The following is a 57,671-nucleotide window of genomic DNA, read 5'->3' on the forward strand; positions in this document are numbered from 1 at the left end:
GAAACTTCAAAAACTTTAAAACTAAAATTCTTATCGCTTTGAACATGCAAAGAGAGAGAACCAATCTGATTCTCTCTCGTGCTTAGTTATAAGTCACCCACTACAGTTGACAAAGAGCCTTTTTATTATTTCTTTTCTTGTTTGTAGAATTCTTTTAAGGCATCTTGCCAAGTTGGAATGACAAAACCAGTGGCCTTAGCCTTATCTAAATTCATCGTTGAATTCAGCGGGCGCTTAGCTTTGGCTGGAAAGGCAGATGAATCAACCGGCAGTACCTCAACAGAGGTATCTTTAAGAATTTCAACAGCGAAATCATACCAAGTTGTATCTTCTGCGGCATCATTTGATAGATGATAGTAGCCAAAATCTTTTTGATTTTCAGCCAAATAAGTCATAAATTCAGCCAAAGTACGTGTCCAGGTTGGACGTCCATGCTGGTCGTTAACAACAGTCAATTTGTCATGTGTTTTAGCCAAATTTTGCATGGTAAAGACAAAGTTCTTTCCATAATTGCCAAAGACCCAGGCAGTACGAATAATATAAAATTTATCCGCATATTTTTCAACATTTTCTTCACCCAAACGTTTTGTACGGCCATATTCAGTTTGCGGATCTGGCTTATCTGTTTCCAGCCACTCTTCTCCCACTGGCTTTTTACCATCAAAAACATAGTCTGTTGAAATATAGACAAGGGTAGCATCATACTTAGCAGCAGCTTTGGCTACATTTTCAGTTCCCGTTACATTGATGGCATAATCCAATTCCTTGCCCTCATCCTCTGCTGCATCTACTGCTGTATAGGCCGCACAATGGTAAACCAAACTTGGCTGTACCTGTGAAAAGACTTGTTCCACTTGCTCAGCTTTGGTAATATCCATTTCAGCAACATCTACTGCTACATATTCTTCATTGCGTTCGTCAAGTAAATAGCGGAGCTCTGTTCCGAGCTGACCATTAGCACCTGTGATAAGAATCATTGTCTTTACTCCTTCTGGGCAGTGCCCAATATAATAACTATTGCCTTTTTATTTTAACAAAAAAAGGGTAAACTTTCATCCCTTTTCTTTAATAATATAAACTGGACGTTTTTTGGTTTCCAGAAAAATTTTAGCAATATAGTTACCAATAATGCCCAGCGCCAGCAATTGCAAGCCACCAATAAACAAAATAATAGAGATTGTGGAGGCCCAGCCTGCAACAGGATCCCCATGAATAAGATAACGAATAATGATAAAGATAATGCTACAGAGTGAGATAACAAAAGAGCCTGCACCAGCCCATGTAGCCAGCTTAAGCGGTACCTCGGAAAAATTGATGAAACCATCAATCGAATAGCGCAAAAGGCTCCAGAACGACCAAGAAGTCTCACCAGCTACCCGTTCACGATTTTCATACGAAACGTAAGCTACATCAAAACCAACCCATGAAAACAACCCTTTTGAAAAACGATTGACCTCTTCAAGCTGCAAGATGGCATCAACGACCTGACGAGTCATCAAACGAAAATCACGAGCTCCGTCAACCATTTCAGTATCTGAAACCTTATTGATAATCCAGTAAAAACTCTTGGCAAAGAAAGAACGGATAATCGGCTCTCCCTTACGATCTGCACGGCGGGTGCCTACCACATCATGACCTTCTTGAATTTTGGCATACATTTCAATCAGAAGTTCAGGGGGATCCTGCAAATCGGCATCCATAACAGTTACCAAGTCTCCGTCTGCTGCCTCAAGTCCCGCTAAGAGCCCTGCTTCTTTTCCAAAATTACGTGAAAACGACAGGTAGTGAACATTATCAAATTCACGTGCAAGCTGACGCAAAATAAGTAAAGTCTTATCTTTGGAACCATCATTGATAAAATAATAGTTAAAGATTAGCTCATCGGCTAACTGCTGCTCAACCTTCTGACAGGCGTCTAAAAACGGGTGAAGTGTTTCTTCCTCGTTATAACAAGGAACGACAATACTAAGTGTTTTCATATTTCTAACCTAAAAGGCCTTGATAGTCAAAGCCTTCCTTTATCGAATTCCAAGTGCAATACGAGCATAGCGGCTCATTTTCTCAATAGACCAAGCCGGTGTCCAAACCAATTTTACTTCAGTTTTGGTCACTTCTGGAACATCTCTCATGACATCATGAATTTGATCTGTAAGCAGATCTGCCAGAGGACAGCCCATAGTCGTCAAGGTCATGTCAATCTCAGTATAACCATCTTGTTCAAAACGAATTTCATAAATCAAGCCTAAATTGACAATATCGATACCGAGTTCAGGGTCAATAACCATTTCCAAAGCTTCCAGAATACGATCTTTGATTTTGGCTACCTCTTCTTCTGTGTAACGTACTTCTGACATTAAATTCCTCCTCTTTCAAGCACCCGAAGCTGATTTATCTTAGTAAACAACCTTTTATTTTTCAACTTAGCAAACGCTGTTAACAGCTATATTTCTACATCAATCAGGTATTTAAAAACCATCTGTGTTTAAGATTTCCTTTTACAAGGACAGTTACATTGGGAACTAATCTAACATTCACTTCTTTACGCTTTAAAATGTTTTCCCAAACTTTCTGCAATTCAAAATAGCGTGCTGTCTAGCTAAGCTGATGGTAAGCGTGCTTATCAATCTTCAATAAAGTCTTTGAGTTGCTTACTTCGGCTTGGGTGGCGAAGTTTACGAAGAGCCTTAGCTTCAATCTGACGAATGCGTTCACGTGTAACATTGAAGACTTTTCCAACATCTTCAAGCGTACGCATTTTCCCATCATCAAGACCAAAGCGCAAGCGAAGAACATTTTCCTCACGGTCTGTCAAGGTATCAAGTACTTCATCCAATTGCTCACGCAGAACAACACGTGTTGTGTAATCCACCGGATTTTCAATGACTTCATCCTCAATGAAATCTCCAAGATGGCTATCATCTTCTTCACCGATTGGTGTCTCAAGAGAAACCGGCTCTTGAGCAATTTTCAAGATCTCACGTACCTTATCCGGTGTCATATCCATACGCTCTGCAATTTGTTCAGGCGTTGGATCCTGCCCCAATTCTTGCAGAAGATTGCGCTGCTCACGTACCAATTTATTAATCGTTTCAACCATGTGAACAGGGATACGAATAGTACGTGCTTGATCTGCAATAGCACGTGTAATGGCCTGACGAATCCACCAAGTAGCATAAGTTGAAAACTTGAATCCTTTAGAATAGTCGAATTTATCAACAGCCTTCATAAGACCCATATTCCCCTCTTGAATGAGGTCAAGAAACTGCATGCCGCGTCCAACATAGCGCTTAGCAATAGAAACAACCAAACGCAAATTAGCTTCTGCCAAACGCTGTTTAGCTTCAAGGTCACCATTTTCCACAGCAATAGCCAGTTCTTTTTCTTCTTCATTTGTCAAAAGCGGTACAACCCCAATTTCTTTGAGGTACATACGGACAGGATCGTTCACCTTAGCTGAATTAGAGCCCAGCAATTCTTCATCAGTCAGCTCTTCTGGCTGCGGTGCTTCAACGACATATTTTGAAGACGGATTGCCTTCCTTATCCGTAATTGAAATACCGCCATCAGTTAAACGTTCCAAAAGATCATCAATACCTTCGGCATCAAGGGTGAAAGGAATGACCAATTTTTCAGTGACTTCGTCATCCACCGCAACCCCGTCTTTCTTATGGTTGCGAATAAAATCAGCGACTTGGACATTAAAAGCAGTGTTTTGTTTTTTGGTTGCCATAGTTACTCCATCTCTCGTTTTTGACTGATGAGAGCCTGCAGTGCTTCTACTGCGGCATCTACATCACCATGATTGCTTGAATCTTTAATCTGTTTACTTTGCTTGCGAAGATCCTGCTGTTTTAAATAGCGGAGCCTTCGCTGTTCAATATCTCGAACTTCTTCTAAAGAGGTCTCTTCTGGGAGATTTTCCTCAAGTACTTGATAATAAGCTGACTGAACAGCCTCATCTAAATTGGTCAAGTCTACCGTATTAATCTCACCAGTTGCTTTTAAAAGTTGGTAAAGGACTTGTAATTCTGCTGTCTCAAAGGCAAAATCATCTTTCAGCAAAAACTCATTAAGAACCATGGGGTGATTGAGCATGCGATGAAAGAGTTGATTTTCAGCCCGCCTTAAAGCAGACAAGTGACGGCTGACAGCTGTGCTAAGCTGGACTTGCTGGGGTTCTTGATAGGAAGTTTCATTAGCAGACGCATTAATTTGACGGCGCTGCTTAAGCCGCTCATTATTGACCGCCTGCTCAATCTGAAAATAATCAAAGTCTGGCAGAAGCTCTGCTACTTTTGAAATGTAGGAATTTTGAGCAGTAATGGACGGTGATTTAGCAATGATAGTTGCTATTTTTTCCACATAGGCAATTTCAGCCTGTAAATTGTCTACATTCAACGGCTGCAGCTGACCTATCCAAAACTCCACATCAGAAATACGTGATTCTTTTAAGAGTTTTCCCAGCTCTTCTTCCGAATTCTTTTGCAGGAATTCATCAGGATCCATGTTGTCAGGAATACGAACAATCTCAACCTGAAAATCTCCCAATAAATCCAATGACTTAGCAATGGCATTTTGTCCAGCCTTGTCCCCATCATAAGTTAAAACAATCTTTTTAGTCAGCTTTCGCAGGTGATTAACATGCTCAGGGGTCAGTGCCGTCCCCATAGAAGCAACAGCATTGGCATGCCCTGAACGATAAGCCGCGATAACATCCATGAACCCTTCCATAAGATAAACTTCATGCGTTTTTTGAATGACCGGCTTAGCCTTATCCAAGTGGTAAAATTCATAAGATTTGTTAAAAATTTGAGTTGCCCGAGTATTTTTATACTTAGCCTGCTGGCTCTCTAAATCTTTTTCTGTCCAAATACGGCCTGAAAAACCCACTGTCTGGCCGTACTCATTGGTCAGAGGAAATATAATTCGATTTTGAAAGGCATCAAATATCCGATTATTGCCGGATAGATTAAAAAGTCCTGAATTCAGCAGGGTCTCTTCGTCATATTTTTTTGAAACGGATTGGTAGAGATAGTCTGTCTCATTTGGTGACAGACCAATCTGGAATTCTTTTAGCAAATCATCATTAAGGCCGCGATTGTAGAGATAAGCACGTGCGGATTCACCAATCTTAGTCGTCATCAAAACAGCATGATAAAATTTAGCCGCATCCGCATTTATCTGATAGAGTTTCTGATAAGGACTGGCCGTTCGTTCTGATTGACGGGGGCTTTCCACCTGCACAGCTATTCCCGCACGCTCAGCTAAAATTTTGACACTCTCTTGAAAAGAAATATTCCGATATTCTTCCAAAAATTTGAAAACATCACCAGATTTTCCACAGCCAAAACAGTGGTAAAACTGACGATCCTCAATGACGTTAAAAGAAGGTGTCTTTTCCTTATGAAAAGGGCAGAGCCCCAAAAAATGACGGCCTGTTCGTGATAAGCTGACAACCTCACCAATGACATCTACGATGTTAACGCTGCGCTTAATCTCGTCAATGACAGCCTTATCAATCGCCATCTCATCACCCCCAAAACCTCACACAATTGCATTACTTTTCATTATAACACTCTGTAAAGATAATGTAAAACAAAAAGTAGGCTGTGAGTGTGTCTGTTTTTGGGAGAAAATGAAAAATCATTAAGAGAAACGTAAATAAGACCGAAGCCACAATATTTTTCTTGCTTCAGTCTTGATTATACTGTCTCTTAATGATACAATATTTTTAAGCTGATTAAGCAAGTGTGTTTTGTTTAATCGGTAAGGCGGAAGGTGTTCGCGCACCTTTCGTCTTTTCTTCGTGTTTTTAGTTAGCTTTATTATATCATAATGAGATTCTATTGCAAGCATTTGCTACAAAAAATTACAAGAAACCTTATAAAATCAAGGTTTTTTTGTTTTCACTCTAGCTCATCTACCAGACTCTCCCCGTATCTTGGTTTAACTATTGACCGTCTAAGATGGGGAAGTGTGTAGTCTGATTTTGGGGCTTGCAAAAACTGACCACTGAAATTGCCTTCCTGGTCTTTTATATTTTGATAGGTTTTTCGCCACTCTCCAAAAAAGAGATCTCTCAACTTTCCTTCATGGCTTAAAAGAATGGTTTGGCTCATATTATCTGCGCCTTTTTTACTCCAATACATGCCCCTATTTTTCATCCGATACGTGATTTTGCGATGCTGAGACTCCATGATGCCAATACCGCTTGACGAAAGACCAACCGATTCAGGGCTTTCTGTGTATTTAAAATTTTTTATCAGTTGCCGTTTGAAACGCTGAAAGGCTTCTAATTTCTCGTCTGTATCAATCAATGACTCAGCAGTGTCTAGCACTGTCTTCAGCTGTCCTCTATCCCGATTTTTGAGTGCCTGAAATGCCTGCTTAGTGAGTTCTGAAGGAAATGGTCTCAGCTGTGTCTTAATAGCTTGGTTCACGTGAAAAGCATCCCAAAAATGAAAATGCTCTTTTGGTCTAAAACCACTGACGAGCTCCCTGAAGAAATTAGGAGAATACCCCTTCCCACCGTCTGAGTTGGTTATAATGACTGTCTCAGGGGTTAGCTCAAAGCGTTCTGTAATTAAATCAAGGAGCTTGTCTTTGACCTGATGATAGTGTGTCGATACTACCTCAAATTTATCCATCAGGACATTTCTATTGCCTTTCTTGCTTCCTGTATGGACAACAAAATGACTGAGTTCTACGGACTTCCCCTTCTTGTCAGGTGTTGACTGTTTGACCCAAACGCCATCACCTTCAATATAAAGCTTTTTTGCCTTGATTTTAGTTGAGTGATCCGCTGATCTGTCTGCTGATAAGGAGTCATAATCTGCTTTATCCTCTAGGAGCTGACCTGCGACATTGAGGGCATGCTGAACGGTATTTTTGGTGATATAGATTTTCTTGAGCAGTTCCATGACCTCAACCACTTTCCGATAAGGCATATCGTTAGAAAGTCTTGTGATTTGGTACAAGAGTTCTTGTGAAAACCTGACACGAGGTTCTAGTCCAAGCTTTTCATCTACTGGGATTCTGACAGTGTCCCCCTTTTTCCATCTGCTTCTTGAAAAAGTCATCTCTCCAAAAGAGAAAATGACTGTCCGTTCCTTTTGATTGATTCTCTTGAATCCTTGTGCTCTCATACTTGGCGCAATAGATCGCTCATAGTCTTCAATCATCTTCAGGAATGATTTTTGATTATCTGTTCTCAAACGTTCTGAAAAAGTTAACTCATCAAGCATCATCTCTTCTCCCTTTTCTTACAATACGCCTATTATAGCGAAAATCAAAGCAAGAAAAAAAGACCTCTCCGTTTGGAAAGGTCAGTACAACAATATTTATATTTATCATGATTTTTATATTGGTTTTAATAGTTATTTATATAGCTATTAAAATCATGATGATTATTCTTGATACCGTTCAATCCAGTCATCAAGGAAAGTAGAAGCTCCGCTATATCCTGATGCCTCCGCTATTCTATCCAGCTTCTCTCGATTTTGTGGTTTCAGAGTGAACTGATAAGGAAATTTAGTCTTTCCTGAAGGGCGACCAGCTTTTCGACCTCGCTTCCTCTGGGGCTTAGGGTCTTTCAAGTTTTCCTGAAGGACTTTGCTGATTTTTTCTTTTTTGGATTCAAAAGCCATGGCATACCTCTTTTTAATAGTGATTTTTATAGATATAAAAATAGTGATATAAATAATGATTAAAATTAAGCCTTGTCTGTGAGTTCCTGAAGCTGAGTCAGTGTCTCAGTTAAGCCCGTGAAGAAAGCCTTATGTTCACTCTTCAAGGCTGAGTCAAACATCATATCAATAACCGTCTCATCTTTCGTTGCACGATTAAACAGTTCCTTTTGAGGAATTAAACCAACAACTGACTTATCATCTTTCAGAGCTTCTAACAGCTCTTTTGATTTTGCCGTATTGTGCTTAATCATATTGGGTAAGAAATAAAGTTGTGCTGTAATCAGTGATTCACGACTAGGACGGATAATCTCCGTTTTACGGTATTGTTCTAGGCGAACTTCTAAATTCTCCTTCGCTTCAAAAGCAAAATCACTAGGTATGATTGGGCTAAAAAGCGTGTGACTAACCGCAATCGCATTTCTTGTGGCAATCCCAAAATCAGGACGACAATCTAAAATAACATAATCGTACTGGTCAAGATTTTTTGACTCAAGATTATCCCCTAACCAGTCATACAGATACATATTTTGATTAGGGTCGGTTTCTAGCTTTCTTTCTGATTCATCCAATTTCATTGACCCAGCAATCAAGTCAATATTGGGAGCAACAGATAAGATAGCCACATCATCTGAACCAGCAAAAACATTAGCAACAGTTGACGTATCTTCATAGACATCATAGAAATGAGTTAAATTGCATTGGTGGTCTAGGTCAATAAATAAGACCCTGTAACCTTTACTAGCTAGATACTGGCCATTTAGAAGGGCTAGGGTGGTTTTCCCAACACCTCCTTTAATGGCTACAAAACTCATGAGTTTCATTTACCATCCCCCTTTAATTCGAACACAAAAACCGTCGTAATTTATCCAATAAATATTATTAATTGTGTCTAGTTGCGAATTAGGGAATTTCTCCTTAAAATCTCTAATTTGTTTATCAGATTGAGCAGTAAGTATAACAAATATGTCAGGATTTGAGATAGTTCTTGCAACTAGATCAACAAATGATTTATATTCAGGAGTGTCCTCAAAACGATAGTAACAAAACGGTATAAAAAATTCATCAATAACCACTAACTGTTGTGCTGATGCCTCATCATGTATGGCTGTGTTATTTATTTCTTTTAATTTTTGTACAAAACAGGATAGTAAATCAGAATCAATTGGTTTCCCATTTTTTTTTAATATATCAATATGAATTATGTGGTACTTGTCCCGAACAAGTTTATCATTCATAAGTTCTTTTAAAAAATAGGTTTTTCCACAACCCGCACGACCCATTAAAATAATATTCTTCAGAAAATATTTACTCTCATTAATCCATGATAGATAAAACTCATCATTTGTAGTAGTTTCAAAATCCATTTTAGTCTCCTTTTTTATTTTTATTATAATATAAATCACTATAAAAATCAATATTAAAATAGATATTTTTATCAATATTTTTATATTGATTTTAACCACTATCTTTTTATACGGTGCTTTTCACGATACCGTCTAAAAGTACGCTCGTTGATACCTGTTAGCTTTGCCACATCCTTTCCTTTAATAGCTACAAAACTAATAAATTTCATTTTCCGTTGTCCTCCATACTATTTAATCCTGAAAACTTAGCACATACAACAATAATATTGACCACAAAGAAAGGAACACCCCATAAATTTTCCAGAAGATAGAAACAGTTAAAATGGGCAATAACCTTTCTCCACCATCAATAATTTGTATTACAAAATCAGGAAAATTCCAAAAGAAAGCAAAAAGTAGTGTTATAACAAACGGTACAGTGAATGTTAAAACCACTATAAATATAGTTTGTTTAATTTTTTCTTCCATGAACTTTAATGATTTCTCCAATCTATTTCTATACTCTTATTATAATATAAATCACTATAAAAATCAATATTAAAATAGTTATTTTTATCAATATTTTAATATTGATTTTAATCACTATCTTTTTACACTGTATTTCTCACGATACCGTCTAAAGGTACGTTCATTGATACCTGTAAGTTTGGCCACATCCTTATCTGACATGCCTGAAAGGTAAAGATTAAAAGCATGTTTTAATCTGCTGTCATCAGCTGAAAAGAGTGCCTTCCGTCCCTGATATTTGCCTTGTGTTTTTGCAATAGCTATCCCTTGAGCTTGACGTTCCTTAATTTTTTGGCGTTCTGCTTCCGCCTGGTATTTCACTATTTCCAAGATCAGATTATTAAGCAACAGTCTAAGGTTGTCATCCTGAATCCCATTCAAGGTTGGAAGACCTAAAACTTCTAGCGTTGCTCCCTTAGATTGGATGGCATTCATGACTTGTGTTAATTCCTTGTTATTTCTTCCCAGACGATCTAATTCTGTCACAATGACTATATCTCCCTCTCGGAGATAAGACAACATTGCTGCTAACTGAGGGCGGTCTAGTGTTCTTCCTGATTCCTGATCAGAGAAGATCTTGTCAACGTGCTTCAGTTGCTCTAGTTGCCTGGCTAAATTTTGGTCAGTTGAACTAACCCTAGCATACCCGATTTTTGCCATTTTCCGCCTCCTATTTTGCCTAACCCTATTGTCCGTCTGTTTATCCCTTTAAAATCAAGAAAAAGGAAAGAGGCCAATAGGCTATACCACATTGTCCTCATCCCTGGTTAACGTTCTAACCCCTGCTCTTCTTCTCGCTGGCGCTCCTTGGCATTGTCTTTGACTTCTTCATAGGTTTCAAAGTTGGTCATGATTTCTTCATACCTCTCCCTGAGGCTGTCACGTTCGACTTGAATCTCAAGAACCTCTTTCTCCAATTCACTCAAGGTCATTTGTGGTGCCAGGCCATTCTCAAGCAATACCTGACGGGTCACGTCGGTGTGTTCGCTACCGTCTAATTCTGAGATGGAGGCCAAGACTCGGTTAAGGGTTGCTAGGCGCTGGTCCAATCGATCGAGACTGTCCTCGGTTTGGTCCAGCTGCTCATTGAAACGGTCGCTCAATTCTTCAAATTGGCTGCCATCGGTCACGTCATAGGCCACCAGGAACTCAAACTCTTTGATGAGATGGTCCAGGTCATTGAGATGGTGATGACGTCTGACGATATACTCTCCAGAGGCGTGAGCCAACTGCTTGACTAGGGTGTCCCCTCTCATAAAGCGATTATTTTCTGAGTGGTCAGGGTTGATGAAGTAGAAAAAGTCAGAGTGCTTGATAAAGACTTCAAAGTCTCCCTCCTCGGTCTTTTCGACTTGCCGATAGGGAATTTTTATCGTCCCCGTGTTACGCAAGCCATAGTCCACCTGCAGGTAAATCCCTGTTTGACTTTCTTCACTGACTTGGTCCTTTTTGACAAAGAGGCGCATTTCAAAATCATCCGCCTTATCCGCTTGTTCCTGATCATACGCTTGCTTGATGTCCTCCAGGGAATATGCGGCCTCATTCTTGGACAAACGCTCTGCAATAGCAGCCATAGAATACCGCCCACGTTTGGACAAGGTCGAGTCCCTGGTGTTACGTTGCTGGTCACGGTCCAGGAGCTTATACTTGGCATACTTACCCGAAAAATCCACCTGCAGGTTAAGCACTTTGGCCTTAGCTTTGAAATCTTCCAGGTTGAGGGATTGTTTGAGGAGAAACTCTAAACGGGATTTGATGTCTAGTTTATAGACGGATTTTTTCTGGTAAGCAGCGTAGGCCTTGTGGTCAAAGACAGCTGCTTTTGGTTCAATGATTTTGGCACCTGCTAGGTCTGCATGCTTGTCCGAAATTTTCTCCAGGCTCTTCTTGGTGCCTTTTTGCCAACGAAATTTTTTCAAGTCTACGTTACTGGTGGCATTGAAAATAATGTGGTTATGGATATGGTCCTGGTCCATGTGGGTGGCAATAACAAAGGAATGGTTACCACCTGTCAACTCCATAACCGTCTGCCGACCGATGGCGTGAATTTCCTCCGCTGATAGATTGTCTTCAGGCGAAAAAGACTGGATGATGTGGTGAGCTAAGACCCCTTTTCCTGTGACCAGGTCCGATTGTCTATCACGTCCCATCCGTCTATCAGCCAACTGTTTGGTCAAGGTAAATTCAACGTCTGCAGCTTTGAGATTGGTCACGTCGTGTCCTGAAATGAGTTGTTGCCCAACTTGACCATCACGAACGATGAGGGGAAAATCAAAGTCCCCAGTGACCTCTGGTGAGATGGTCTTGGCGTCGTTTAATATGTACTGGATGGAGCGTCCTAGTCCCGCAGAGGTTTTGATTTGATGGACTTTCGTTACAACCATGTCTCTTGCTCCCCTAAGGTTTTTTTGACTTCTTTCAGGGTCTCTGTCATCAGGCCTCTGATGTCTTCCAACTGGGTTAAGACGTCTACCAGCTGCTCAGGAGATATGCTGCCGTCTGTGTTGGCTACCCGTGCGATTTGGTTGACGTTGGTCCCGATACGGTTAATCTCTGTCTGCAGTTCCTGCAGCCCCTCGACGTTGACCACCTTGACCTCTCCTGTCAAGAGCATAGTCCTGGCAAAACGGGAAAAGCTGGTCAAGCCTGAGTCTGCCAAACGGGTCTTGATAGCTTCATTTTCTGCTTCATCGACAAAAAATCTCTTCAAAATAGGTCTGCTTCGTTTCGCTTCTTCATTGGTCATTAGATTGGTCCTTTCTAGTGCTGAGCTGCCCCAGGGTGGGAAAGGTTTCCCCTTCGGGCAAGCATAGCATTTGTGGCTACAAATGCGAAAATAGAAAAGATGAGCAGGTCTTTCAGCTGCCACCTGGGCACCTGAAAACCGACTCAACTTGTTCTAACTTTGGGGAAACCCCAAGCCCCTTTTGAGGTGTGCGCTGCACACCTATCTGGTCACTTCTCTGCGAGAACTGACCAAGGGACGTCCCCTAATCGGGGACTAATATTCACCTGAGAGGAGCTGGTGATGGAGCACTTGATACTCCACATCCGTGACTCGTTCCAGGTAGGCGATGGTCCGTAAGTAATCTTCTACCAGGTCATCATCTGCTCCCTGGAGGGTTGCCACATCCTGCTGGAGTTGGGCAATCATTTCTGTGCGGCTAGCATTTTCCAAGCTAGGATTAAGGGTGGTTGTTACCTCACCTCTTGTCATTTCTAGGTCGTATAAGGTACTTAAGAGCACGTTAGTGACGGTTGTCATCATGGTCATTTTTTCCTTCCTGTCGTTTGCGTAAGGAACGCTTCAGCAAGTCGCCAGGCGTCGTCATTTGTCGCTCTCCCTCTGGGAGGTCTCCGCCTTTGATTGGGGCGATGACGGCGTCTGACTTGATAACTTTTTTGACGCTGATTCCTCTTTGGTTTTCTCGGATAAGTTGCTAGCTTTATCGGTGCTAGCCTCTTTAAAGGAGTTTAACTTGTCCGTGAATTTGTCTTGAGTGACCTCTTGATTGAGGTGTTTTTCCAGCTGGGTGTCAATTCGTTCAATCAAGGAGCTGGCTTCTTTCTGAACGATTTTGAGTTGGTCTTCCAAGTCTTTTAGTCCCTGTTTGTCCTGAGACCAGCTGGCCAAATAACCAAAGGAATACTCACTCGTATCAAAGCCATAATGATTGGTGACGACGTAAGCGACGGACTCTGCTTGAAGTTCGGCAGTGCTGTAGCTGGTAATATTTTCAGCGACAACTTCAGGGTTATGGAGGTCAGAGTGAGCCATCTCGTGGAAGAGTGTCTTGAGGGTCTGTTGCTGGGACATGCCAGGCTTGAGGAAGATTTTATTTTCCTGCGGGAGATAAACCCCGTTAGCGTCCAAAGTCTTGTCAATACTAATTGGAACCCCGTTAGCCAGTGACACGTCACGGGCAGAACGGTAGAGGGCCGCATAGTTATCCATGGTTCCCTCAAGTTCGTTAATCATCTTGGGAAGATCCTTACCTTCGGTTTGAGACACGTCAAACACAGGGACCAAAATGAAACGGGTATAGGTTTCAGGTTTCCCATCTTTGTCCAAAATGGGGTCACCATTTTTATCTTTACGGGTCACTTTTGTGGGTGCCCAAATCCTAAGAGCCTTAGACCCTTTGATGACCGAACGGTCAAAATCAGACTTCCATTTTTTGAAGGAAGTTACCAAAGAAACGTCTTTATCCTGTGCCATAAGAAGCTGGACATTGTTGAAAGAGTATTTCGGAAACTTAGCCATTGTCTGCAAAAAGGTTTTGTATTGGTCTGATTGGAAGAAATCCCTGACCCCTTCTTTCATGTGTTTAGAGAGGGCTTGCGTGTCCTTGTTGGCAATCATTTCTGAGACGGTTTGCGCTGCAGCGTCATCTGTGAAGGATGACACTGGCTGACTTGGTCCCAGGTGGACCGTGTCAACTTGAGGCGCTGGAATGGTTTTCTCAAGGGTCTTTTCCAGGTCTTCCGTCACGGTAGCTGGTTGAGATGATTGAGCTTTTGGTGCGTCTTGTTGCGGACGTCTCAAAGCGCTCCTAAACTCTTGGAAACGGTCGGACAAGCTGCGACGTCGAGGAGCTGGTTCTTCCCTAGACTGGACAGGTTCCAGGTCTCCACGGGTCAGCACAGACAGCATTTCAGCCCCGTTATCTTTGACGTATTCGTCGTTGATAGAAAGCTGTTCTAGCTGTCCATCTTTTTCTCGGTAAATCCCCAAGATAGCTTTATGGTCCTTGGTTGCAATGTCTGTCTTCAGGCCTCCCTTGACCTTCTGGAGAGACACAGGGTAAGAATAATCTCCCTCTTGATTTTCTTCTGTCCGAAAGGCCAACAGCAAATCTTCATCATCAGATTGAATGGCTTTGGAAACGTCGATACGCTCAAAGCGCTGCAGATCCTGGAGCTGGTCAAAGTAGAAAGACTTGGCATTGACAATAGACTTGATGTTAGGCAAGACCCCCAATTTCTTAAAGGCATTGTTTTGATTAGCAATCAGGATATTGTCAAAATGCCCTTGACCGTCTGCCAGCTTATCTAAAACCTGGCTGGCCGTGAGGGACGTTTCCACAGGCTGGACGCCTGTCAGGTGAGCAAAGTGGTGCTTTTCAAAAGTCAGCTTGACCACTTCGGTGTCTTGGCCATCGATCACGAAATAGTGAACGTTGCTATCTGCCAGGGTTTCTCGATACCAGTGAGACACCTCCTGCAGCATACCAGCATAGTTGTTGAGCTTGGCCAATTCCTTCTCTGTAATCACATGATAGCCAGGACGTCCTTTTGACAAAGGTGTTTGGTCTGTGCTAAAATGTAAGTAAGGAAGGGACACCGTCGGGTGACTGGTAACAGTTTGCTCAAAGGTATCACGTGGTGATACGGGTGTGGGACTGCCTTCAGCTTCGGGCTGTAAAGACCCCTTACTTGCATCGGTCCCTTCAAGAGAAAGCTCCTGGTCTCCAGGGGCTTTTTCTATGTCCTTTGAGCTATCTAATGATGGGTGATTATCTGCCATGACTTGGTTTCCTTTCTGGTCTTTCAGGTAATCATTCCAGTCTGTTTTGGTCTGTCCTTCCGCCAAGGGAGGTAAGTCAGCCAGGACTGGGATAGTTTTCGCCTGCAGCCGTTCGACAAATTGACGCCCTGCAGCGTCATTGTCAACGGCCAGCGTGAGAAAGTCTGCTGGGACCTCCTCTGTTAGATAATTCGTCAAACGGGCCGTATTTTCCAAAGCATGCCAGGTGTTTTCGTTGACCTGGTAATTCTTACCCTCTTTCTCTGCAATCAATTCCATGGTATAGCGGCTAACGGTGCCCTCTTTGAGGCCATCCATAGCAACCAGTCGGACATCCTGCAGCAGGTCCTTATGTGTCTCATAGTAGGACATGAGGTCAATCGGTGCCTCCGCAAAGACAAGACGTTTGGGTTCCCCAATATCCACGTGCATGCCTCCAAGGCCATCAGAGGCTCTGAGAAGCCGTTTAAGCCGTCCACGTTCGTGAGACTCAGGATGAGACTCAATGCCCTGCAGAGAGGCCCCTGTGACCTCTCCGTCACGGTTTAAGGTCTTAAAGACGACAATAGGCTCCCTTAGGTCTCCCGTTTTAAATTGAGCTTCTGCCAGGACGCCTTGACGCCCAAAGAAATTGATGGTCTCATCAGACAAGCCTCTTTCTTGGGTCAAGTAAGCTCTAGCCCTGGTAAAGTCCGCATTTTCATAGGGCGTCAGGCGATACTCAAAGGGCTCACTCTTGACGGCTGCTGCTTCAAAAGTCTTAAACTCTCCTGTCTCCAGGTATTTCTTGGCAGCTCCAAAGGAAACCTTTTCGCCTGTCTGTTCCTCTCGGATAGTCTGTACCAGGTCAAAGACGTCGCCGTGTGTGCCCCTGGAGTACCAGGAAAAAGTGTTTTTATGGGTATCAATCTGGAAAGAGTCGTGTTCTTCCCATTGGTAATAACGGCTGCTTTCTTGCTTCAGGGTCATGCCCAAGCGTTCGGCCACGTCGATGATAGACAGTTGCTTGAGGTCTTCAATGCTGGCCATAAGTGTCTCCTTTCACGGTAAGAAAGGCGTCGATATGCTCCTGGAGTTGCTGATAGACCCGTTTAGACGGTTCAATCAGAGCCACTTCTGTGACCTCTTCGCCTTTAGGATAGACAAAGAGGTAGTCCGCTAAGACCAGGTAATCCTCATAGGAGACCTGCTTGAGGCTTTCTCGCACCAGAAGGGTACGGATGGTTTCATCCGTCGTTCCTGGAGTGATAGCGCCACTTAAGGCCATCTCTCGGATGACGTCGATGACAATAGGGGTGGGGAGGTGTTGCTCGATACCGTCCAGAAAGCCGATACCGTGTCCTTGTGTAGTCATAAATTGCTCCATTTCTAAGCGGTGAGTTCTGTCTGATTCCAAGGTAAATCCATATCAGTAACCGCTGCTCGGTCGATGATTTCCACGTCGGAAACAACAACATTTTGGTACCATTCTTCAATATCGGTCATGGTACGCTCATAGTGATACCACTTGCCATCACCTGGTCCTTCTGAAATCTCCGCATAGTGTGGGTGGTTTTCCAAAGGGTAACGACGGTCTTTATAGACATTCTGCTTGGAGACAAAGACCAGGGCTTCATCCCCACCAATACGGGCGATTTCATCTGGCGTCATCAAGTCACGACCGATAGAGGACGTGGTCACAGATGAGGAACCATTTTGAGCGTTGTAGGTTTGAGACGAATTGTCTTGATTGATGGTCTGTTTCCCTGCACGCATAGAGTAGTATTCCATGGTTTCCTTATCTTGGGTCCCCAAGTAGATGTGGGTCCCACTGTTATTAAAGAGGGTTCGCCACTGGTCTCCATAGAGGGCCTTCATTTGGCTGATAGCCTGGATAAAGATAGTCATGGACTGCTCACGGGAACGGATGGAAGATTGTGACTCGGTCACGTTCATGAGTTTCCCTAACTGGGCAAACTCATCCAGAAGATACCTGAAATGAATCAGGTTCTCTGCCTTGACCGTCGGATGGTTCCCTCTGAGGACCTTGTCCGCTTCAGCTGGCAAGACCCTGAAACAGGTGACAAAGAGGAGATTGGCGATAAAGTTATAGGCGCCATCAGCCTCTGGGATGGCCACAAAGACAGCTGTCTTTTCGGTCTGCCACTTCTCAATTTCCATGGTGTCGTGGGCAATGATTTGGCGGACAGCAGCATGGTCAAAGACGGAGAAACGACTGGCTGCAATGGCCAAGACAGACATAAGGGTATTGCCACCAAAGTTACTCATAAAGAGGTTGAATTGCTTGCAAGCATAATTACCTGGAAGGTCTTCCTCCAAGGCGGCAAACATGAGCTCTACAGGACTTTCAACGTCAGGATTTTCACGCTTCAGCAAACGCAACATATCTGTGACCTGGGCTAAATTTGGCTCATAATTACCCTTGACCTTGCCATCAAAGTAGAGATAGCCGATTAGAGCCCGAATCAGGAAGGCTTCTGCCTGCGCCCAGAAATCTTCGCCTTTGTTATCACTACGCTGAGTCGCCATGATGAGGGCTTCAGCCACTCGATCGATGTCATTCTCAGAGGTCATGTATTGAAAGATGTTAAAGGTGTCACTGTTCTCCAAAGAAATCAAGTCTAGAACCTTAACGGTGTAGCCTTGTTCCTCCAGGAGCTTTCCTGTCTCAAAGACAGTCAAGCCTTTAGGGTCAGTCATAGCAAATGAAGCGTTTAGTTGCATGATATTAGGTTTCCCAACAGAGCGGGTTTTCCCGTCCCCTGGAAGACCAATAACCATGACGTTTTTATTGACCTGGTAAAGATAAGGCAGACGTTTGTTGTAAAGGCCCATTTGAGCATGCTCAGAGAAAATCATGTTATGGGATGGGTCTTCATCCTCATAGCGTTTCATCTCTTCCGTCGTCGCAAAGCGTGCAGACCCGTGTTCTTCCTGGTGACGATAGACGCCCGTCTGACGACGTCGAAATGCCATGAGAAAGACAAGGAAAGCGACAGCTACCCCCAGACCAGCTGACCAAAGGTTAAACTGCAGGTCAATCCAAGCCTTCTCAGAGAAATGGCTCATCATCCAGCTAAAACGGCCAGTCCCCAAGGGGTCAGCCATCGAGGAGGTATCAGGTGCCGCTTGAAAGAGTTTCACCAGCCAATGAGTCAGGTAGAAGGCTACCAGAGCAAAGATGAGATAAGGGACTTTGGAACGTTGATAGGTAACTTCTTCTGTCATTTAGAGACGTCTCCTTTCGTTTTTTCTTTAGCAGCTGATTTGGTTTTGTTAGCTGCAGCCTGAGCGGCCAGTTCGTGCGATTGGTTTTGGAAACGGGCCAATTTGTCCTCTAAACTCATGTTCTGAGGACTCTTGGCCAAGCGTTGGGTCAATTTTTGGCCTTCTCCTGGTGTTGTGAGCTGGTCCACGGTCCGCTCAAAGGCTTTCTCCACCAGGGCTCGGTCTTTGGCCTTGAAGAGCATATCCACCTTACCATCAGGGCGTTTTTCAAAGGCTACTCCGATATGGAGCTCTTTCATATACTTTTTGAGTTGGTTCAGGTTCATCTCAGAGCTGAGAAAGGTTTTGATGTCATTTTGCCCTTTGGCAGCAGCCAGCTTGTTCCAGCTAGTTTCTCCTGCAAAACGTCGATTAGCGATAACGTCACGGGCAAAGTCTTTTCCTTCGTTAGCCACGTAAAGCATGGACTTGAGAAAGACTTCTCCAGTGAATTTGCCTAGGTCTAGCATACGACGGGCGATTTGTTCTTGGTCCATAAGGTCTCCTTTTTAGGCTATGCAAAAAGCAGCTCCTCTCTTTGAAGCTGCTTTTGAGTGTGATGAATTAAGCTTTTAAACGGTCCTTGAGGGCAACGGCAAGAGCACTCAGAAGACTGGTCAGGCCAAGACCTGTCAACCAAGGACTGGTCTCGCTACCTGTATTTGGCAGGGTTGCGGTCTCGCCTGTGCTGGTTTGACCAGAAACCGTGCCATCATCATTGACCGTCCAACCCACCGCTGCAGCGTCAACCGTCTGTGTGGTGCCAGTTGTGGTGTCTTCGACAATCACTTGACCGTTCGTGGTACCGACAATAGTCTGACCTGAAGCTGTTTGGACTGGTGTCATAGTTGCTGCTGCAGTGCTGCTTGACGTATCGCCTGTTCCTGCTCCAGAGGAAGCACCCTGACCTGTTGAGGGAGCAGGCGCTGCTTGTGTGCTGTCTGCAGTCGTCGTGCTGCTGCTTGTTGTGCTATCTGTACTGCCAGCGGTTGACGTGCCATCCCCTGCAGGTGTCGTGGTGCTGGTATCTGTACCAGAATCTGTTGAGCTGGTGTCTGTAGTTCCAGAAGCAGGGTCAGTTGGTGTGGTCGCCGTGCTGGAGTCTGTTCCTCCTGCGGTTGTGCTGCTGTCAAAAGTTCCTGTTCCTGTGTCTGTTCCCGTTGTTGGGGTTGTGGTACTGCCATCAGTAGCTGCTACTGCAGAATCAGACCCCGTCACCAGGGCTGCAGAACCTGTGTCCGTTGCTGGTGTGGTAGTGTCATCCGCAAAGCTTTTAGGGGCAAGCAGCAAAGCTGAGAAGGTGATGGCTGTGATAAGGGCTGCTTTTGTTGATTTATGTGCTGTCATGGTGTTTTCCTTTCTGGTGCTCTATCCTAAGAGCTCTTGTGTTGCTGTGGGTGTGCTAGTGTTAATCTAAATAATTCGCCATCTCAGGCTCATCTGTTACCAGGTAGCCATAGGTCGAGGATTCGTCTGCCGTGACCTCAAAGGTGATAAGTTGAGGTTCTGCAGAACCCTCATCCGTTCGGTAGGAGACGACATAAGATAACTCATAGGTGTCTTTGTTGGTGTGAGTGACTGCCTCCAAAATCACGGATTGGATGGTGCCTGAAGGCAAGTCCCAATCACGAGACTGACGAGGACTTTCGACAAACTCCGTCAGGTTGTCCGTGTCCCCTGAGAAATAGTTAGGGAGAAAGAACCGAGTGAAGACATCCAGCTGATGTGCTTCCTGGCTTTCTGTTTGGACGCTGGTCACACTTTCCTTAAGGGAAGATAGGGTGCGGCTTTGTTGCCAATTTTGAAGGCCTAGGAAGGCCGTTAGCCCTAGGGAAGCGACCAAACCAAAGGTCAAGAGGCTTAACCAAAGTGTTGGGGCCTTACCTGCAGGAGCTGCTCCTTGAGGTGGTGTTGGTTTTGAAGCTTCTGAAGCTGATACTTGTTCAATAGCTGCAGGCACTGGTTGAGGTGTTGGAGCCTCCGAAACGACTGGAGCTTGTGAGGTAATAACTGGAGCAACACTTTCTGAGCTAACCTGTGATGTAGGCGGTGCTGAGAGAGGCTCTGTGAGCTCATTTCGTTGAGATTCCTGGACAAGTGCCTTCCTATCGAGCTTAGGTTTCCTCTCCTTGCGCAAGCCAAAGCCTCGCTTTTTGGTTTCTTCTTGACCAAAGCCAAGCAAAAGCGCATCCGCACGTCGAGGGTCTGGTAAGGTAAGGTCTTTAGAAGCCAGGACACTGCCGTCCTCAGTGATTTGAGACACTACTAGACTGGCGGTGTCTTGCTCATGGCTGCAGCGAACATTTTCACTGTCTAGGTAATTTAACAATTCATCACGATCCTGGAAGACGACTTCTTGTCTGGTGACTTGGTTGGTCAATTGAAACATAAGCGGTCCTCCTTAGGAGTGATGAGGCGTCAAGATGAGCTGTTCAATTTCCTCCAGGGACTTGCCGCCTTCTTTTGCAAGAGCGGTCAAATAATCTGCCAAGAGATTTTGATTGAGGGTTTCTTGAGCGGTCATCTTAGCCTCAAGGTCTTGAGCTTGTTCCTGGAGTTTCTCCAGTTTCTTTAGCCCATCTTCGTAACGTTTTTTCTGGTCTTGCCAGGTGATTTTTTTAGCCATGTCTGGCTCCTTTCTTATTCTTCGTCGCTAGTCGTTAGGCTGCCATAGTCAGCGCTGCTGGTGGTGCCTTCCGTGTTTGAGGTCAAGATGATGGACTCCATCTTATTGACCAGGTAATCCCCGTCTTGCTCGACATAGGTCAAACGCAAGGTAGCTTCATTGACCACGTCAGTCTGTGCGTCGTCATAGTTGTCTTTTTCTGAAAGCAGGGTATTGGTGTATTTGACTTGAATCAAGACCACTAGGTTCTCTTCGTCAATGTAAATGGTGGCGTCTTGGTATTCAAAATCCACCACATAGCCTTTATAGGCTTGGTTCTGCGCTTCTTCCTCCAAGCTCACTTGCTGGTTGTAGAGCGAGTCCGTCATAAAGGGTTTGTATCTGGAGCGATTTTCTTCCAGGTCTTTCTTGGTGTAATAGGCCACCAAGAACTCCTCAATCGTCTCACGTGTCAAGGTCTTATCGCTGGTCTCCTCCGTTGTGCTAGCCTTGGTTTCAGTCTCACTCTGCTCTGATTGGCCAATCTGGCCAAGACCAAAGCCTAGAACAACTAAGAAAATGCCAGCAAGGACAAGACCAAGCTTCTTCAGGCGATTGAGTTTAGCGTAATCTAGCATGTTGTCTCCTTTCTTATGGTGCAATCGCAAAGGTATAGTAGTTTTGAACGGTCAAGACACGGTAATGAACCTTGTCTTGAACGCCATCATAGTTACACTCGGAAATCAGGAAGGTGCCATCGTCATTGACGGCCTCCACAAAAGCCACGTGGCCATAGCTGGAGTAAGTGCCATCAAAGCCACCGACAACGGACATGACCGCTCCTGCTTTCGGAACTGAACTATAGGTCCAGCCTTTGGCCACCAGGGAAGCAACCCAGTCGCCACCGTTACCATTGTTACTTGACAAGGCGTTTCCAACAAGACCTGTCTCAACTAAACGGTTAGCCACATACCAGGTACATTGACCGACTGGATAGCCATTACCTGCTTGAGTTGTCATGGAGGCTGTGCTTGGTTTGCCATAAACCAATTTATTCTCCCAACCGCTAGGAAAATCAAAGCTAGAGGCTTCCGTTCCTGTGGACCCTGTTGTTCCTGAGGATTTCTGGGTCAGGTAGGTCAGGATTTGATTGGCATTGTTTTGACGCTCTGCCAACTTATCCCCCTGGTTACCTTCCCAGTTATTGAGGAATTTCTTGGTCAAGGTCGCCACATCGTCTGAGCTGGTCAGGATTTCCTTAGCAATCTGAGTATAATAAGGACTATCTCCCTCCAGGATAAAGTCTATCTGCAGCTCCAGGTCATACCACTTCTTGCCCTGGGCAGCTGCGTACTGCAGGAGAAGGGTGTGCCGAGTAGAGCCATCAGCGGTATCGGTCCATTGACCAAGTCCCAGACCTCGATGGAGGATGTTGGCATAGGCGCCGTTATAGATTTCTGGCCCACTGATAGACAACCAGGTCTCATCGTCCCAGGAAGTGTCAGAGGCCCCCACAGGAGGGTCTAAATAGTCCCCTTCGGCCCGTTTCGCCGTGATGTTTGACTCTGTCGCAAAATTGCCCAACATGGCTGCTATCCCGTTGTCCGTCGCTTCAGGAACCTTTTGCTTGATATAGTCACTGACTGCCTTAGCCCGTGTCGCCAGGTCGCCTGAAATATCCAGGTCAGACATGACCGACGTGGTCTGGTTATAAGTAACTAATTGGAAATAAAAACCGACATTGACGTAAGTCCATTTGGCCTCCTTGTCCTTGGTGGCTTTTTCTTCCAATTTCTTGTAGTAGACTTCTTGACCAGAGGAGGATTTGACGGTCCCGATGACATCTCCTTCAGAGACCTTATCTCCCGTCTTATAACGGATACCCTCCACTTTCTTGTAAGTAAATTCAGCGTCTGAGGTTTTGATGATGACATCACTCCCATCGACGGTGATTTTCCCACTCATAACGGCTAAGAGTTCCTGGCCTGCAGAGGCCTTTAGGAGGGACCCATTATAGACGTCATCCTCTGAGGTATTACCAAAGCGTTTGAGAATGACCAGAGGGCTGTCATAGTTGTCCTGGTCCGTCGGTTGGTAAAAGGGATTACCAAGCTCCTGGAGATAGCCATAATAGCCCTCAATGGCTCCCTCTTCCATGATAGACTCGTATTCTGAGAGAGCGTCACCACTCAGGGTGAAAATAGAGCCTTCCGTCTTATAGACGTCTTGCATAGTTTTCAGGTCAGAGGTGTCCTGATTGAGGCTGTTCCAGACATCTCGCAGCAAGTCCTTATAGGTGGTGTCGTCTGACGTGTCGTTAGAGGACTGGCCGACGACATTGGTCCGGTCTTTCAGAGAGCTGCTGCTCTCTTTGTAAACATCATCGACCTTATAGTCACCGAATTGGTAATTCATGTAGGTCATGACCGAATCAATATCCGTCCAGTAGTCCACCTTGTCATTGGATTGGGTGCGGTCCATCTCGGTCATGTAGAGCCAGGCTTTGTTGAGTTCAAATTCATCTTGCTCCATGGTTGTGGTGGTCCCAGCAAACATGGACAGGACTAAGACAATCAAGCCTCCAATCACAACAGCCTTGGCCGATAGGGGATTTTTGAGGATGGTCAGGAAAGGTTTGCTGACGACTCGGCCAGTGGTGCTGACCACTTTGCCTGCCACCCGTGACGTGCGTCCCAGGTGCGTTCTGGCAATCCGACGTCTCATCCGTTTCAACTGGCTCGCCAGCTTAGTCTCCCACCGGTTAGCTTTGGCGGTACGAACAAAGCCCTTGCCACGGGCAAAGTTATAGGTTCGATTAGCCAGGCCGTATGTGTTCTTAACGACCCTTTTGGACCCTCTAGCTGCATACTTAGAGACCCGTTTGGCCTGGGCAGCGTTGGCATTAGCTTGACGGATTTTCTGACGGGCCTGAACCATATCCGCCAGCACGTCGTCGTTACTGGCTGCGGCTTCCGTGTAATTGCGAGCCTGGACATAGCCCTTCTTGGCCATCCGTTTCTTGAGGCTTCCGCCTTTGACGTTATTGACAGTCTGTGTCTTGGCCTTCTTAGTAGCCTTGTAATTGATTTTGTGGTCTTCCAGTTTCTGGAGGGCCGTGTGTTGGACATCCTCACTTTCGCCCTGCTTGCGGACGAAACGATACTCCTTCTTGGCTTGGGTACGGCTCAACTTAGCCGACCGAAGCTCTTGCTTAGCCGCCTTAATGATTTGACGTGGCGTGTTACTGGTCATTTCTGAGCGTTTGGTCTTAGCCAACTGTCTCACCTGGCGACGATTATCCACGGTCTTTTGGACCCAATTCTTATCATCAGCCATAAGCGCCTCCCTTAAGAGGTTTTGGTTTCGCCAGTGTAAGGGTCCGTAGAAACCATTTGATATAGTTTGGTATGACTTGGAATCTTGTTCTCAAAGGGAACGATGGTCTGACCAGCCACGATAAGTCCTGACCCCTTGCCTTTTGGCTTGGTAATGTACTTCTCTAGAGCTGGTGGCACATCGAGCACAAGTCTGAGCGACTCCATATCCTGAGGTTTGTGTTTTAAGAGGACCATAAACTCACTGTTAGACAGCATGTTTCGTCCCTCTTCCTTACTGGTCAAGGTACCAATGTTTTGGGTAATCCCTGTAGGGATGGCCCCATATTTCCGAATACGGGCCCACAGTTCCGCAAAGAAAACAGCGTCATTTTGGGTACGGAAAGACTGATGAATTTCATCCCAGAAAAGGCGGATGGTCAAGATACCCTGGTACTGAATAACCTGGTTCCAGATGTAGTCTTGCACCACCTTGAGGGCGAAAGGTTTGAGCTTATTAGATAGCCCCTTGAGGTTAAAGATAACCATGCGGTCTGACAAATCCACGTTGGTCTCGTGGGCAAAGATATTTAGACTCCCTGTGGTGTAGATTTCAGTACTCTTGGCCAAGTCCTGAGCTTCTTCTTCAGGCTGTTCCTTTAGAATAGCCTGCCATTCCTTCAGGGTTGGCTTATCATGACGCTCATAGACCAGACGAGTCACACGGTCGATGATACTGGTCTGGGCGTCTGTGACCTCCTGCAGAATGCTTTCCAGCAAACCAACCAAGAGGTTAGCCTTATCCGCAATCAAGTCAATGACGTTCCCGTGTTCATCGTAGAGGGTCTCATCTGTATCTGGCAAATCCAAGAGATTGAGGTGGGTGTTGGAGTTGGTCCCGATTTTGACCATCTCTGCCCCAAAATAGAGCCCAATATCACTGTACTCGTCTTCAGGGTCCACAATCATGATTTTGTCTTCCGTGTACTTCAGGTAAGTTGGGACAATCTCATTGGTCTTGACCGTGGTGGATTTCCCTGATCCAGATGACCCAATGACAAAGCCATTAGGAGCGTTTAAATCTCGTTGACGGTCAAGGGTAATCACATTGTTAGAGAGCTGATTTTGACCGTAATAGAGGGCACGTGGACTCTCTGACTGCAGGTCCACATTAGTGAACGGAACCTGTGTCGCTAGGTTTGCGGTTGTAAAGGGACGCATAAAGTCATCTTTGACATCCAGGAAAGGATAGCCGATAGGCAACATGGTATTGAGAGCGTCCTCCTGGTAGTAGAAACAATCCTCAAAGGTCACCCCCAGGCGACGGCCAGCCGTCTTGACCTTAGAGGCGTTCAGCTGCATTTCCTCATAATCGTCTCCTGTGACATAGACAGCAATGACCCCGTTAAAGATTTTCATGTCTTTATCGGTCATGGCTTCTTCCCACTCGCCAGCGGTATCACTAGAGGCTTGAGCAACACCAGAGACAGCTAGCTCAGGGTCAATCCCGTGCTTGGCTGCTTCACGTTGGTTCTTAATCATCTCCATCTTAGCGGTGGCTTGCTCATTCTTGAGTTGCTCAGTGATTTCTCCTGGCTCATAAGGTTCCGCATGAATGGTCAGAGCCAGCTCAATCCCCTCATCCATGATTTTCTTAATCAGTTTATCGGTCAAGAAACTTGGATAATTTCGGATAAACATGACTTTTCCAAAGCGGTTGTCAATCTTGAAATAGTCCTCCATGAAATGGAGACGGTTCGGAGCGACAAAATCTTTCGTCCTAAAATTGGAAAGCTTGACGTCCTCATAGTCATAAGGGATATACGGATTAAACCGCAACAATTCACTAAAAATCTCCATCCGTTCCAACCCTCGGAGCGGTGACAAGGTGACGTCCACTTCGCTCAATTCACTCTCCAGGGATTGACCGATTTCATAGAGTTGATTTTCAGCCACGCTGCGCTCTTGAGTGTCCGTTGTGATAGTCACGTATTTCTCAACCTTGAAATTCTTCTTGTCGATAGAGAAGCGGTCGCGAATCATATCGTTGTATTCCTTACGGATTTCATTATAGCCATCCTCTGCAGGTTGGTAGAGGATTTGGCCAAGCGTGTCCGTTTTGACACGACGATTGATGAGCAGCAGCTGGAAATAATTGCCTGCTTCAAAGGCGTTCAGCCCTTCCGCATAGCGGTCAATGATGTCCAGCTTGCCTTCATCTGGAGCTGACGTATAAGCCACGTCCCCCATCTTGTAGGTCTTGGACCAGAGGTCCTTGGCAATGTGCATGGTCCCATTTTCATAAAGACTGTTATATTTAAGTGAGTTTTGTGTTGAGGGTTTCACATTTCGCTTAATCCGTTTCAGCCGTTCTTTCTCAGCTGCCGTCAGCTTCTGTGTCCCCTTTTTTGGCCAAAAAATCATGTTTAGTAAATACCTCCTTCGTGTTGTGTTCCGTTTGATAGCTGCGTTCTTGAACCGTGTAGCGGAATTTCCAGCGCTCCAGGTAAACCTTTTCTCGACCAGATCCGTAGAGGAAGGTTGGAGGCAGAATCACCGCCATCAGTAAATAGGTCAGTATATTAGGTAACTTGAGATACCAAAAGAGGACGCAAATCCCAATCCCCAGGACCATACCGACCCGCATGACCAGCTGACGCTTGGTCAATCCAAAAAGAAAAGGAGGGTCAAAACCTCCGAATTTGCTCAAGAATACTGAGCCAATTTTATTCATAAGCCGTCCTTTCTAAAGCAAAAAGCACCTAACCCCTGTTAAGTGCTCATCGTGTTATCTTAATACTCATCTCTCATCATCCGTTGACGGTCTAAGGCTTCCTTGGTCATCGCTGTCGCTACAAAAATAATGAGCGCAAGAATAATCCAGATTTCCACCTTAGGGTACGGGAAAAACATCCAGCCACTCTCTGATGATTGATAGTGGAGATTAGTCACGTGAATGCTCCACCAATCCAGCCATTTTTCAGCGGTCTCAAAGGTGATGAGGTTTATTTGAGCCAATCCTCCAAAGAGAAGGAGAACAATAATGTGGAAGCAGGTTTTCCCAAAAATCCAAAAGATTAGCACGCCTAAGATAGACTTAAGAAAGTTCCAGCACCACAAAATAACAATCACAGGGGCTGTGATAAGTTTTATCAACAATTTGAAAAACCAGTTAATAGCAAGCCCCAATTTGCTGGGGCGTTTGTAATCTTCTTCCATGAGAAAACCTCCTAAATTCCGTTTCATCTTTCTCTTATTGTATCACAGTTCAGATAATTTTTACATCGCTCCAATCAGGGACCGTGCGAGTCGTTGACTGCCAAACAAGACAAAGATATAAACAAGCCCTTTTCCGACTGACGTGAAGGCAGCTGCCCAGGTCTCCCAGCTCCCACTTAGTTTAGCATCTAAAAGGTCGCTAGCCATGAGCACTGGGAAGATACGAAGAATAATCAAGATGACAACGCCCTGGAAGGCCACTGAGGCAAAGAACCGTAAAGCTGTATAAACGATTTGACGGGTCGCCTCAGACATATAGCAAGCCACCAGAATGGGGGCCGCTGCCTTAATAATATACATCTGCATGTAGCGCAGAAACATCAAGAGACGGGTTGAGACCTTCATAACAATCTCAATCCCAGCCCCAACAAAATTCAATACCGTTTTTGCAAAATAACCCTTGACCCCGTCAACACTGATAGCAGTGTCAACATCCTTAGCAGATACCGCTCCGTCAATGATACGCAGAGCAATGTTAAAGAGTTCAACCATACCGCCAACGATATGACTGGAATAACGGACCAACACAAGGGCGAGCAGGTATTTATAGCCTATCTCAAACCACTTCTCCTTGGTCAAGCCCCCTCCCTCACGGGCAAAGGCTCTATCCCAATTATCCATTTCAATCAAAAAGAAAAGCCCAACCATCACGTAGCCCATAGGGCGTAAGGCTGAGACAATGTCATTGACGGTCGCATTCACAGTTGGATTATACTGGTTCAGGGTTTTTGCGAGTTCTGAAACATCCAAACGCCATCACCACCTAAATACTAATTTGGTTAAGGGCGGTTACGATAGCTGCTGCGATGGCTGCAGAACCTCCTGCAATCATTCCCCCGTAAGTCATCCCTGAAATGCCCTGTTCTTGAAGCATTTTCTGGTCAATCTTTTTCCCTGTAGTGTAATCTTCCCAGCCGTTCCAGATACCAAAAAGGCCACGAACCACACCAACAGCTCCTAGAGCTGTGACAATCGTTGTCAATAATGTCATGAAGACACCTCCCAAATAAAATAATGTACGTTGAGATAGCCTGAGCCATCCTTGAATTACTAAGGCCTTTTGAGACGTACCTAGGTCTATCTACGGGGCTATGCTGCTCCTAGAAACTTACCTGATGACCAGATAGGCTTTTAGGAGCAGGATAGCCTGCCCTAGTTTTTAAAGCTTAGGTAGAGACCAACCACAACAGCAGCAAACCCTAACAAACCAACACCCCAAGTCATTCCTGTTTCCCCCGTAGATGGCAAAACAGCTTGCGCTTGGGTTGGTGTTTCAGCCGTAGGGGTATAAGTTGGGGTTGCTGGTTCCTCAGTGGTCGTCACCACTTGGTTGGACAAGACAATGACGTCATTGATAATCAGCAAGTAGTCATTGTAGGCCTCGCCAGCCGCAATCCGTTTGACCTGGATGTCAACATCCAAGTCAAAGAAATTGTTTTGGTCCAGCTGGGCAAAGAAATCACGGTTCAGCAATAGCGGTCTTCTTTTGAAATCCAAGGACTTTCATGATATAATATCTCCATATCTCATAAAACGAACCCTTTGGTCTTATCTGTTTCGTGTCAAAGGGTTCGGAGTGAAAAAGTTCATCTGCCAGGATGAGCTTTTTTTGTTGTCATAACGATAATTTCCTTCAGCGACTTTGGCGATGGTAACCCCTGCCCGTCAGTTGCAAGTAAGGCTCTCCCAAACACTTAATCCGTCTTGCAATCAAGACATGGTCTCGTTGAATGGTGCGGATATGGCGATAGACCTTATCGTAAGGCATCACCACTTCCAAGAGCTTGACTTTCCCTTCCAGGACACCTTTGCGCTGCACTGTGCCGTGCTTAGCTTTTAAATACAAGGTTTCGCCAGTGTCCAGGTGAGCGGTGGCGTTCCCTGTTCGCCCAAGTTGCTTCAAGTCTGAGATCGTTACCTCAGAGTGATTTTTCATTTCGTTCATCGTGTTCTCCTTCAAAACGAAAGGCTGGATTTACAGCCATGCTGGGAGGAAGACTTTCCTCCGCCGTGTTTGTGACGCTTGATTTATAGTCTAGGAACCAAAAACTCCTTCAGCCATATACTTCCCTTGAGGGAAATATGCTTTTACGTTAGTGCAACAGCGCTAGATATATTTTCTAGCTCGTTCACCGCCCCTATTTCTCTTTTATGCTTAGTTGCGCTAATCAGGACAGTGCTGGTATTCAGTTGTCAAAGAACCTTAAGTAGTTTTACGACTTGCTTAGGTCAAGGGATTAAAGAATTACCTTTATTTCAAAAGATGGTAAACCAAATGCTATTCCTAGAATATACGTTAGGAATAAGATAATTAGTAATGCGAGAATATATCTAGAAACTTCCTCAAGGTAGAGCTGTAAATCGATCCCTAAAGCGTTATATAACTGATATAGGAGAGCTGCTATCGTTATAAATATAAAAATATAAGCCAGTATTGCCATAATTTCACTCCTTTTTTCATAATTTGAAATCGTTGATAAACCTATTCCTGTCTCATCAGAGACTTCTCTCATTGTTTTCCTTCGAGATTGCTGATATTAAACTGGTCAAAGTAGAACCAAAACATAATACCAGGAATAATTTGCTAGAAATCAGTCCTGCTATAGCCAATAAGCTTATAACTAGATGGAATAATATCAACATATTTATCCTCCAAACTGTTGTTTTCTAATCGTCTGATTCCATTCAGCAACAATCCCGTTAAAAACATATTCAGCAATCTTTTCAGACGAGCTAGCAAACCTCATATTTTCTAAAGCGTACTTGTAACGTTTTTCAAAATGAATCATGGCATAGTCAGCTGCCGATTGTGTGAAATTTTCCTTGAGCAGTTGCTCATGAACCAAGTCCCAAATATAGTCTTTGTCATACTTGGTCACTTTATCAACTTTTCGTGATACTTGGCCTTGATTTTTTTCTTTAGAATTTTGAGCTGCTTTTTCCTCCTCGTCCTCAGAAAGATTACTATAAGTCTTATTACTATAAATCTTATTATTATAAGTCTTACTTGAGTTTGAATTTGAAACTTCTTGAAGTTTATTTTTGAAACTTCTGGAAGTTTGATTTTGGGAAGTCTGGAAGTTTGATTTTGAAACTTCCGCTGTTTCTGCGGGTTTTGGGCTGTTTTTTGTCTCTTCAAAGTCAGAGTTCAAAAGACTTTCCTTGGTTTCCACGTTTTGAAGATAGAGTAAATTAGGCTTATTCAAACCTTGACGAACTTCTTCAAGTAGACCATATTTGACCAGTTCCTTTTTTAATTTAATGACTTTATTTTTTCCGAAACCTAATATTTTACAAAGGGCTTCAACTGTATAAATCAAGTAAACACAGTTATTATCATCCACCCATCCATTTCTCACTGATAGTTGAAAACGATTATAAAGAATTCCATAAAGGTATTTACCTTCTGTACTGAATTTGCTGTAATATCTTGATTCAACAAAAGCCATAGGAATCTTAATAAATCGCTCTCCTGTTTGAATCTGTTCCAGTGTAATACGTCCCATAGTCTCACTCCTCAATCGCCTGAAGATAAAAATTCCCTTTTGCATCAAACTTGACTAACTTGAAATCTTCAAGCTCAGAAAGCAGGCTCTCAGCTTTCTTTTTTGATACATTCATACTTGACATGATTTCAGTTAAAATCATATTTCGTGATTGTTTCTCTTTAGTGGTCATTTCAATCCTCCTTAAGTGTTCAGGTCTATAGTAAACTTGCATAATTTTTGGCTTCCTTTCAAAAAATTAAAGTAACGAAAAAGAGAACGCTATTCACGTTCTCTCGATGTTATTTATTCAATTCTCCCAATTTAGGACACATACGTAGGCTGTATGACTTGTCAGACCGGACTTATTGCTATATAATAAATAAGTAAATTAAAGAAAGGATTTATTTACTAAAAATGATTAAAGAACTTAAAGATTTTTTGTTCAAAGGCAATGTTCTTGATCTTGCCGTAGCCGTTGTTATGGGGGCTGCGTTCAATGCCATTATCACATCATTGGTTAGCGATATCATCACACCAGTGATTTTAAACCCAGTTGTTAAAGCTGCTGGCGTTGAAAACCTCTCTAAACTAACTTGGAATGGGATTACTTATGGAAGCTTCTTGAGTGCTGTACTTAATTTCCTTATCGTCGGAACAACACTCTTCTTTGTTGTTAAAGCTGCTAATAGAGCAATTGCTCTTGGTAAGAAAGCTGACGAGGAAGCTGCAGAAGCTGCTGGACCTTCACAAGAAGAACTCCTTACTGAAATCCGCGACCTTCTTGCTAAGCAATAAGGTTTATCTAACCAAAATAGACTGGAGATGCCAGTCTATTTTTATTTTTTGTACGTGAAAAGAAGCTGAGTAATTCAGCTTCTTTTCTTGATTATTTAGAATTTTTTGCGCTTACGTGCAGCTTCTGATTTACGTTTACGTTTTACAGAAGGTTTTTCATAGTGTTCACGTTTACGAGCTTCTTGAAGAGTTCCCGCTTTCGTTACAGAACGTTTGAAACGACGAAGAGCGTCGTCAAGTGACTCATTTTTACGTACGACTGTTTTAGACATGGATTTCACCTCCTCAAGATAAAGTAACAAAAATATGTTCTGCTTTATTATAAATTAGTTAGACTATCTTGTCAAGCGAGAAATAATTAGAGAACTATTCCAATGATCAGAATGAGACTGTCTATCATTCTGCTAATCTTCTCTGATTGTATATCACTAACAGGAATGTCCTCCAATTAGCACAAGCAAAATAGACCATTCAAAACTGTGGACTTTAAGCTTAAAATGCAAATAAAAAGGGAGGGGGACAAAGAAAATATCCAGTGGATGTTTTCTTCATGAGCTTAAAAACAAAAAAGCGAATCGGGATTTCGTAGAAATCGATTTTGTAGTCCCACCCCCGCACAGTTGATTAGGAATTGACATGAACTAGCGTTCATAGAATTAGATAACCTCCAACAGTTCCCCAAACTGTTGGAGCTATCACTTGCGTAATTGAACACGAGCTGCGGATTGTGTCAAACTGTTACGGCTATTTATATGACAGTCCTAGAGACTTTGTCCCAGCCTTTTTATTCCTCAATAGCTGTGTATTGTGATGCTTGTTGAATGTATTTGTCGTAAGTGCCATTATCAACAAGTTCTTTGATGACCTGATTGATTTTTTCTTTAAGTTCATCATTTCCTTTTGGAAGAGCGACTGCTTTGGCATCTCCATCATCAACCTTCAAGGCAGCACTTGCAATAGTAATATCTGAGTTTTGTGCGACATAACCTTGAGCGATTGGCTTTTCGAGATCGACAGCATCAACTTGACCGGATTTTAATTCATTGATAGCTTCTCCCATAGTTGTCAATGACACGATAGAAGAGTCAGGTAACTGTTCCTTAGCTAAACCTTCTTCAATAGAGCCTTTTAAGACAGCAACCTTTTTGCCTTTTAGAGAATCTATGCTTGAATAAGAAGAGGATTCACCTGTTCGTACAAGAATGGCATTTTCAGTCTCATAGTAAGGATCTGAAAAATCAAAGGTTTTTTTACGTTCCGCTGTGACCGAAATCCCCGAAATAGCAATATCAGCCTTGCCTGATTGCAAGCTTGACAAGACATTGTCAAAATTCATGCTTGAGACTTCCAGCTCAACCCCTAGTTTATCAGCAATGGCCTGTGCTAGAAGGATATCTGATCCGACGACCTGATCTTTACCGTCCACCAAGGCTTTAAATTCAAATGGGGCATAGTCAGGACTGACAGCAACGGTCAATTTCCCTTCCTTTTTGATGTTATTTAAAAGATTGCCTTTTGATGAACTACAAGCTGATAGGCCAACCAAGGCAACGGTAAGTGCGACTGCTCCGAAGAGCCATTTTTTTATTTTCATAAGATACTCCTGTATAACTATACTTTACGATTATTTTAAGCGACAGCCGGATATTTGTCAACTCTTATGGAGGGCTTCTGATAATCTCGCCAGACCAGCTTCAAGCACCGCTCTTTCTCCGCAGAATCCAATACGAACATGCCCTTCAATATCAAAACGATTGCCCGGAATAACTAAGACACCGTATTCTTTAAGAAGATTGAGTGCAAACTCTTCAATGGACTGATTGACTTCCAATTTGACAAAGGAGGTAGAGACCTGAGCAGGAGGCACCCATGAGGCTAGAGGCTCTTGGTTAATCCATTTCTGCATTAAAGCCATATTGTCAGTTACAATTTTTCGATTGCGCGCCAAGATTTTCTCTTTATGCTGAAGGGCCAAAGTTGCCACCATATCGTCAAAAACACCTGCACAAATCATAGTATAATCACGATAGTCACGCAGAATGTCTGCAATTTCGCGATTAGAAGCGACCCAGCCCACACGAATACCAGGAAGCGAGTAAGTCTTAGACAGACTATTAACCGCAATTCCTCTATCATACAAATCAACGATAGAGGCTGTTTTTTGGTCGCCAAAAGGCCGGTAAACTTCATCCGCTAAAATATAAGCACCTGCCTCTTTTGCAATCTTGACCAGCTCCTTGAGGTAAGAAGTCCCCATGACAGCACCTGTCGGATTATTGGCATTATTGATGCAAATCAACTTAGTGTTGGGACGAATTAGCTGACGCAGTTCTGCTAGATCAGGCAGCCAGTTTTCTTCCTCTTTTATTGGCCACAAGTCCACAGCTGCGCCTAATGATCTTGGAATATCATAAAGCTGCTGATAGGTGGGATAAATAGAAATGACATGATCCTCAGGTTCAATCAAAGCATATAATGCCAGCATACTTGCACCTGTTGCACCATTGGTCTGTAAGATATTATCCACAGGCATGTTTTGATAAAGCTCAGCCACTTCCTGCTTAAATTCAGGCGAGCCTTCAATCCATCCGTAGTTCAGAGTTTTCTTGCCTAATTCCTCATAGAAGTCTTGAGCATTTGTCTGTGTCAAGTCAAAAAGTTCAGCTAGACTGAGTGACTTGATTGAGACACCCGCAATGTCGTATTTGGCTGATTTTTCATGTACATTGAGCCATTCCTCAACGCCAAAACGTGGTAATTTCATAGACACTCCTTATTTTTCTTACTTTGATAATACTTGATTTAGAACGTTTGGTCAATAGCAGAGCTTATTCACATTTATCCGCTGCTTAGATTGATTAAGGGGAACCCTGCGGCTTTACTCTCTCTTGTTTCCAAATGAAAAGGAGCTGCTTTTTTAGCTCCTTTTATTTACTCACTGCTGTCATCTGAACTGTCCACCTGAGTATAGGTTGAGGCCTTGGCAAGCCACTGGTCAAATTTACCGGAAGACTTCACCTCTGTAATGACTTGATTAATTTGCTCAAGCAGCTCATCAGAACCTTTAGACACAGCTACTGCATAGGCATCTGTTCCATCAGATTTTAAGCTAAAATTGGCCAAGGTCAAATCATCATTTTGCGCGATATAGCCTTCTGCGATAGCTTTCTCCAAGACAACTGCCTGCAGCTGACCGCTTTTTAGCTCATTAATCATCTCACCGTTTGAAGTTAGTGAAACAATACTGGAATCCTGAAATTGGTCTTTTGCTGTTGTTTCTTGGATTGACCCTTTCTGAGCACCAATTGACTGCTTAGACAGGCTGCTTATGCTTGTATAAGTATTCAAATTTGTTTTCTTGATAATGACAACATTTTCAGATTCATAATAACTGTCTGAAAAATCATATATATTTTTACGCTCGTCAGTCACCGAAATACCAGCAATAGCAATATCTGCCTTGCCTGATTGAAGACTGGCCAAAACATTATTGAAAGACATCACTGAAAATTCTACTTCAACACCAAGCTTATCGCCGATAGCCTTGGCCAATTCAATATCAGCACCGACTAATTCATCTTTGCCGTTGATTAGCGTTTTAAATTCAAATGGTGCAAATTCGGATTCCGTAGCAACCACAATCTTACCATTATTCTTAATGTCCTCTACTTTTGTTCCAGACGAAGAACTGCAAGCCGACAGAATAATAATTGCAGTCAGCATTAGTGCTCCCAATAAGTATTTTCTCATAAATTTCCACCTATTTTTATATTTATACATATTTTAAGGAAAAATAGTATAAATGTCAAGAGGTTATATAAAAATAACAGGGCAAAAATAACTTGCTCTGCTATGCTTTTAGAACTTGTATTCATAAGAATTTTTGTGACAGTCTGCCTTAAGTGGTGGGGACGGCAGCGACCGACTACGTCGTTCCATGCCTAATTTTCGAGCCTAAGGTCTCGAAAATCCCCACGATTGTTGCCCGAAACGGGCAACAATCTCATCACCACGGCGGCAACTGTCGTCTTAGCGACCTTTCGGTCGCTTTTTTCTACCTATATCATTCAGATGAATTTTGTGAATACAGGTTCTTAAAATGATGGTGTTATTTATAACTGTTCTTTGCCTGACTTGGAAATAATTAACTCACTCTTTAAACCATTCAATTCGATAGTGTTTTCAGCATCCTCAGCAGAAAAATCATCTGTTTTCTGACCATCTTCTTCAAAAGAAATTCTAGTGCCAAATCCCTTTTTAATCGTCTGGAAACTATAGTCAGCAGGAACACAAATCTTAGAGGTGGCCGAAAATTGATTGAGCGCGATTGCTCCTTGATGGGAATGAACGGTCACTGACAGATCCAGATTGCTGTCTAATTCTACTTCTCCACTTCCGCCATCAATAATAATATCTGAGACCTTACCACTGAATTCAAAACGGTCACTGCAAAGGTTAACTAGATCTAATTGTTTGCTGTGAGCCGCAAGCTCAATTCTGCCAAGGTATTTTTGAGGCAGTACAACCAAGATAGTTAGACCTTCCTTGGCAGCCGCTTCTGTCATATCGTCTAACCGATTCAAATGGATATCAATGCGGTTTTTAATATCATCAATTTTTACTTTGAAGACTTCTGAAAGATTCTCCAGACTATTGCTTAGCAGATTAACTTTGATTTTCTCACTCGCCTCAGCTATGATTGCCACACGATAAACACCGCCTAAGTGTATATCAAAATCTTTTCGCTGATCAATATCATAGCTTGTCTTGCTTTCATAAAGAAACTCTTTTGAAGCGTGAGCTGTTTTTTCACCTGAAAGCAATTCATCTATGGAAATACCAAATAAATCGGAAAGAGCCTTCAAATTTGAAAGATCTGGAGTCCCTGCACCCGATTCCCATTTAGTAACAGCCTGTCTGGAAACATGAATAGCCTCAGCCATCTTTTCCTGAGATAAACCTAATTGTTTTCGATAGGTTCGCAAACGTGCTTCAAATGTCATTAACTATCACCTCGTAATATTTTAGAATACCTCTTTAGTATAGATTAAAACAGGTACATACAGCAAGCACCTTTTAGTATCATTTGAAAAAATCATCGCTACTTAGCGTAGCATTCTTGAAATAGAGCGGTTTTAAAGAGGATTAGGAACTCCTGCCCTAGATAATATCATTTCACATGAGGAAACGAAAAATAGCAGATAAACTCCAAAATGATAACAAGTATTGGCAGTCAAAACAACTGTTTTTTGCTATCGTATCAATTATCAATAACTGTTTTGTTTGAGAACCTTTCGAAGCAAGAGGAACAAGACTTGCTTGTCATTTAACCTAGTGTTCTTAAAAAAAGCAGACCAAACATCATTTTAACTTAATTGTCAATACATTTCAATTTGGAGGAGAATATGCTTGAACAAAATCAATTTAACTATTTTCTAATCATATGGGGCGGGCAGCTGATTTCCAGTATAGGAAGCGGACTGACATCTTTTGGACTAAATGTTTATATTTTTGAAAGAACAGGCAGCGCCGTGGCCTGCTCATTGGTGAGCTTATGTGCCTTTTTTCCATTAGTTTTCTTTACACCCATTTTCGGATCCATTGCTGATAAATTCAGTAGATGGAAATTAATGCTAATTGGTGACTTTTTCTCAGCGCTGTGTCTGGCGGCCATGCTTACAATGATTAGCCTAGGAATCACTAATATTCCTGCAATTTGCATCTGGGTGTTCCTAAGTTCCTGTTTTGCGGCTGTTCTGGATCCGGCTTATAAGGCCGCTGTAACAGACTTGCTGACAGCAAAAGAATTCTCCAAAGCAGGCGGCCTCGTTCAATTGGCCTCATCTGCTAAATACCTGCTGTCACCAATATTGGCTGGATTAATTTATCAATTTTCCGGGATAACCCTTATACTGCTTATAGATATGTTTACCTTTTTCACGACCCTGTTTACCGTAGGCTTTACCAAGAAAATCATGGCTGAGCATCAAAAAATTGATCGTTCAAAATGGCATGTTAGCAAAGATATTGCAGAAGGCTACAGAGAGTTAACTCAGGCCAAAGGAACTAAACTATTATTGCTTTTGTCCACTGTTATCACCTTTTATGTGGGGATTATAGAGACACTTATTAAGCCGATGCTGCTGGAACTAACCGATTCTTCCAGCTTAGGAATCATATTATCTCTTAGCGCTACTGGCATGCTCATTTCCAGCCTTATCTTAGGTGTAAAAGGGATTAAAAAAGAGTATCTCAAAGCGCTCTCTTTATCCTTTCTAGTTATGGGGATAACCATCTCTATTATCGGCTGCTTGACAAATTTGACTTGGATTGCTGTTGTTACTTTCTTATTCTTTTTGACGATTCCAGTTTCAAATGTCTGTTTAGACGTGTTGATGCGATGCAATATCAGCAGAGATACGCAAGGAAGGGATTGGGGTCTGATATCCTTTATTTCCCAACTCGGTTATATTGTTGCCTACGCTATTTCTGGCGCTTTGGCAGACTATATTTTCAATCCGCTCTTATTCAAAAATGGTGTCTTAGCAAACTCCATTGGCAGAATTGTAGGAATAGGTTCTGAAAGAGGGATTGCACTGATGCTTATCATTTGCGGTATTTCTATGATTATCTTAAGTCCGTTTCTAAAGGGTGGTAACAGTTTAAAACAAATGGAAGCTAATTGCCTTAATTATGATTTGGAGGATTGATACAAGAAGATGAAAAGAAAAATAATTTGGAAAGAGCTGCAAAAAGGAAAAATAATTTGTCTTACTCTCATCGTATTTATTACCATGGCTTCGTCGCTATTTGCCTCGGCGGTTAATCTTCTATATTCACTCAACAATTCGCTCAATACTTTTAGTGAAACAGCCAAGACATCTCACCTTCTGCAAATGCACTCTGGAGACTTAGATACAAAAGCTATCAACAGCTTTGCAAAGCATAACCCTTCTGTCAAAGACTGCCAAATTGTCAAGATGTTAAACATCAGCTCAGAAGACCTCTATATTAATAGTGATGGAAATAATGAAAGCGGGAGTGTGATAGACAGCGCCCTAGTGGTACAAAATCGTAAATTCGACTTTTTACTAAATTCCAATAACCAAGTGGCTTCTGTCAAAGAAGGCCAAGCACTTGTCCCTGTTTATTATAAAATAAAGTATCATCTCAAAGTAGGGGATTCGATTAATATAAAAACTGGGACTGATACCATCAGTTTTAACATTGCAGATTTTGTCAAAGATTCTGAAATGAATTCTTCATTCGTATCGTCTAAACGTATTTTAGTGAATCAAAAAGACTGGGAGAAGGTTGCTAATCAAACGGGAAGCTTAGAATATTTGATAGAATTTCGGATGACAAACACGGATGCCATTAACACCGTAGAAACAGCTTATCAAAAGCAAAACTTACCCTCTAACGGGGCATCTATCACTTACTCTGAAATGAAATTGCTCAATAGTTTGACGGATATACTGACAGCCGCATTGATAATGACTGTGGTAGTATTTCTTGTTGTTATTTCTGTGCTCTGTGTAAGATTTGCAATGCTGTCAAGCATTCATCAGGATTATATAGACATTGCTCTCATGCGGGGGCTTGGCCTTCCTGATCATTACATAGAAAGCAATTACCTTATCAAGTATTCTTTGATAACGATGGCAGGCTGTATTAGCGGCTACTTAGTCTCTCTTAAATTAACCCCGCTGGTACAAGAAAATCTTGAACTCTATATGGGGATAGCTGATAAAAATACCATTAATAATTTAATACCGATACTAGCTTCTGCTTTTATAGGCGGTGCTATTGTTCTTTTATGCAGAAAAAGCATCAAAAGAATTGAGAAGGTGAATACTGTAGAAGTTTTACAAGGTCAGGATGGAATGTCCAGTGATAAGGTCATCAAGCATCCTTCATTAATTGGAAAAGGAAAAAAATGGGCCAATATTAAACTTGGTATTAAATACTTGCTAAGCTATAAGAAACCCCATGTTCTTCTCGTGCTTATCTTTACGTCACTGTCTTTCTTAGTCTTACTGCCAGTTCAAATCACCAGCACGCTTAGATCCAGCCAATTTACATCCTATATGGGAATTGCTCAAGCGGATCTTAGAATTGATTTTCAACAAGAAGGAGCTAATAAGAACAAAGTGGCATCAATTCTTAAGAACTGCAATAACGTGGCTAGTTACCAACTATTTAATACTTATTTGGCAGAAACTGCAAATGCTGCTGGAGAGCAAGTGACAGTCAATTTTGAAACAGGAGATTATTCAGTATTTTCTTTGTCCTGTATGACAGGAACCCTCCCAAAGAATACCAATGACATTGCCGTCTCTTACTTATTGGCAAATGATCTAGGAATCAAGGTAGGAGACAAGGTTACCTTTACACTGTCGGGTCAATCGTACAGTTACAAGGTCAGCGGGATTTATCAAGACATCACAAATGGCGGCAAAAGCGCTAAGTCTATTAAGCCGATTTCAAATGCTCAAGTTAACAAAAGCGTCCTTGATGTTAATGTTTCATCTGACAACGATAAACAAAAAGTCAAAGAAAAACTTGAAGACGCTTTTCAGGAGGGAAAAGTAACAGATATCAACGATTATGTTAGTCAGAGCATGGGAGACATTATTTCACAGTTTAATAGAATTACTATAATAACGCTAATGATTGCGTTTTTAGTTACACTGCTGACAATTGCTGTCTTTATGAAAATTTTAACCATCCGCTATAAAGGAGACATTGCCCTTATGAAAGCTCTGGGATATAAAAACAGCGATATAAGAACACAATTCCTAACAAGATTGATTATACCTTTGCTTAGCGGAATTCTATTAGGATCAATTCTGGTAATTTTTGCAGGGCAACCTTTGGTAAGCTTATTTGCAGCATCTTTAGGGGCTCCTAAAATCGGCTTTATAAGCAATCCGCTGGTTGTTTATGGCCTATTCCCAATAAGCATTACAATCATTGCAGCTGCTATGGTATACATATCCAGTTATATGTTGAATCATGTCAAAATGATTTAAAGATAAGGGAGGAAAATAATAGTGACAACAGTATTACGGATTAAAAATCTTACCAAAAGTTTTAGCAATGGCAGAAACAAAACGGTTAACGTTCTTGATAATATCAGTTTTGATATAGAAGAAGCTGATTTTATAGCCATAATGGGGCCTTCCGGTTCGGGAAAGTCAACATTACTCTATAATATCAGCGGTATGTCCCTTCCCTCAAGCGGTGAGGTTATTCTTGAAGGAAAACCGATCACTGAATTAAGTCAAGAGGAACAGGCCGACATGAGGTTACGCAAATTTGGCTACGTCTTTCAGCAGCCTTATCTCATTCATTCACTGACAGTCGAGGAAAATATTCTGTTAGCTGCTTCTGTTCTTCATAAAAAGGTAGATAATACTATCCAAGAAAAAGCGGATAGCTTGATGAAACTAACAGGAATTAGCGAACTAGCAGATAGGGATACGATGTCTTTGTCTGGCGGGCAAGCACAAAGAGTCAGTATCTGCCGAAGTTTCATGAATGATCCCCAAGTGGTTTTTGCAGATGAGCCTACTGGTGCTTTAAATTCTAAGACCTCAGAAGAAATCATGGATTTGTTTGCGACTATTAATCGTCAGGGAAGTACAATCGTGATTGTCACCCATGACCCTCAGGTAGCAGCTAAAGCTAAGCAAGTATGGTTTTTATTAGATGGAACAATCTATCAGAAAGAAGAACTTGGAAAATGGGATAAAACCCAAGAGGCTCTCATGGAGAGGAAACTTAAAATCACCAAACTAATGTCTGAAATAGAAATTTAGCATTTAAAAAGAGCATGGTTCTCATGCTCTTTTAAGTTAAGATTTTTGTTCTAAGTGCAGTGGCTTGTAAGAAATCGGCCTTAGGAGAGACGTTTTAGGGCAGCAACTAAAAATGAAACAGAACTGAACTTCCACGAAGTTACCAACCCTGTTCCATTCTTATTTTTCCTGAGAAAATCGAATCTCCAATTCCTTGGCTCTGCTTATCATCTCTTTAGGAAAAGCTTCTGTTTCCAGAATATTAATGGCATTGCTGGTTTGCGCCTTCCCCTGTTTCAGTTGATAATCATAACGGATACGTCCCTCAGTATACTGAGAAGAAAAGTGTAAGTGTTCAAGCGACCAGCCTTCATAATCAATTATCTCCTTATCATGAGTAGAAATCATAAAACGGCATTTCTGAGCACTGAGCCATTCAATAAGAGAAATCCCAGTTGCCAAACGATCAACTGTATTGGTTCCTTTAAATAATTCATCAATAAAGAGATAGGTGAATTTTTGATCACAAGCAGCGGAGACCATTTTCTTAATAGAATGGCTTTCTGCAAGAAAATAACTTTCTCCGTTTGTCAAGCTGTCTTCAACAGACATACTGGTCATGACTTTACCCTTTTGATAAGAAAATGATTGAGCAAAGGCAAAACCAAAAAGCTGGCTGATAATCGCATTAACAGCTACTGTACGTAAATAAGTTGACTTCCCTGAGGCATTGTCCCCACTCATGATTATATTTTGTGAAAACGAGACAGGATTAGCAACCATATCTGTCATTAAAGGATGATAGATAGCTTCTGATTGAATCTCTTGCTTATCATTTGTCACGCTGTAACAATAGTATGGCAATGTTGATTTATAGTCTTGAAGCGCTAAACTAGCTTCTAAAAGCGATAAATGATCATGCAATTTCTTTAACAAATCCGTATGATTTTCTATCATGGCGCAAAGGAAATAGTAAGCAATAAAAGGGAGTAAGAATATAGTATTTAGATACTCCATTATAATCCCAATATCTGTTGACAAATCGCCTTTGCCAAAAGCAATGGATAAGTACTGAATACGATGAAATGGTTTAACTTCTTTTACTAGTATTTCTTTTAGAGGACTATCAATTTTGCTGATTTTTCGTGCAGCTGTCAGCATTCTAACCAAATAAGACAGACTGTCCAACTTCTGATTTAAGCGCGTCTTAGCTAAGAAAGATAAGACAAGGTTGAAAGCAAACCCTGTCAATACTAATGTCGCTGCCAACATTGGTGAAATAAAAATAGTCAAAAGAGATAGGAAAGGGTGAATTGCTAAGTACAGTATGCACCATTTCTTCCACTTGGCTTCTCTTGGCGGGGAATTTAAAGTTGCTCTTATCCCATTTTCACTTTGTTTACCTAGTTGATCAAATATATATAAGATACGAAATCTCTCACCAGAATGCTTACTGAAAAAATTTTCTAAATCAGCACTTGTTTTAAAATCGTGTATTCCAATACCATTGATTTTACTAAAAAGGTATTCTGCACCAAGGCTGGAGTAAGTTCGATTGAACTGACGAAAAACTTCTTCTAGATTGAGATCCTCCCAAGTTTGTTCATCTATAGGATCAGATCCTGAATCTTTTAAATAACTTTCTAGACTGTCAAATAAACTAAGGGAACTATCCTGCTTACCAATGAATTTTTCTTTTCCCCACTGCTGCTTTATTTCTGACATTCGCCGTCTTCTTTGAATGATTTCAGCACAGATAACAAAAATAAAAACAGCCAGACAGATTCCAAGAATAACAGATATACTCATGATTCTCTCCTTAAAATATAGAAAACAGTCAGATGAAATTAAATAACACAGAGCAACTATTTTCAATAATGCAATCTACGTCAAGTAGTTGCTTTACTGTGATAAGCGAGATAAAAATAAGTGTAATGCTTGATTAAATTAAAGTCACTAAAAGGGGGAGTTCTGTCCTTTTGGTCGCAGTATTTCAATACTATATCTGAAACTAAGCTTTTTTTCTTATTATTCCAGTTCCTTTTGATTTCCGAGATAAAAAGAGTCTATAAAAAGCCGTTTTTTAGACTTAAATTTCCGCTGCTTCAGCTAAATGAACTCCATAATAATGACTCATCAGGCCGACTTCATGGCTATTATAACTCACTGCTATTAATGCGGTCAAGCGGATGCAGCTTTTTATCCAGCAGACAAGGTAAGGCATTAATTTTGAACAGGCGAAACAGCCTATCACGCGCAGCATCAAGACAAATCCCAAGAAGGAAAAAAAGAGTGGGAATCGCTAAAATCAGGACAGCAAAAGTTATGCCGTTAACATTTGAAAAGAGCTGAGCCAATCTTGGAATAAAGTGATCATAAATTAAAGGGTGAACATGGCTGAGGTAAACGCCCAAACTCAAAGGCCCTACAATAGTCACAGCTACCTCTAGTCTTTCAGGTATCCTTTTGATTTTAGCGAAGATTAAAAAGATAGCCAAAGAAGACGTTAAAATAGTTCCTGAAGTATAATGCAAAAGAAATTCTGACTTAAAAAGAATAAAGAGATAGGTGATTAGGGTCGAAAGAAAAACAGCACTGCCTAATAACCGAAAGGACACTTTATCTTCCAGTTTGTATTTTTTGATATAAGCTCCTAAAATATAGAGGTAAATCAGCCAAATCATGCTGTAGCCATTGTCCAAACTAAATACTTTCTCGTCAAACACAAAAGGAATAACTGCAAAAACAAGAAAAGTCGTTATAAAGAAAAGCACAGCCTGAGATTTGGTCTGGTTTTGGATAGCTGTATTTAAAAAAGGAACAAAGAAATAAAGTCCAAAATAAGCTGTCATATACCAATAATAATTATGGTAAATCGGTGAAAAAGCTGTAAGCCAGCTATCAGAACTCAGAAGGTTAGGCTCTATCAAACTGATTAAGCCTGTTATTAAAAGTGAATAGAAAAGCACCTGAAGCCACAAGGTCAGCAACTTTCCATAATGGTGTTTAGCTGTCAGTCCAACATAGCCGCTAATAAGCGCATAAATATTAACCGAGCTGTGAACAAGTATCTGCAGACACCAAGCATAGACATACAAGGGACTGCCCTTCGTCTTGATAAGGTCTAGGATACCGCCTTGGGTCAATACATGCAGACCGCAAATCATAAACATGGCTGCAATACGGGCTAATTCAATACCTGGGTGACGAGATTGTTTGGCTGTCATGTCTTCCTCCCTATCGCTAGAATTGGAAAATAGATTATCAGCTTCTCATTTTTCAAGAAATCAACAGGCCTCATTATACAAAAACAGTATTACAGTTTAGTAATAAACAATTGACGTTGATTACCCTTCCTAAACATTCCTATCCCTATTGAGATTAAAAAAGCACTTCTGCTACTCTAATATAACGAAAGTGCCTTAAGTTTCAATTAAAAGTCTAGGAAAAAGACAGTAAGCCGTGCAAAAACAAATGGTGCAGCTCTTGGATTTTTCTTTGACTAATCTGCTTACTGTCAACCTGATTTAAACCTTCCATAAAATCAATAATCGTTTCGGTGGATAGGTTACTGTCAATCGCATGCGCCTTTTTACCGTATTCAATGTAAGAACGGTAAATTTCCCGCTTTTCCTTATTAATCCGCTTTGCCAACAGTTCAGTAAACCGCTTATCGTCCAAAGCCTCCTGAGTAAAATACTGAGAAACAGATAAATTCACCTTTTGAGTACATAAGTTCAAAGCTTTTTCTAGCTTTTGCTCAAATGGCAGAGCCTCTTGTTTCAAAATTGTCCTTGCTTCTTCCAAACTATCCCCAATAATAAGCGGGAGGCACGCTTCAATCAGCTGCTCCTTGCTGCCAAAATAGTTATAAATGGATACGGGTGAAACCTGCGCTGCAGCTGCTATTTCTTTCATACTGACAGCTTTAAATCCCCTACTTTGAAAAAGACCCAAAGCTGCACGAATAATAGCCTCTTTTTTTCTCTGAGTATTCTTTTGATATTTGTTCATAAGACTTCCTTTCAAAATAAGTATAGCATAACTTTGAAATAAATTTAATTAAATTTCAAACTCTTGACTTCCTGAAAATAATTTTTTAAAATAAGTTTGAATTAATTGCAATTATATTTCAAACTTAAGGAGAAAAATAGTGGCAGATTCATTGATAGATTACCTTATTAGGCAGTCAAAAAGGCCTAGCGGACTTATTGGCGGTATAATGACGAGAATCTGGTCAATTTATTTTCGTGGTCTGAGCACATGGACTTTAAAGCAGATAGACAACCCAAACAATCTGACTATCTTAGATGTCGGCTTCGGCGGCGGAGCAAACCTGAAGCAGCTGGCAAAACAGCCTCAGGTTAAACTTTTTGGCATTGATGTCTCTGCTCAGGCTTTCAAACAGACGCGCAAACGCCTCCAAAAAGAAATTTCAGCTGGCATCGTTTACTTGCAGCTTGGTGATGTCAGCGCTCTGCCCTTTCCTGACCAAACCTTTGACCTTATCATAGCAACCCAGACCCATATCTATTGGGATAACTTAGAACTGGGTTTAGCAGAATGCCGCCGTGTGCTGAAAAAGGGCGGACGCTTACTGATAACGAGTGAGAAGAGTATGATAAGCTATCATTTGCCTACCTATAAAGATCCTGCTGTTTTTTTACATCTGCTTAGACAAATTGGCTACAGGCAGATTCAGATAAGAAGCAATGAAGTCTACTTAGGATTTATTTGCGAAAAATAAAAAGAAAAACTGCTCTTTGACCTTTAATCAATACAAAGCAGCAGTTTTTTCAATTTAAATTAATTTGTTTTAAACATAGTCTGGCAAAAAAAGCTAAAGCAATTCATAACATTTACTTTTACAATTAGGCTATTGTCCTGATAGTCTCTTCTGAAAATAGTGAAATAATTTTGCTCTAAAGTAATCAACAAAGATTCCCAGTATAAAAATGATAAATGTCAGTAAAACAATAAGGAACATAAATATAAAGAGCTTGTGAGGCACAATCACATCTGCCAGCTTAGGCAGAATTCGAGTAAACACCAATGGATGAACATGGGTAAGATAAACTCCTAGAGTCAATGGGGAAATGGTTAAAACAATACGTGACCACAAAGGTGGTAATTCTTTTATCTTTAGGCAGATAAGGAAAAAGAAAAGGCTTTGAAAAACGACTGTCGGTGATATATAGCTTCTCCATTGAACATAAGAAAACCAGTTTAAAGAAAAAGTTAACCCGACCATAACGATAAGACCCAAAAAGCACTGCCAGAATCTAATATCTTTTTCCAATTCAAAACGTCTAACAGCAGCACCAAACAAATACATCACTAACAGCCATAAAACACTATAACCTTCGGTCAAGCCAAAAATATCTTGTTTAAAAAGCGTTGGAAGCAGCGAAAAAAGCAGAAAACTTCCAACAACTAACTGCCCCAACTGCTTCTTAGGCAGCACTTGAACCGCCTGATTTATAAAAGGGGCGAATAGCAGCAAACCAAAATAACAGGTCATGAACCAGTACTGATTATGGACAATGGGAAAAACAGCATTGCTCCAATCTTGTAAAGTAATACCTTGCTTTGAAACTATTGAAAATAAAGCTGTGATTGATAAAGTATAGAAAATCACTTGCAGCCATAAGCGGCCAAATTTTCTATAGCTAAATCGAGAGGTCAAACCAACATAACCACTAATTAAAATATAAATATTAACAGCAGCGTAAGAAAAAGATTCTAAAACATTTGCAAAAACATAGTAACCATTCCAAGAATGTCCAAGTTTATCCAGTATACCACCAATCCCAAGAATATGAAGATTGCAAATCATCAGCATAGCCAAAATTCTGGCAAGCTCAATTCCCACATGGCGCGAGGAACCCTGCCGTTTTTTAATCACTTCTTTTTTGAAATATCATTTTTATTATGCCATAAGCAGGATGAAAAGTCTTTAGAAAAAAGCATCATTCTGTACAGATTTGTTCAATGACTCAGATAGGCTTATCTTTACGTTTCTCAAATCGAAACATACCATCAGAAAACTGTTCATCGTCCGATGCATCAAGTCTGTCTGTTTCATTTGGATCGGGGTGATGAGAATTGAAAAATTCAACAATGTGAAAGCCGCAGCGATTGACATAAAAATGAATATTCCTTTTCTCAAAATAGGGGGTCACCGTTGTCCAAATAGTAACCTCAGGAAAGCGTTCTTCCACTGCGCACCATGCAGCATATCCTAAACCTTTGCTATGAAAAGCAGGTAGAATAAACAAAAGATCTAACTCACCATGACAACCTTCAATGTTAACAACTAAACCGCCAACTTTTTTCCCGCCATCTATAATCCGATAAGCCTGACCGCTGTCAATTGAGCGCTCAATTGTCTCCCGTGAAATAATCTCTCCTGTTTCATTGACAGAAGCCCCCTTTTCAGCTAATCCCGCCTGAGCGCCATAGGCAAAAGATTCCTGATTATCACGAATAAACTGCTCTCGGTCACTTTCTTTCAGCAATTCAAGTCTTACCGATTTTCTCATATTATTACCGTCCATTCTACTATCGTTGTTATACTAACAATATGCTGTTAAAATCCCTTGCCTAACTCCAGTTATACCTGTTCGTTCTACCGGCACAAGCCCATTGTAATCAATACCATTACAGCAAGCGAGCTAGTGAGGGCTCTAGGCAAGATCCCGTAGGACTTGACGCAGTCTATATGTCAGTCGGCAGTCATGACTGATTTAATTCTGCCGTTTCCTCCAAGCCAAGCCTTAATTGATTGCTGAAACAGTCTGATAACCAAAACGCTTCAGCAAATCCCGCCCATATCGCAGACAAAAAGCAACCACTTCCTGATGACTTTTCCTATTTAAACTGGTAGTTAAATGTTAATGACTCTTGACTCTCACCTCTCCTAAGCTGTCGCAAAATAAAACATCAGATGAAGAAAAAGCAGCCAATGCAAGGTTTGAGTCTTTTCCCTAAGATAAGTAAAAAGCAAGGCCATTACAAAAGTCAAGACGACCATCATGGGCTTAGTTCCAAAATGTGAAATGTAAAGGAAATGTCCTGATAGGAATAAAAGTGGCAGAAAAATGATTCTCCATTTAAAAGATAGTTCCTCTTGCAAATATCGCTGCAAAAGACCAAAAGTAAGGTAATCCTGCCAGAAGACTGATATTATTGTAAACAATAAATAGTAGACCACTGGAAGATCTGTCCAATGGTAATGCCAAGGTAGGCTGACAGCAGCTAAAATTAAGATAGCATAAAGCCAGAGTATCTGTTTTTGCCTAACTTGAAACATTTCCCCAGTCCAATTCTGATGTCTATAAGCGAGTACTGCTAATCCTATAAGATTTAAGAGACTGCCTGCAACAATCATGCCTTTTTCACCAAAGTATTTGTTAAATAAGTCATGAGACAAGCCCAGATTAACCGTCAGTCCAAACAGCACTAACCAGACAAGGCTAAGCCCTGTTATCTTAACAAACCTTTTTATCATTGTTTTAGAATTCATGAAAGTCACTCCTTTGCTGAGTGTTATTAAAGAACTCATTCTTTTAACTTAAAGAATTCTTTTTCATCTTATTTAATCCATCGCCTTCAATTCCAGCACCATATCGCGGATTTGGGCGGCCAGTTCAAAGTCAAGCAGTTCGGCAGCTTCCTGCATTTGTTTTTGTAGTTTTTTGATAGCCTCTTGGCGTTCAGATTTGGTCATAGCACTGTAATCAACTGTTTCTTCGGCCACGTCTGTATCGCTAGATTTGCTGATAGCAATGAGATCGCGGATTTCTTTCTTAATGGTTTGCGGGACAATGCCGTGCTCCTCATTGTAAGCCATTTGGATTTGACGACGGCGGTGGGTTTCATCCATAGCCTTCTGCATAGACTCGGTAATCTTATCAGCGTACATAATGACATGCCCGTTACTATTTCGCGCAGCCCGTCCAATGGTCTGGATCAGACCGCGTTCATTACGAAGGAACCCTTCCTTGTCCGCATCAAGAATAGCTACCAAGCTGACCTCTGGAACGTCAATGCCTTCGCGCAGCAAATTGATGCCGATAAGAACATCAAAGACGCCTAAACGCAAATCGCGGATAATCTCGGTACGTTCCAAGGTCTTGATGTCTGAATGCATGTACTTGACCTTAACGCCCATTTCCTTGAGGTAATCGGTCAGGTCTTCTGCCATTTTCTTGGTCAGGGTTGTCACAAAGACCCGCTCGCCCTTTTCAGCTCTGCTATTGATTTCGCCCAAAAGATCATCCATTTGTCCCATGCTTGGACGCACTTCCACTTCTGGATCCAAGAGACCAGTCGGCCGGATAATCTGCTCAATGACTGTATCGGTCTGCTCCATCTCATAGTCACCCGGCGTTGCGGACACGTAGACAATCTGGTGGACATGACTCTCGAATTCTTCTCGGCGCAGCGGACGATTGTCCAGCGCACTCGGGAGGCGGAAACCGTAGTTGACCAGCATCTCCTTACGCGAGCGGTCACCATTGTACATGCCCTTAATCTGCCCCATAGTCATGTGGCTTTCATCAATCATGATGAGAAAATCCTCTGGGAAAAAGTCCAGCAAGGTGTAAGGCGGCTCCCCTTCTGCTCGCCCATCCATGTGGCGAGAGTAGTTTTCGACACCGCTGGTATAGCCCATTTCGCGCAGCATCTCTACGTCATACTCTGTCCTTTGGCGAATGCGCTGCGCTTCGATCAGCTTGCCTTCTGCTTCAAAGAGTTTGACCTGTTCTTCCATTTCCTTTTCAATCTTGGCAATGGCGACTTCCATGTGTTCATCATTAGTCATAAAGTGGGTAGCTGGGAAAATCGCCAAATGATCCACTTCACCAAGAACACGACCAGTCAAGCTCTCAATTTCTCGGATACGATCAATCTCGTCACCAAAAAATTCCACACGAAAGGCATGTTCGTCACGGCTAGCTGGAAAGATTTCCACCACATCACCACGCACACGAAAACGCCCCCGCTGGAAATCAATATCATTGCGCTCAAACTGAATGTCCACCAAGTCATTTAAGAGCTGGTCGCGAGAAATCTCCTGACTGGGCCGCAAGCTGACAACACTATCGGCATATTCCTTGGGCGAACCCAAACCGTAAATGCAAGAGACAGATGCCACAACAATAACATCATTGCGCTCCAAAAGCGCAGACGTTGCCGAGTGACGGAGTTTATCAATCTCATCATTGACGGAGCTGTCTTTTTCGATATAGGTATCACTAGAAGGCACATAGGCTTCAGGCTGGTAGTAATCGTAGTAAGAGACGAAATATTCCACCGCATTGTCTGGGAAAAACTCCTTAAATTCACCATAAAGCTGCCCAGCCAAGGTTTTGTTGTGGGCGATGACCAAGGTCGGCTTATTGACTTTCTGGATAACCTGACTCATGGTATAGGTCTTCCCTGTACCAGTAGCCCCTTTAAGAATTTGCGCTTTTTCGCCGCCTTCAATATTATCCACCAAAGCTTCAATGGCTTCAGGCTGATCACCTGATGGCTCGTATTTGGATACTAATTTAAAGTGATTATCTGTCACACGATCAATCATCTTGCACTCCTCATCTTTTTCATATAATTGGAAATCTCATCTGTAGAAAACTTGGCTACTAAAAATAGCCTAAAATCTACGATACGAGTTTTTCGAATGGTCTCTAATTTTCCTTTTTTCTTATAACCAAATTGCTTGGCATAAGAAACCGCCTGATCTCCTTCCTTGAACACAAGGTAAAAGTACGAGTAGGTAGTGTCCATCACACTGCCCGCGGTTAAGTGTGTATCGCCATCTGCCACTTGAGCTGCCTTTAAGGTATTTTTGAAGATTCGGTTAGCACCGCTCCCATACTCTTCATTTATCCCTTGAGACACGCTTTTATCCCGTCTACCAATCGTTTCAATAACATCATAGGGAATCACCAAGCGCTTGTTTCTAAATACGCCATAATAACGCGTAACAGCCTTCTCATCAAAGCGGAACACAACCCGTCTTTGAAACAGTCCAATAATCAGGTGAAGAACCAGCAAGGTCAAAGGAATACCGATACCTCCCATAAAAAGACTTGCAAGCAGTGTCCCCACCCAATCTGAATTAGGAACAAAGGGCATGACTATAAATAAAAGACTATAAAAGAGGCCTAACGGACCACCAAATAATATCACAATCAGTGACTTCCACAGGCTATACCGTATACTCATAAATATTCCTCCTACTATCTATCATCATTAACCTCTTTCCCCTCTATTTTACCACATCATTATAAAAGACCGAGTTTTGAAACTCAGTCTTGGACTTTACTTTCTAACATTAACTGCCAAGCTAGATAGATACTCCCCAAAAGCAGAACGATACTAGTCAAGAGGCTTCCTTCCGTACCAAAAGCTCCGCCTGAAATCCAATCAGCTGTCCCAGCTTTTTGACTAAAACTAAAGAGCGCTGCTCCTGATTCTGTTCCACTAACAGCAACACCATAGATATTGCCTTGTGTAAAATTCCATGCAGCATGAAAAGCTGAAACAGCCCAGAGATTATCCGTCTTCAACGTGTAAAGCGCCATAAAGACACCAGACAAGATAATGCTTAAAATAGATAAAAAGGTGACATGACCATTCCCCAAATGCAAAATTCCAAAAAGAGAACTTGAAACACCAACAGCAATAGCCAAATTAAAACGCTTGTTGAGAAGCGGCATGAGCCAGCCACGTGTCAGCAGCTCCTCTGTCCCGCTTTGGATAAACCAAAACGGCATTAAAGAAAGAGCATAAAGGATAGTTGTCCAAGAAAAATCGACATTGTCAAAATTGAGACCGCCAAAGATATAAGTGATAGCAAAAGCAAGTGAGAAGACCAGTGTTCCTAATCCCCAGCCCTTGAAAATTTGAAGCCAAATATGCCCTTTAAATAAGCCTAAACTGCTGATTGGACGTTTTTCAAATTTCCAAACCCAAAATAAAACAAGCAATGATATAAACAAAAATAACGATAATTGGAGATACAAACTTGTATTAAAAACAGAGTAAATATCATGACCACTTGCAATACTTACAATAGCAATCGGAGCACCTATAACAATACCTTCCAAAATTGCACCTACTATTTCAAACACATAGACCATCAGACAGGTCAAGATCAGAAACAGCCATTTAGGAAGCTTATCGTACAAATGTGTCGGAGCTTCTAAAATTCTTTTATCATTCATAAAGCATTTCTCCTTTTTATATTATTTCAGTAATACAATTATAGCATTGTCCATCAAAAATGACAAGTGAACTGAGGCAATTTTTCTAAGCTTATATGTCATAAAACATAACATATAAACCTCTTAAAGTTTGCTTAATCCTTGCTGATTTGCTATAATAAAGCTTATATTTGGTTGGGCTGGAGCCTTTTTCATCTTATTCTGGGTGTTAGAGGCTCTGCTATTTTGAAAATAGCATTAATAACAGGCTTCACCAGTAAAATTATGGACAGTTTTATAACATGTCCAAATAGATAAAAGGAGATCACAATGACCTCAAAATGGAAAGCTCTATTGCTGACAATTGTCTCAGCATTTCTCTTCCTTAGCGGTGCTAAAGCATCCGCAGAGTCAATCAGCATCGTTTCTGATACCGCTTATGCGCCCTTTGAATTTAAGGACAGCGATCAGACTTACAAAGGAATTGATGTTGATATTATCAGCGAAGTTGCTAAACGTGCAAACTGGGATTATGAACAGACCTATCCTGGTTTTGATGCAGCTGTCAACGCTGTCCAGTCAGGGCAAGCCGATGCTTTAATGGCGGGAACAACGGTAACTGAAGCACGACAAAAGGTCTTTACTTTTTCAGACACTTATTATGATACTTCTATCGTTGTCTACACAAAAGGCGATAAGAAGATTTCTGACTACAGTCAGCTTAAAGGCAAAACTGTTGGTGTCAAAAACGGAACCGCTGCTCAGACTTGGCTTGATAAACACGCTGACCAATACGGTTTCACTGTAAAAACCTTTGACACCAGCGATTTGATGAACAATAGTTTAGACTCAGGTTCTGTTGATGCAGCTATGGATGATACACCTGTTGTCCAATACGCCATCAGTCAAGGGAAAAATTACGCAATCAATATTGATGCCGAATCAATCGGAAGCTTTGCTTTTGCTGTAAAAAAAGGTAGTAAATACGAGTATTTGATTGATGATTTCAACAAAGCATTGGCTGAGATGAAAAAAGACGGAACCTATGACAAAATCATGAACAAATGGCTGGGCAAATCAGCTTCAGCTAATTCATCAACACCATCTGCTTCATTGAATTTAACAGGTGATGCTAATGCTAAAGCAACACCTGTCAAGGATACTTATACCATCGTTCTTGATTCGTCATTTGCACCTTTTGAATTTCAAAACGGTTCTGGCGATTATCAAGGAATTGATGTTGAGTTAATCAAAGCTATCGCCAAACAGCAGGGCTTTACGCTTGAGCTGCAATATCCTGGCTTTGATGCAGCCCTCAATGCTGTTCAAAGCAGTCAGGCAGACGCTGTTATTGCAGGGATGACCATCTCCGACGATCGTAAAACGACCTTTGATTTCTCAGACAGTTATTACTCATCCAATACTATTCTTGCGGTCGCTAAAAACAGTGATGTCAAAAGTTATGAAGACCTTAAAGGCAAAACAGTCGGAGCTAAAAAGGGAACTTCTTCTTACGATTGGCTGACTCAGCATGCTGACCAATATGGTTACACCGTCAGAGCTTATGATGATGGCTCAACCCTTTATGATAGCTTAAACTCAGGTTCTGTTGATGCTATCATGGACGATGAAGCCGTTCTCAAATATGCTATTCAGCAAGGCCGTAATTTTAAAACACCTATTGATGGTGAAAAATCAGGAGATGTCGGCTTTGCCGTTAAAAAAGGAGCAAATCCCGAACTAATTCAAATGTTTAACAATGGCTTAGCAGCTTTGGTTAAATCTGGTCAATACGATAAAATCATCAATAACTACCTAGGCAATGACAACAAGAAAACATCTTCGTCATCAAATTCGACAGATGAAACTACCATTTGGGGACTCATACAAAACAACTACAAACAATTGCTACAAGGTCTAGGCATTACAATTGGTCTGACACTGCTATCATTTACCATCGCCATGCTTATCGGTATTATTTTCGGAATGATGGCCGTCAGTCCAAGTAAGATCGCTCGGACAATTGCTCAAGTCTTTGTTGATGTGATTCGCGGTATTCCGCTTATGATTGTGGCTGCTTTCATTTATTGGGGGATTCCAAACCTTATTGAATCCATCACACATGAACAATCACCAATTAATGACTTCGTTGCGGCTACGATTGCGCTTTCGCTCAATGGCGGAGCTTACATTGCTGAAATTGTCCGCGGCGGTATTGAAGCTGTTCCTATCGGACAGATGGAGGCCAGCCGCAGTCTTGGTATTTCTTATGGTAAAACGATGCAAAAAGTCATTTTACCGCAAGCTGTTAAGCTCATGCTGCCTAACTTTATCAACCAATTTGTTATCTCATTGAAAGATACAACAATCGTATCGGCTATCGGTCTAGTCGAACTCTTCCAAACTGGTAAAATTATCATTGCCCGCAACTACCAATCTTTCCGCATGTATGCTATCTTAGCTATCATTTATCTGGTGATTATCACCATTTTGACCAAGCTGGCAAAACGATTAGAAAAGAGGCTTAAATAATGGCTGAATTGAAAATTGATGTACAAGATCTGCACAAGTCCTATGGTGACAATGAAGTCCTCAAAGGAATTAATGCTCAATTTCATGAAGGAGATGTTGTTTGCATCATCGGACCTTCTGGTTCTGGAAAGTCGACTTTTCTTCGGACGCTGAACCTGCTTGAAACCATCACGTCTGGCAAGGTTTTCGTTGACAATTCTGATTTATCAGATCCTAAAACCGACGTTGATAAGGTTCGAGAAAATATTGGAATGGTCTTCCAGCACTTCAATCTCTTTCCGCATATGACTGTCCTTGAAAATATTACCTTTGCGCCAGTCGAGCTGAGCAAATACAGCAAAGAAGAAGCTCAAAAAGTTGGCATGGAATTATTGGAAAAGGTAGGACTTGCCGATAAGGCCGACGCCAAACCAGATAGCCTATCAGGCGGTCAAAAGCAACGTGTTGCTATTGCACGCAGCCTTGCCATGAACCCAGATATTATGCTCTTTGATGAACCAACATCTGCCCTTGACCCTGAAATGGTCGGTGATGTTCTCAATGTTATGAAAGACTTAGCTGAACAAGGCATGACCATGCTGATTGTTACGCATGAAATGGGCTTTGCTCGCAAGGTTGCCAACCGTGTTATCTTTACAGATGGCGGACAATTCCTCGAAGACGGCACACCAGAACAAATCTTCGACAACCCGCAGCACCCACGTCTCAAAGACTTCTTGGACAAAGTGCTGAATGTTTAACGTGTTAAGTTTATCTGTGACTAAAGTCACTAGCTAAACAACGTAACGTCCTATCAGACGTTACTAAACACCTTACTAGCAAAAACCCTCAGTTAATATCGAACTGAGGGTTTTTGCGTCGTAACTTTATCAAACCAATTCTTTATATCTCTAACTGGTGATGTCAGCCACTATGGTGGACTGACTTACACCCTCACTTAGTAAAAAAGCAAGACATAATCGGTCTGGCTTTTTTACTGTCGTAACTGTTGTTATAAACTAAAGTCCACATCTCCAAATATTTAGCAAAAGTCCTATAAGACGTTACTAAACACCTTACTAGTAAAATCCCTCAGTTCGATATTAACTGAGGGATTTTGTGTCGTAATTTTATCAAATCAATTCTTTTATATCTCTAACTGGTGATGTCAGCTCCCCTTCTTCTAGCCTCTTTATGATAACAGTCCCTTGACTTTTTGAAAGCGCTTTGCTAGAATATTACTATAACATTATCGGAGGTAAGGTGCATTGAAAAATTAAAATTCTTCATAATTGGATATACTTTATCTGGAAGAATTTTTTGTGTGCACCGAAAACCAAAAGCTGTAGCTGAACTGCTGCTATTTTTATTGTCAACAAAAGAGCCCTACTGGATAAAGTAGCGGCTTTTATTGTTGAAAAGAAAGGCGGACAGTCTATGATGCTACAAGTCCATTGTCTAACTATTATCCACCAGAAAGATTTACAAACACTCGTTAAAGATTTATCCTTAGTCGTCAATTCTGGTAAGAAATTAGCTATTATCGGGGAGGAAGGAACCGGCAAGTCTACCCTCCTCAAGGCTATACTCAACCCTGAGCTAATTGGCAGCTACACTGATATGACGGGTACTATTCAGAATAGCTTTAGCCGAATCGGCTACTTGCCACAAAACATAGAAGAGAAAGATTTGGCTCTAACCATCAAAGACTATATTTACCACGATATAGATTATGATCTGTTTGATTTCAATCGCTTTTATCAAATGGCAGAGCGTTTTCAGTTTGACAGTCAACGATTTGATGACGATAGCCAAACCATTTCCAGTCTTTCAGGTGGAGAAAAATTAAAACTGCAACTCCTTAAAATGCTTGCTTATGAGCCTGACTTGCTTCTTTTTGACGAGCCTTCCAGTGATTTGGATTTGGAAACAACGATCTGGCTGGAAAAGTTTATCCGCCAGACGGACAAAACCATTATTTTCATTTCTCATGATGAAACACTGCTGGAAAACACTGCTACTGCTATTTTACAGCTTGAGCTGGGCAAAAAACGCCAAGAACCCCGCGCCAGCTATTTTCAAGGGAATTATCAAGATTATAAACAGCGGCGCAAGAAAAAATTTGCTAAGCAGAGTCAACTTGCACAAAAAGAACGTGAGGAACATGCCAAGAAAATGGCGCGCCACCATCGCATCCACCAAAGTGTAGAGAATCAGCTTCGTAACACGAAAAATGATGTTTTAGGGCGGCTGCTAGCCAAGAAAATGAAAAATGTTCTGTCTCAGGAAAAACGCTATGCCAAGGAAGCG

At 42.0% G+C, this 57,671-nt stretch carries 54 protein-coding genes and 1 pseudogene (1 of these 55 running past the window's edge); 8 read left to right on the top strand and 47 right to left on the bottom strand.

Features of this window, described 5'->3' with window-relative positions; all coding sequences use genetic code 11:
* Positions 1 to 125: 125 nt before the first annotated feature.
* The 33 genes and pseudogenes from rfbD to ACVRZ8_RS01615 form a co-directional block, all read right to left on the bottom strand.
* A complete protein-coding gene (gene rfbD, locus ACVRZ8_RS01455) occupies positions 126 to 977 on the bottom strand; it encodes a dTDP-4-dehydrorhamnose reductase (RefSeq protein ID WP_447447553.1) in 852 nt (283 codons plus the stop codon).
* 75 nt (positions 978 to 1,052) lie between these two features.
* Entirely contained in the window at positions 1,053 to 1,979 is a 927-nt protein-coding gene (locus tag ACVRZ8_RS01460; protein ID WP_447447554.1) for a glycosyltransferase family 2 protein, read from the bottom strand.
* A 39-nt stretch (positions 1,980 to 2,018) separates the two neighbouring features.
* Entirely contained in the window at positions 2,019 to 2,354 is a 336-nt protein-coding gene (locus ACVRZ8_RS01465) for a metal-sulfur cluster assembly factor (RefSeq protein WP_447447555.1), read from the bottom strand.
* 266 nt (positions 2,355 to 2,620) lie between these two features.
* Positions 2,621 to 3,730, bottom strand: coding sequence for an RNA polymerase sigma factor RpoD (rpoD, locus tag ACVRZ8_RS01470; RefSeq protein WP_447447556.1), 1,110 nt, complete (start codon positions 3,728 to 3,730; stop codon positions 2,621 to 2,623).
* A gap of 2 nt (positions 3,731 to 3,732) precedes the next feature.
* On the bottom strand, positions 3,733 to 5,526 hold the full coding sequence (gene dnaG, locus ACVRZ8_RS01475; RefSeq protein WP_447447557.1) for a DNA primase: 1,794 nt from the start codon (positions 5,524 to 5,526) through the stop codon (positions 3,733 to 3,735).
* 380 nt (positions 5,527 to 5,906) lie between these two features.
* Positions 5,907 to 7,247, bottom strand: coding sequence for an ISLre2 family transposase (locus ACVRZ8_RS01480; protein ID WP_447447558.1), 1,341 nt, complete (start codon positions 7,245 to 7,247; stop codon positions 5,907 to 5,909).
* 159 nt (positions 7,248 to 7,406) lie between these two features.
* On the bottom strand, positions 7,407 to 7,646 hold the full coding sequence (locus tag ACVRZ8_RS01485; RefSeq protein WP_447447559.1) for a hypothetical protein: 240 nt from the start codon (positions 7,644 to 7,646) through the stop codon (positions 7,407 to 7,409).
* Positions 7,647 to 7,711: 65 nt separating this feature from the next.
* On the bottom strand, positions 7,712 to 8,509 hold the full coding sequence (locus ACVRZ8_RS01490) for a ParA family protein (protein WP_447447560.1): 798 nt from the start codon (positions 8,507 to 8,509) through the stop codon (positions 7,712 to 7,714).
* On the bottom strand, positions 8,510 to 9,052 hold the full coding sequence (locus tag ACVRZ8_RS01495; protein ID WP_447447561.1) for a P-loop NTPase family protein: 543 nt from the start codon (positions 9,050 to 9,052) through the stop codon (positions 8,510 to 8,512).
* A gap of 98 nt (positions 9,053 to 9,150) precedes the next feature.
* A pseudogene (locus tag ACVRZ8_RS01500) lies at positions 9,151 to 9,228 on the bottom strand (recombinase family protein); the annotation flags it as partial.
* Between the two features lie 55 nt (positions 9,229 to 9,283).
* A complete protein-coding gene (locus tag ACVRZ8_RS01505; RefSeq protein ID WP_447447562.1) occupies positions 9,284 to 9,520 on the bottom strand; it encodes a hypothetical protein in 237 nt (78 codons plus the stop codon).
* 114 nt (positions 9,521 to 9,634) lie between these two features.
* Entirely contained in the window at positions 9,635 to 10,219 is a 585-nt protein-coding gene (locus tag ACVRZ8_RS01510; protein ID WP_447447563.1) for a recombinase family protein, read from the bottom strand.
* A gap of 107 nt (positions 10,220 to 10,326) precedes the next feature.
* Positions 10,327 to 11,943, bottom strand: coding sequence for a relaxase/mobilization nuclease domain-containing protein (locus ACVRZ8_RS01515; protein WP_447447564.1), 1,617 nt, complete (start codon positions 11,941 to 11,943; stop codon positions 10,327 to 10,329).
* A complete protein-coding gene (locus ACVRZ8_RS01520) occupies positions 11,934 to 12,305 on the bottom strand; it encodes a MobC family plasmid mobilization relaxosome protein (protein WP_447447565.1) in 372 nt (123 codons plus the stop codon). Before ACVRZ8_RS01520 ends, ACVRZ8_RS01515 begins: the two co-directional genes overlap by 10 nt.
* Positions 12,306 to 12,560: 255 nt before the next feature.
* A complete protein-coding gene (locus ACVRZ8_RS01525; RefSeq protein WP_447447566.1) occupies positions 12,561 to 12,776 on the bottom strand; it encodes a hypothetical protein in 216 nt (71 codons plus the stop codon).
* Between the two features lie 111 nt (positions 12,777 to 12,887).
* Positions 12,888 to 16,115, bottom strand: coding sequence for a PBECR4 domain-containing protein (locus ACVRZ8_RS01530; protein WP_447447567.1), 3,228 nt, complete (start codon positions 16,113 to 16,115; stop codon positions 12,888 to 12,890).
* Entirely contained in the window at positions 16,102 to 16,440 is a 339-nt protein-coding gene (locus ACVRZ8_RS01535) for a hypothetical protein (RefSeq protein WP_447447568.1), read from the bottom strand. The genes ACVRZ8_RS01530 and ACVRZ8_RS01535 overlap by 14 nt, the downstream gene beginning before the upstream one ends.
* Before the next feature lie 14 nt (positions 16,441 to 16,454).
* The gene (locus ACVRZ8_RS01540; protein WP_447447569.1) at positions 16,455 to 18,314 is read right to left on the bottom strand and encodes a VirD4-like conjugal transfer protein, CD1115 family; all 1,860 of its coding nucleotides are present in this window, start codon (positions 18,312 to 18,314) and stop codon (positions 16,455 to 16,457) included.
* Positions 18,311 to 18,850, bottom strand: coding sequence for a DUF3801 domain-containing protein (locus ACVRZ8_RS01545; protein ID WP_447447570.1), 540 nt, complete (start codon positions 18,848 to 18,850; stop codon positions 18,311 to 18,313). Before ACVRZ8_RS01545 ends, ACVRZ8_RS01540 begins: the two co-directional genes overlap by 4 nt.
* A 67-nt stretch (positions 18,851 to 18,917) precedes the next feature.
* Positions 18,918 to 19,700: an LPXTG cell wall anchor domain-containing protein gene (locus tag ACVRZ8_RS01550; protein WP_447447571.1), complete on the bottom strand. Its 783-nt coding sequence runs from the start codon at positions 19,698 to 19,700 to the stop codon at positions 18,918 to 18,920.
* Between the two features lie 61 nt (positions 19,701 to 19,761).
* Complete coding sequence (locus ACVRZ8_RS01555) at positions 19,762 to 20,742, bottom strand: hypothetical protein (RefSeq protein WP_447447572.1); 981 nt, start codon at positions 20,740 to 20,742, stop codon at positions 19,762 to 19,764.
* A 12-nt stretch (positions 20,743 to 20,754) separates the two neighbouring features.
* Positions 20,755 to 20,979 carry a hypothetical protein gene (locus ACVRZ8_RS01560; protein WP_447447573.1) on the bottom strand — a complete coding sequence of 75 codons (225 nt, stop codon included), beginning with the start codon at positions 20,977 to 20,979 and terminating at the stop codon, positions 20,755 to 20,757.
* Between the two features lie 14 nt (positions 20,980 to 20,993).
* Entirely contained in the window at positions 20,994 to 21,596 is a 603-nt protein-coding gene (locus tag ACVRZ8_RS01565; RefSeq protein WP_447447574.1) for a hypothetical protein, read from the bottom strand.
* A 13-nt stretch (positions 21,597 to 21,609) separates the two neighbouring features.
* On the bottom strand, positions 21,610 to 24,294 hold the full coding sequence (locus ACVRZ8_RS01570; RefSeq protein ID WP_447447575.1) for a phage tail tip lysozyme: 2,685 nt from the start codon (positions 24,292 to 24,294) through the stop codon (positions 21,610 to 21,612).
* An 11-nt stretch (positions 24,295 to 24,305) separates the two neighbouring features.
* Positions 24,306 to 26,696 (bottom strand): VirB4-like conjugal transfer ATPase, CD1110 family, encoded by a 2,391-nt coding sequence (locus tag ACVRZ8_RS01575; RefSeq protein ID WP_447447576.1) that lies wholly within the window; start codon positions 26,694 to 26,696, stop codon positions 24,306 to 24,308.
* The gene (locus tag ACVRZ8_RS01580) at positions 26,650 to 27,006 is read right to left on the bottom strand and encodes a PrgI family mobile element protein (protein WP_447447577.1); all 357 of its coding nucleotides are present in this window, start codon (positions 27,004 to 27,006) and stop codon (positions 26,650 to 26,652) included. Before ACVRZ8_RS01580 ends, ACVRZ8_RS01575 begins: the two co-directional genes overlap by 47 nt.
* Before the next feature lie 59 nt (positions 27,007 to 27,065).
* On the bottom strand, positions 27,066 to 27,518 hold the full coding sequence (locus ACVRZ8_RS01585; protein ID WP_447447578.1) for a hypothetical protein: 453 nt from the start codon (positions 27,516 to 27,518) through the stop codon (positions 27,066 to 27,068).
* A gap of 33 nt (positions 27,519 to 27,551) precedes the next feature.
* Positions 27,552 to 28,301: a hypothetical protein gene (locus ACVRZ8_RS01590; protein ID WP_447447579.1), complete on the bottom strand. Its 750-nt coding sequence runs from the start codon at positions 28,299 to 28,301 to the stop codon at positions 27,552 to 27,554.
* A 13-nt stretch (positions 28,302 to 28,314) separates the two neighbouring features.
* Positions 28,315 to 28,542, bottom strand: coding sequence for a hypothetical protein (locus ACVRZ8_RS01595; protein WP_447447580.1), 228 nt, complete (start codon positions 28,540 to 28,542; stop codon positions 28,315 to 28,317).
* Positions 28,543 to 28,703: 161 nt separating this feature from the next.
* Positions 28,704 to 29,024: an LPXTG cell wall anchor domain-containing protein gene (locus ACVRZ8_RS01600; protein WP_447447581.1), complete on the bottom strand. Its 321-nt coding sequence runs from the start codon at positions 29,022 to 29,024 to the stop codon at positions 28,704 to 28,706.
* A 160-nt stretch (positions 29,025 to 29,184) separates the two neighbouring features.
* Positions 29,185 to 29,496, bottom strand: coding sequence for a hypothetical protein (locus ACVRZ8_RS01605; protein ID WP_447447582.1), 312 nt, complete (start codon positions 29,494 to 29,496; stop codon positions 29,185 to 29,187).
* Positions 29,497 to 30,196: 700 nt separating this feature from the next.
* Positions 30,197 to 31,057: a replication initiator protein A gene (locus ACVRZ8_RS01610; RefSeq protein WP_447447583.1), complete on the bottom strand. Its 861-nt coding sequence runs from the start codon at positions 31,055 to 31,057 to the stop codon at positions 30,197 to 30,199.
* A gap of 4 nt (positions 31,058 to 31,061) precedes the next feature.
* Positions 31,062 to 31,229, bottom strand: a complete 168-nt coding sequence (locus tag ACVRZ8_RS01615; protein WP_447447584.1) for a hypothetical protein — start codon at positions 31,227 to 31,229, stop codon at positions 31,062 to 31,064.
* Positions 31,230 to 31,453: 224 nt separating this feature from the next.
* Here ACVRZ8_RS01615 and mscL point away from each other — a divergent pair, with 224 nt between their 5' ends.
* Positions 31,454 to 31,834 (top strand): large conductance mechanosensitive channel protein MscL, encoded by a 381-nt coding sequence (gene mscL, locus ACVRZ8_RS01620; protein WP_447447585.1) that lies wholly within the window; start codon positions 31,454 to 31,456, stop codon positions 31,832 to 31,834.
* A gap of 95 nt (positions 31,835 to 31,929) precedes the next feature.
* On the opposite strand, the gene rpsU is transcribed toward mscL, so the two are convergent.
* From rpsU to relB, 5 genes are all read right to left on the bottom strand, one after another.
* Positions 31,930 to 32,106 (bottom strand): 30S ribosomal protein S21, encoded by a 177-nt coding sequence (gene rpsU, locus ACVRZ8_RS01625; RefSeq protein ID WP_002884573.1) that lies wholly within the window; start codon positions 32,104 to 32,106, stop codon positions 31,930 to 31,932.
* Positions 32,107 to 32,618: 512 nt separating this feature from the next.
* The gene (locus ACVRZ8_RS01630) at positions 32,619 to 33,428 is read right to left on the bottom strand and encodes a transporter substrate-binding domain-containing protein (protein ID WP_447447586.1); all 810 of its coding nucleotides are present in this window, start codon (positions 33,426 to 33,428) and stop codon (positions 32,619 to 32,621) included.
* A gap of 57 nt (positions 33,429 to 33,485) precedes the next feature.
* Positions 33,486 to 34,598, bottom strand: coding sequence for an aminotransferase (locus ACVRZ8_RS01635; protein WP_447447587.1), 1,113 nt, complete (start codon positions 34,596 to 34,598; stop codon positions 33,486 to 33,488).
* Between the two features lie 167 nt (positions 34,599 to 34,765).
* On the bottom strand, positions 34,766 to 35,584 hold the full coding sequence (locus ACVRZ8_RS01640) for a transporter substrate-binding domain-containing protein (protein ID WP_447447588.1): 819 nt from the start codon (positions 35,582 to 35,584) through the stop codon (positions 34,766 to 34,768).
* A gap of 362 nt (positions 35,585 to 35,946) precedes the next feature.
* Positions 35,947 to 36,837 (bottom strand): type II toxin-antitoxin system RelB family anti-toxin, encoded by an 891-nt coding sequence (gene relB, locus ACVRZ8_RS01645; protein ID WP_447447589.1) that lies wholly within the window; start codon positions 36,835 to 36,837, stop codon positions 35,947 to 35,949.
* A gap of 402 nt (positions 36,838 to 37,239) precedes the next feature.
* On the opposite strand from relB, the gene ACVRZ8_RS01650 reads away from it, so the two are divergent.
* From ACVRZ8_RS01650 to ACVRZ8_RS01660, 3 genes are read left to right on the top strand one after another with little or no spacing between them, the layout of a single operon-like run.
* Positions 37,240 to 38,544: an MFS transporter gene (locus tag ACVRZ8_RS01650; protein WP_447447590.1), complete on the top strand. Its 1,305-nt coding sequence runs from the start codon at positions 37,240 to 37,242 to the stop codon at positions 38,542 to 38,544.
* 9 nt (positions 38,545 to 38,553) lie between these two features.
* Entirely contained in the window at positions 38,554 to 40,869 is a 2,316-nt protein-coding gene (locus ACVRZ8_RS01655) for an ABC transporter permease (protein WP_447447591.1), read from the top strand.
* Between the two features lie 21 nt (positions 40,870 to 40,890).
* Entirely contained in the window at positions 40,891 to 41,658 is a 768-nt protein-coding gene (locus tag ACVRZ8_RS01660; RefSeq protein ID WP_447447592.1) for an ABC transporter ATP-binding protein, read from the top strand.
* A gap of 159 nt (positions 41,659 to 41,817) precedes the next feature.
* On the opposite strand, the gene ACVRZ8_RS01665 is transcribed toward ACVRZ8_RS01660, so the two are convergent.
* From ACVRZ8_RS01665 to ACVRZ8_RS01675, 3 genes are all read right to left on the bottom strand, one after another.
* Positions 41,818 to 43,446 (bottom strand): MutS-related protein, encoded by a 1,629-nt coding sequence (locus ACVRZ8_RS01665; RefSeq protein ID WP_447447593.1) that lies wholly within the window; start codon positions 43,444 to 43,446, stop codon positions 41,818 to 41,820.
* Positions 43,447 to 43,793: 347 nt separating this feature from the next.
* Positions 43,794 to 44,864, bottom strand: coding sequence for an acyltransferase (locus ACVRZ8_RS01670; RefSeq protein ID WP_447447594.1), 1,071 nt, complete (start codon positions 44,862 to 44,864; stop codon positions 43,794 to 43,796).
* A gap of 214 nt (positions 44,865 to 45,078) precedes the next feature.
* Complete coding sequence (locus ACVRZ8_RS01675; RefSeq protein ID WP_447447595.1) at positions 45,079 to 45,651, bottom strand: TetR/AcrR family transcriptional regulator; 573 nt, start codon at positions 45,649 to 45,651, stop codon at positions 45,079 to 45,081.
* Between the two features lie 139 nt (positions 45,652 to 45,790).
* On the opposite strand from ACVRZ8_RS01675, the gene ACVRZ8_RS01680 reads away from it, so the two are divergent.
* Entirely contained in the window at positions 45,791 to 46,384 is a 594-nt protein-coding gene (locus tag ACVRZ8_RS01680) for a class I SAM-dependent methyltransferase (RefSeq protein ID WP_447447596.1), read from the top strand.
* 129 nt (positions 46,385 to 46,513) lie between these two features.
* Here the strand turns inward: ACVRZ8_RS01680 and ACVRZ8_RS01685 are convergent, their stop codons facing one another.
* The 6 genes from ACVRZ8_RS01685 to ACVRZ8_RS01710 form a co-directional block, all read right to left on the bottom strand.
* On the bottom strand, positions 46,514 to 47,542 hold the full coding sequence (locus tag ACVRZ8_RS01685) for an acyltransferase (RefSeq protein WP_447447597.1): 1,029 nt from the start codon (positions 47,540 to 47,542) through the stop codon (positions 46,514 to 46,516).
* A 91-nt stretch (positions 47,543 to 47,633) separates the two neighbouring features.
* Positions 47,634 to 48,194, bottom strand: coding sequence for a GNAT family N-acetyltransferase (locus tag ACVRZ8_RS01690; RefSeq protein ID WP_447447598.1), 561 nt, complete (start codon positions 48,192 to 48,194; stop codon positions 47,634 to 47,636).
* Positions 48,195 to 48,556: 362 nt separating this feature from the next.
* Positions 48,557 to 49,201, bottom strand: coding sequence for a CPBP family intramembrane glutamic endopeptidase (locus tag ACVRZ8_RS01695; RefSeq protein ID WP_447447599.1), 645 nt, complete (start codon positions 49,199 to 49,201; stop codon positions 48,557 to 48,559).
* Between the two features lie 33 nt (positions 49,202 to 49,234).
* Positions 49,235 to 51,226 (bottom strand): excinuclease ABC subunit UvrB, encoded by a 1,992-nt coding sequence (uvrB, locus tag ACVRZ8_RS01700; RefSeq protein WP_447447600.1) that lies wholly within the window; start codon positions 51,224 to 51,226, stop codon positions 49,235 to 49,237.
* Positions 51,223 to 51,870: a YdbT family protein gene (locus ACVRZ8_RS01705; protein ID WP_447447601.1), complete on the bottom strand. Its 648-nt coding sequence runs from the start codon at positions 51,868 to 51,870 to the stop codon at positions 51,223 to 51,225. The genes uvrB and ACVRZ8_RS01705 overlap by 4 nt, the downstream gene beginning before the upstream one ends.
* An 83-nt stretch (positions 51,871 to 51,953) precedes the next feature.
* Positions 51,954 to 52,871 (bottom strand): CPBP family intramembrane glutamic endopeptidase, encoded by a 918-nt coding sequence (locus ACVRZ8_RS01710; RefSeq protein WP_447447602.1) that lies wholly within the window; start codon positions 52,869 to 52,871, stop codon positions 51,954 to 51,956.
* A 309-nt stretch (positions 52,872 to 53,180) separates the two neighbouring features.
* Here ACVRZ8_RS01710 and ACVRZ8_RS01715 point away from each other — a divergent pair, with 309 nt between their 5' ends.
* The 3 genes from ACVRZ8_RS01715 to ACVRZ8_RS01725 form a co-directional block, all read left to right on the top strand.
* Positions 53,181 to 55,382 (top strand): ABC transporter substrate-binding protein/permease, encoded by a 2,202-nt coding sequence (locus ACVRZ8_RS01715; RefSeq protein WP_447447603.1) that lies wholly within the window; start codon positions 53,181 to 53,183, stop codon positions 55,380 to 55,382.
* Complete coding sequence (locus ACVRZ8_RS01720) at positions 55,382 to 56,122, top strand: amino acid ABC transporter ATP-binding protein (protein ID WP_447447604.1); 741 nt, start codon at positions 55,382 to 55,384, stop codon at positions 56,120 to 56,122. The genes ACVRZ8_RS01715 and ACVRZ8_RS01720 overlap by 1 nt, the downstream gene beginning before the upstream one ends.
* Positions 56,123 to 56,801: 679 nt before the next feature.
* Positions 56,802 to 57,671: the 5' portion of an ATP-binding cassette domain-containing protein gene (locus tag ACVRZ8_RS01725; protein WP_447447801.1), read on the top strand. The gene runs 636 nt beyond the window's last position; the window shows 870 of its 1,506 coding nt (coding positions 1-870); its start codon is at positions 56,802 to 56,804; the stop codon falls past the right edge of the window.

Source organism: Streptococcus dentiloxodontae, assembly GCF_053206925.1.

Excerpts from the sequence above, each read along its gene's own strand:
- ACVRZ8_RS01635 (WP_447447587.1), bottom strand. The coding sequence starts at position 34,598 with ATGAAATTACCACGTTTTGGCGTTGAGGAATGGCTCAATGTACATGAA.
- uvrB (WP_447447600.1), bottom strand. The coding sequence starts at position 51,226 with ATGATTGATCGTGTGACAGATAATCACTTTAAATTAGTATCCAAATAC.
- ACVRZ8_RS01540 (WP_447447569.1), bottom strand. The coding sequence starts at position 18,314 with ATGACAGAAGAAGTTACCTATCAACGTTCCAAAGTCCCTTATCTCATC.
- rpsU (WP_002884573.1), bottom strand. The coding sequence starts at position 32,106 with ATGTCTAAAACAGTCGTACGTAAAAATGAGTCACTTGACGACGCTCTT.
- ACVRZ8_RS01665 (WP_447447593.1), bottom strand. The coding sequence starts at position 43,446 with ATGAGTATATCTGTTATTCTTGGAATCTGTCTGGCTGTTTTTATTTTT.
- ACVRZ8_RS01715 (WP_447447603.1), top strand. The coding sequence starts at position 53,181 with ATGACCTCAAAATGGAAAGCTCTATTGCTGACAATTGTCTCAGCATTT.
- ACVRZ8_RS01495 (WP_447447561.1), bottom strand. The coding sequence starts at position 9,052 with ATGGATTTTGAAACTACTACAAATGATGAGTTTTATCTATCATGGATT.
- ACVRZ8_RS01640 (WP_447447588.1), bottom strand. The coding sequence starts at position 35,584 with ATGAGAAAATACTTATTGGGAGCACTAATGCTGACTGCAATTATTATT.
- ACVRZ8_RS01565 (WP_447447574.1), bottom strand. The coding sequence starts at position 21,596 with ATGCTAGATTACGCTAAACTCAATCGCCTGAAGAAGCTTGGTCTTGTC.
- ACVRZ8_RS01505 (WP_447447562.1), bottom strand. The coding sequence starts at position 9,520 with ATGGAAGAAAAAATTAAACAAACTATATTTATAGTGGTTTTAACATTC.
- ACVRZ8_RS01465 (WP_447447555.1), bottom strand. The coding sequence starts at position 2,354 with ATGTCAGAAGTACGTTACACAGAAGAAGAGGTAGCCAAAATCAAAGAT.
- ACVRZ8_RS01605 (WP_447447582.1), bottom strand. The coding sequence starts at position 29,496 with ATGAACGAAATGAAAAATCACTCTGAGGTAACGATCTCAGACTTGAAG.
- ACVRZ8_RS01690 (WP_447447598.1), bottom strand. The coding sequence starts at position 48,194 with ATGGACGGTAATAATATGAGAAAATCGGTAAGACTTGAATTGCTGAAA.
- ACVRZ8_RS01480 (WP_447447558.1), bottom strand. The coding sequence starts at position 7,247 with ATGATGCTTGATGAGTTAACTTTTTCAGAACGTTTGAGAACAGATAAT.
- ACVRZ8_RS01695 (WP_447447599.1), bottom strand. The coding sequence starts at position 49,201 with ATGAGTTCTTTAATAACACTCAGCAAAGGAGTGACTTTCATGAATTCT.
- rpoD (WP_447447556.1), bottom strand. The coding sequence starts at position 3,730 with ATGGCAACCAAAAAACAAAACACTGCTTTTAATGTCCAAGTCGCTGAT.
- ACVRZ8_RS01705 (WP_447447601.1), bottom strand. The coding sequence starts at position 51,870 with ATGAGTATACGGTATAGCCTGTGGAAGTCACTGATTGTGATATTATTT.
- ACVRZ8_RS01535 (WP_447447568.1), bottom strand. The coding sequence starts at position 16,440 with ATGACTACACAAGGACACGGTATCGGCTTTCTGGACGGTATCGAGCAA.
- ACVRZ8_RS01545 (WP_447447570.1), bottom strand. The coding sequence starts at position 18,850 with ATGGACCAAGAACAAATCGCCCGTCGTATGCTAGACCTAGGCAAATTC.
- ACVRZ8_RS01555 (WP_447447572.1), bottom strand. The coding sequence starts at position 20,742 with ATGTTTCAATTGACCAACCAAGTCACCAGACAAGAAGTCGTCTTCCAG.
- ACVRZ8_RS01585 (WP_447447578.1), bottom strand. The coding sequence starts at position 27,518 with ATGAAACGGAATTTAGGAGGTTTTCTCATGGAAGAAGATTACAAACGC.
- rfbD (WP_447447553.1), bottom strand. The coding sequence starts at position 977 with ATGATTCTTATCACAGGTGCTAATGGTCAGCTCGGAACAGAGCTCCGC.
- ACVRZ8_RS01675 (WP_447447595.1), bottom strand. The coding sequence starts at position 45,651 with ATGAACAAATATCAAAAGAATACTCAGAGAAAAAAAGAGGCTATTATT.
- ACVRZ8_RS01520 (WP_447447565.1), bottom strand. The coding sequence starts at position 12,305 with ATGACCAATGAAGAAGCGAAACGAAGCAGACCTATTTTGAAGAGATTT.
- ACVRZ8_RS01615 (WP_447447584.1), bottom strand. The coding sequence starts at position 31,229 with ATGACCACTAAAGAGAAACAATCACGAAATATGATTTTAACTGAAATC.
- ACVRZ8_RS01630 (WP_447447586.1), bottom strand. The coding sequence starts at position 33,428 with ATGAAAATAAAAAAATGGCTCTTCGGAGCAGTCGCACTTACCGTTGCC.
- ACVRZ8_RS01720 (WP_447447604.1), top strand. The coding sequence starts at position 55,382 with ATGGCTGAATTGAAAATTGATGTACAAGATCTGCACAAGTCCTATGGT.
- mscL (WP_447447585.1), top strand. The coding sequence starts at position 31,454 with ATGATTAAAGAACTTAAAGATTTTTTGTTCAAAGGCAATGTTCTTGAT.
- ACVRZ8_RS01710 (WP_447447602.1), bottom strand. The coding sequence starts at position 52,871 with ATGAATGATAAAAGAATTTTAGAAGCTCCGACACATTTGTACGATAAG.
- ACVRZ8_RS01670 (WP_447447594.1), bottom strand. The coding sequence starts at position 44,864 with ATGACAGCCAAACAATCTCGTCACCCAGGTATTGAATTAGCCCGTATT.
- ACVRZ8_RS01490 (WP_447447560.1), bottom strand. The coding sequence starts at position 8,509 with ATGAAACTCATGAGTTTTGTAGCCATTAAAGGAGGTGTTGGGAAAACC.
- ACVRZ8_RS01485 (WP_447447559.1), bottom strand. The coding sequence starts at position 7,646 with ATGGCTTTTGAATCCAAAAAAGAAAAAATCAGCAAAGTCCTTCAGGAA.
- ACVRZ8_RS01580 (WP_447447577.1), bottom strand. The coding sequence starts at position 27,006 with ATGAATAAAATTGGCTCAGTATTCTTGAGCAAATTCGGAGGTTTTGAC.
- ACVRZ8_RS01510 (WP_447447563.1), bottom strand. The coding sequence starts at position 10,219 with ATGGCAAAAATCGGGTATGCTAGGGTTAGTTCAACTGACCAAAATTTA.
- ACVRZ8_RS01595 (WP_447447580.1), bottom strand. The coding sequence starts at position 28,542 with ATGACATTATTGACAACGATTGTCACAGCTCTAGGAGCTGTTGGTGTG.
- ACVRZ8_RS01530 (WP_447447567.1), bottom strand. The coding sequence starts at position 16,115 with ATGGCCAGCATTGAAGACCTCAAGCAACTGTCTATCATCGACGTGGCC.
- relB (WP_447447589.1), bottom strand. The coding sequence starts at position 36,837 with ATGACATTTGAAGCACGTTTGCGAACCTATCGAAAACAATTAGGTTTA.
- ACVRZ8_RS01460 (WP_447447554.1), bottom strand. The coding sequence starts at position 1,979 with ATGAAAACACTTAGTATTGTCGTTCCTTGTTATAACGAGGAAGAAACA.
- ACVRZ8_RS01570 (WP_447447575.1), bottom strand. The coding sequence starts at position 24,294 with ATGGCTGATGATAAGAATTGGGTCCAAAAGACCGTGGATAATCGTCGC.
- ACVRZ8_RS01515 (WP_447447564.1), bottom strand. The coding sequence starts at position 11,943 with ATGGTTGTAACGAAAGTCCATCAAATCAAAACCTCTGCGGGACTAGGA.
- ACVRZ8_RS01560 (WP_447447573.1), bottom strand. The coding sequence starts at position 20,979 with ATGGCTAAAAAAATCACCTGGCAAGACCAGAAAAAACGTTACGAAGAT.
- ACVRZ8_RS01655 (WP_447447591.1), top strand. The coding sequence starts at position 38,554 with ATGAAAAGAAAAATAATTTGGAAAGAGCTGCAAAAAGGAAAAATAATT.
- ACVRZ8_RS01575 (WP_447447576.1), bottom strand. The coding sequence starts at position 26,696 with ATGATTTTTTGGCCAAAAAAGGGGACACAGAAGCTGACGGCAGCTGAG.
- ACVRZ8_RS01610 (WP_447447583.1), bottom strand. The coding sequence starts at position 31,057 with ATGGGACGTATTACACTGGAACAGATTCAAACAGGAGAGCGATTTATT.
- ACVRZ8_RS01550 (WP_447447571.1), bottom strand. The coding sequence starts at position 19,700 with ATGACAGCACATAAATCAACAAAAGCAGCCCTTATCACAGCCATCACC.
- ACVRZ8_RS01650 (WP_447447590.1), top strand. The coding sequence starts at position 37,240 with ATGCTTGAACAAAATCAATTTAACTATTTTCTAATCATATGGGGCGGG.
- dnaG (WP_447447557.1), bottom strand. The coding sequence starts at position 5,526 with ATGGCGATTGATAAGGCTGTCATTGACGAGATTAAGCGCAGCGTTAAC.
- ACVRZ8_RS01525 (WP_447447566.1), bottom strand. The coding sequence starts at position 12,776 with ATGACAAGAGGTGAGGTAACAACCACCCTTAATCCTAGCTTGGAAAAT.